Genomic DNA, 57,671 nt, shown 5'->3' with positions numbered 1-57,671 from the left:
GTCAGAAAACGTGTTTTTCTTTTTTAATAATTTACCGTCTTCATACCAGTCTCTTCCTAAATCTTCGCCTCCGCGAACGTGAGCAATTGCATACACAAAACCTCTGTCTAACAGAGACAAACGGGTAGACGAAAAATAAGCATCCATAGTAACACCATAAGAACCGTAGGCGTACATTAGCAAAGGATTGCTACTATCTTTCTTCAATCCTTTGCGATAAATCATCGAAATCGACACTTTCACTCCATCTTCAGCTGTTGCCCAAACTCGCTCCTCTACATAATTTTCTTTATCAAATTTTCCTCCTAAAACTTGTTGCTCTTTTAGTACTGTTTTGACTTTTGTCTTCATATTAAAGTCAATTATTGAAGCAGGAGTTGCCAACGACTGATAACTGTATCGTAAAACATCTGTATCGAAGTCAAGGTTGGTCGTACTGTAGGCGCTGTATGTTTCGCTATCAAAAGGCAAATAGTAATCGGTTGAACCGTCCCAAGATTGAATACGAATGCGATTTAATCCGTTCGAACGTTCTTCTAAAACTAAAAAGTTTTTAAAAATTTCAATTTCTTCCAACAAAACATCTTCTCGGTGCATGATCACCTCTTTCCAATGCTTTTTTTCTGTAGCATTTTCGGGAGTTTTCATCAATTTAAAATTGGTTGCTTTGTCTTTATTGGTTAAAATATAAAAATGATCCTCAAAATGAGAAATACTATATTCTAGGCCTCTAATTCTTTTTTGAAAAATTTTAAATTCAGCATCAGGAGTATCCGCATTCACGATTCTAAATTCATTCGTTAATGTGCTGCCCGAAGCAATGACTATGTACTTCCTAGATTTTTCTTTTCCGATAGAAACATCAAACGTATCATCTGTTTCATCAAATACTAAGATATCATCAACTACATCAGTATTTAATTTGTGTTTAAAAACCTTATCAGAACGCAGCGTTACTGTGTCCTGCTTGGTGTAAAAAATTGTCGAATTATCATTGGCCCAAAGAGAGCTTCCTGTTACATTCTCTATTTTGTCAGGTAAAATTTGGTCTGTTTCGAGATCTTTTATCTGAACTGTGTAGATGCGACGACCAACAGTGTCCATTGCAAAACTTATAAATTTGTTGTTTTCGCTAACACTAAGTCCGCCTAATTTAAAATAAGCATGACCTTCTGCCATTTTATTACAATCGAATAATATTTCTTCAGCAGCAGTTAAACTTCCTTTCTTACGAGCGTAAATCGGATAGCCCTTTCCTGTTTCAAAACGTGTAATATAAAAATATCCATTATAGAAATAAGGCACCGATGAATCATCTTCTTTTATTCTTGCTTTCATTTCTTCGAAAAGTGAATGCTGAAAGTCTTTGGTATGCGCAGTCATTGTATTATAATAGTCATTCTCCTGATTTAAGTACGCTATCACCTCAGGATTTTCACGATCATTTAACCAAAAATAATTGTCAACTCTGGTCGTTCCAAATTTTTTTAGGTTTGTAGGATTTAGTTTAGCAATTGGAAATTGTAAATCTTTTGTCATTATTTGTGCTTTCGTTTGTATAAAAGAAGCTGCAAAAATAAGGCAAAGCAATTTTAAAAGAGCGCTGTTTTTCATCTAATTTAACATTGATTATTGAACTAATTTACTAATTTCGTACTAGATAATTTAAAATTATACAAAATGGATTTAATGGGAATGATGGGTAAACTTAAAGAAACCCAACAAAAAATTGAAGATACAAAAAAGCGTCTGGACACTGTTTTGGTTGATGAAGAGAGTGCAGATGGCTTGTTAAAGGTTACATTAACAGCTAATACTAAAATAAAATCGATTTCTATTGCTGACTCTTTGTTAGAAGATAAAGAGCAATTAGAAGATTATTTGATTGTTACTTTGAACAAAGCGATTGAAAAAGCAAGTAGCATTAATCAGACAGAATTAGACGCCGTTACCAAAATGGATATGCCAATGATTCCTGGAATGGATGAATTGTTTAAATAAAAAACTGCTTATTTAAAGCGAACACATCAATAGACGATTATATTTATAGTCGTCTTTTTTTATATATTTGAAGAAAATAAAATAAAAATCTATGTTTAAACTACTTGCTCAAATTAATAAGTTCTTACTGCCTAGTTTTACAAAACAAAGATTAGATTTAGCAAAAGCAACCAAATGGCAAATGGCCGTTATTGGTTACCGCTATTTTGTAACTACCAGAGCATTAAGCTAATAATTTTAAATATATGAATAAAAAATGGAGCTAATTTAGCTCCATTTTTGTATATCTAATAATTTTATTTAACTCAGAATGTTATAATCCTAAAACCTTTGCCGTACGATCTCTAACCGTATGTAGCAATTCTGGTTTGTCATTTAAAGTTTGACCAAATGAAGGAATCATTTCTTTAAATTTAGATTGCCATTCGATAGTTTTTGCTTGCTCATGAAAACACTTATCAATCAAGCTCAGCATAATCGACACTGCAGTCGAAGCACCTGGCGAAGCACCTAACAATACTGCCATTGTTCCGTCGTGAGTAGTGATTACTTCTGTTCCAAATTCTAAAACACCTCCTTTTTTCTCATCGTTTTTAATCACTTGTACACGTTGTCCTGCTCGTTCTAATACCCAATCTTCTGCTTTGGCAGTAGGTAAATATTCGCGCAAAGCATCAATACGATCATCTTGTGACTGACGCACTTGTTGAATTAGATATTTAGTTAAAGGAATATTTTTAATTCCCGCTGAAAGCATAGGTATAATATTGTCAAACTGAATAGAAAGTGGTAAATCTGTGTACGAACCATTTTTTAAAAATCGAGTCGAAAATCCAGCAAAAGGTCCAAATAATAATTGTTTTTCACCATCAATTACACGGGTATCAACGTGCGGAACTGACATTGGTGGTGCACCAACACTAGCTTTTCCGTATACCTTTGCTGCGTGCTGCGCAATAACTTCTGGATTTGTACATTTTAACCATTGGCCACTAACGGGAAAACCTCCGTAGCCTTTTCCTTCAGGAACATCTGCTTTTTCTAGCAATGGCAAAGAGCCACCTCCTGCTCCAATAAATAAAAACTTAGTATCTATTTTACTTTTTTTACCAGTAGCGAGATCTTTTACTTTCACTCTCCAGGTTTTGTCTTCTAACTGCTTTAACTTTTTTACTTCATGATGAAAATGCATTGTTACTCCGTCTAATTTCGACAAATAGTCAAACATACTTCGTGTTAAGGCACCAAAATTAACATCTGTACCAATTGGCATAGATGTCGCTGCAACTGGCTCTACAATATCTCTTCCTTTCATGACCAAAGGCATCCATTTTGCCAGGACCTCAAAATCTTTACTAAAAACCATTTCTTGAAATAAAGGATGCTTTGTTAACGCTTCAAAACGTGTTTTTAAAAATGCTACGTTTTCTTGTCCCCATACAAAACTCACGTGCGGAATGCCTTTTATAAAATTTTCTGGTGCAGGCAATTTACTCTGCTCGACTAAGTACGACCAAAACTGACGAGAGATTTCAAATGATTCGGCTATAGCAACTGCTTTTTTAGTTTCAACACTTCCGTCTTCTTTCTGAGGAGTGTAATTAAGCTCACAAAATGCTGAATGTCCTGTTCCTGCATTATTCCAAGCATCAGAGCTTTCGGCAGCAGCAACATCAAGTCTTTCGTAAATTTCAATTTTTAAATCAGGTTGTAACTCTTTTAACATAACTCCAAGAGTTGCGCTCATAATACCTGCGCCTATTAGTACAACCTCTGTATTTGAACGCATTATAGTGTCGGTCATCGCGATTTTATTTAAGAAAGCGCAAAGATACTTTATAAAATTTCAAAAAAAAAGTAAATTTTTTATCTTAAAAGTTATAGAATCCAATAGACTACTATTTGGTTATGATTTTAAAATCGTCTAGAAGCGAGATAATCTTGTAACATAATTGTTGAAGAAATTTCATCGATCAATGCTTTATTCTGACGCTGTTTCTTACTTAATCCACTATCAATCATTGTTTGGAACGCCATTTTTGAAGTAAACCGCTCGTCCATACGTACCACTTTCATGTCTGGAAAAATATTTGAAAAGTGAGTCACAAAACCTTTTATAATGTTAGCACTTTCTGAAGGTTGACCGTTCATTTGCTTAGGCTCGCCAATTACCACCACTTCTACCTTTTCTTTAGAGAAATAGTCTTTTAAGAAATCAATCAGAGCATGAGTTGGAATTGTAGTGAGTCCAGAAGCAATGATTTGCATTTCGTCTGTCACTGCAATTCCAGTGCGTTTTTGTCCGTAATCTATTGCTAGAACTCTTGGCATAATTTGATAATTTTGAGCAAAGATAACAAAAACAAAGAGGAGAAATTTTCAAAAAAAAACATCCGTTTCGAATCAATCAAAACGGATGCTTTACACTACATCAATTTATTTAAAAAAACTATCTATTAAAAAATCGGCCAAAAAAACCTTTTTCTTCTTCTTCCTTATCTTCCACAACATTTTCAGTAAATGCTTGTTGCTTTTGCTGTGCTCTTTCGTGTTCGAAAATAAGATCTTTAATATATTCTACATAAGTTCGGTTCTTTTCTTCTAGGAAACCAATCAAATATTTTTCGCTATATTTCACTCCACTTGCTGCCTCAATTTGTAATAACTTTTTGTACAAAGGTTCAATGCTCATCGAAATGACTTCCTGTGCAACAGACTTTCTTCTTCCAAATATGTTAGCAATTTCTCCATTTTCATCTTTAGTAACTTCAAAATCGGTAACAACCCAATAGTAACGACCTGATTTGGCTAAATTTTTAACAATGGCATGAAAATTATTCCCTTGTTTCAAATTTTCCCACAACACTTTAAAAATAACTTTAGGCATGTCTGGATGTCTAATGATATTATGAGGCTGCCCCATAAGCTCATAATCTTCATAGCCACAAACGTCTACAAAAACTTCATTCGCATATTCTATAATTCCGAACGAATTAGTTTTACTCATAATAGTCTGGGTCTTATCCCAAGAAACTTCCTTGTCAATAATTGTTGGTGTGAACTGCGATTGATTGTCTAAACTCATTTCGAAATAATTAAAATGTTATATGATTTAAAGCGTACAAAAGTACAAGGATGAAATAGCTTTAATACTGATAAATATCAGTAAAACAGTAAAAACGAAGAAATTGGATCGACTTGATTGAAGATGGTATATCACAAAAACAATTAAAATGTTACTATCGAGTGGCTGTATTTGTTTTAAAAAGAAATCGAATTATCTTTGTTGAAAATCTAAAAAACATGAATTCTTTACAAACAATTATAGAACAAGCTTGGGAAAACAGAGCTTTGTTACAAGAAACTGCTACCACTGATGCAATTAGAGACGTTATTGCACTTTTGGATGCAGGAAAACTACGTGTAGCTGAACCAATTGGTGACAAGTGGCAAGTTAACGAGTGGGTGAAAAAAGCAGTAGTATTGTATTTTCCTATTCAGAAAATGGAAACTTGGGAAGCTGGAATTTTCGAATACCATGATAAAATGGAATTGAAAAAAGACTATGCCGCAAAAGGGGTACGAGTGGTTCCTGGAGCTTCAGCACGTTACGGCTCTTTTATTTCTAGCGGCGTGATTATGATGCCTAGTTATGTAAATATTGGTGCTTATGTAGACGCTGGAACTATGGTAGATACTTGGGCAACTGTAGGTAGTTGTGCGCAAATTGGTAAAGATGTTCACTTAAGTGGCGGTGTTGGTATTGGAGGGGTTTTAGAGCCTTTGCAAGCTGCACCAGTTATTATTGAGGATGGTGCCTTTGTTGGTTCTCGTTGCATTGTTGTGGAAGGAGTACATATTGGAAAAGAAGCGGTTTTAGGTGCAAATGTGTGTTTAACTGCGTCAACAAAAATTATTGACGTAACGGGAGAAACTCCTGTTGAAATGAAAGGTTTTGTTCCTGCTCGTTCGGTAGTAATTCCTGGAAGTTATACTAAAAAATTTGCGGCTGGCGAATACCAAGTTCCTTGTGCTTTAATTATTGGAACTCGTAAGCCATCGACGGACTTAAAAACATCGTTAAATAATGCATTGCGTGAGTACGACGTAGCGGTTTAATTGAATTTTAAATATATCATTCTGATCCTGATCCAGATTCTATTATTAAAATAGAATCTGGATTTTTTTATACTTTTTTTTGTAGGATTCGTCAAATGAATTAAGTTTGCACCAATTAAAAACCCAAATTTAATTCAATTTTCACCGATGAATAATTATAAGAATAACAGTATTATTCTGCTTCAAAGATTACTTTTGGTTATTATAATTTATCAAATCACTCGATTTTTATTTTATATTTTCAATACTTCTTCGTTTACTACTTTTGATTTTCAGACCGTAAAAGGCGGACTTATATTTGATTTAGCAGCTATAGGGTACTTGAATCTTATATTTATTGTTGCCCATTTAGTTCCAGGAAATTTTAAATATTCAGTAAACTATCAAAAAGGCCTTAAAATTTCCTTTTATGCGCTTAACCTTTTGTTTATTGCCACCAACTTTATCGATATTATATATTATCGCTTTACAGGAAGACGCAGTACTTTTAGTATGATTACCGCCAAAGGAATGGAACGTGAAGCCTTCGGATTAATTCCGTCCTTTTTAAAAGAATTTTGGTATGTTGGCGTTTTATTTCTTGTATTTTCTTATCTATTTTGGAAATTACTTCCAAATTTTAGGGCTTTAAAAACTATTGAGCCTTTAACCAAAACTATTATCACAAGACAATTAAGCTTTTTAATACTTGTCGTAGCTTTTGGACTAATCGTAGCTCGCGGCGGATTTAGAAAAAAACCAATTAAAATTGTAGATGCAGTTGTTTATGCCGAAATTGGAACCTCAGGCTTAGTATTAAATACTCCTTTTTGTATCTTAAAAACAATTACAAAGAAAGAAGATATTGAAAAGTGTAATTTTTTTAATGAAAAAGAATTGGTTTCCATCTACGATCCGTTAATACTCTTAAATTCGAAAGAAAACACCGTAAAAAAGAACGTGGTTGTAATTATTTTAGAAAGTTTTGGAGATGAAAATGTGGGTCGAGGTTACACCCCATTTTTAGATTCATTAATTACAAAATCGTATTATTTTAAAAATGGCTACGCTAACGGAAGAGTTTCAATAGATGCCGTTCCTTCGATATTATCTAGCATTCCAAGTTTAATGAATAGCTCTTTTATATCGTCTAGCTACGCTTTAAACAAAGTAAACGGTTTACCAAAAATATTAAAAAACGAAGGCTACTACACCTCCTTTTTCCACGGTGCTTTTAACGGAAGTCAAAATTTTGACCAATATGCCAAAGTAGCTGGCTTTGATGCATACTATGGAAAAGATGAATATACAGGACCTAAAGCATTTGATGGCAAATGGGGAATTTATGATGAAGAATTCATGCAGTATTTCTGCCAGAAATTAACTGAATTTAAAACGCCTTTCTTCAGTTCAATATTCACAATTTCATCTCATAATCCGTATAAAATACCAGAAAAATATAATGGTAAATTTCCAAAGGGAACTACTACCATACAAGAAAGCATTGGATATACGGACTATGCATTACGTCAGTTTTTTAAAACGGCGCAAACACAGAAATGGTACAAGAACACTCTTTTTGTACTCTCCTCGGATCATACTTCGGCCGAAGGTGACCAGCCCGTTGACCAAACAAGTGTTGGGAAATTTAGTATTCCTATCTTGTTTTTTGACCCTTCTAATCCTGAATTTGTAGGCGTAAACGAACGTAATTTTCAGCAAATTGATATCATGCCAAGCATTGTCGATTACTTGAATATAAAGACTAAAATGATTAGTTTTGGAAAATCATTTCGTTCTAACAAAAATTATGCTGTCTATTATCTCAATAACACGTATCATTACATTGAAGGTGATTATTATATGGCTTTTGATGGTAGTAAACCAGTAGGCCTTTACAACATTAAAAAAGATAAATTGCTACAAAAAAATATACTCAGTTCAGAGCATAAAATAAGAACTCAAATGGATCGTTTTATAAAAGCATACATTCAATCGTTTAATAACCGAATTATTGGAAATGAATTAGCCGCAAAAATCTAATTTGCAAAACGTTTAATAACTAATTAACGAAAGTTTTTTTAAAGGAAATATGAAGATACTAGTTATTCAACAAAAGATGATTGGTGATGTTTTAATCAGCAGTATTATATGTAATAATTTGCGCAAAGCGTATCCCAATTCGCAAATCGATTATTTAGTTTATGCCTCCACTACGCCAGTATTACAAGGCAATTTGAATATTGACAATATTATTATATTTGAAGAAAAACATCGTAAAAGTAAAAAAGAACTTTTAAAACTCGGATTACAAATACGAGCAGAAAAGTACGATCTTTTAATTGATGCGTACTCCAAACTTGAAAGTTGGATATTGGTTTATTTAAGCAATGCCAAGCAACGCATCTCCTATGAAAAACTAGGTCGAAATTTTTTATATACCAATAACATTCCATTTGAACTAGCTCCAAAAACAAACTTAGGACTAGCAATAGAGCGAAGACTTTCGCTATTAAATCCTCTCGAATTATCCATTACAATAGATCCTATTCCGAAGCTATTTGTTTCAGAAGATGAAAATAAAGAAGCACTTCTTCTTTTTAAAAAACATCATGTAAAAAACGATCGAAAAACAGTCATGATTAGCTTGCTTGGAAGCGAAAAATTAAAAACTTATCCGTTAGACTACATGGCAAAAGTTATCGATTGTATTGCCGATCATACTGATGTTAACATCCTTTTTAATTACTTTCCGAAACAAATTGAAGAGGCGAAAGCAATTTTAAACAGCTGCAAAGCAAGTACTAAAGAAAAAGTTTATTTTGATTTATTGGGCGCTGATTTAAGAAAATTCATAGCAATCATGAATCAATGTGATCTCATTATCGGTAATGATGGCGGAGCAATAAATATGGCCAAAGCATTGCAAAAACCTTCATTTATTATTTTTTCGCCTTGGATTGAAAAAAAGATTTGGGCCACTTTTGAAGATGGTTTACACCACGTTTCTGTTCATTTAAACGATTATGACCCCGAAATTTTGGCTAATAAAACAGAGAAAGAATTAAAAAAAGAGGCTCTTTCATTGTATAAACATTTTAAGCCAAGCTCTTTTGAAAATAAATTAAAAACATTTTTAAGCAAGAATCTTCCTTCTACTAAATAAACCAACTAGCGACGATTTAGCCTTTCAATAAAATTAGTAGTGGATTTGTAAACATTTAGAAAGACAAAATTATCATTTTATGATATACAAATAGGCAAAGTTTTGCTGCTCCAATTAGAGCATTAAAATATGCAGAACAAAAATTAAGATTTCCAGAATTTTAATTTCTTTTTCAAGCGTTTTTTCTTAGCGAAACGTTCTTGAAAATCTTCGGTTTCAAACCACATTTTTTCAAAAATCTCTATCTCAGATTTTTCTTTATATCCCTTTGAATATTCATTGCTCATTACCGCAATCATCTCTTTTTTAGGAGTCAAACGACTGAAATTTTTCATTCTTTGTTCAAAAGTCATATTGTCATGAAAATTCATTCGGTTTAAATCAACAAGAAAAAAGTCATATCTATTATTCTCTTGCTTTTTAATCAATGTATTACCAGGAGAATGATCTAAAAACTCTATCCCTTTTTCATGAAGTTCGAAAGTAAATTTGGTAAACTGACGCAATATGTTATCTCCATCAGGATAGTTCGGAAGTTGTACCAATTCGCGGTACGTCAGTTCGGTTACTAAGTGCTCGCTCGCATAATAACTGTCCTGCAACCCCAGCCAATTAAAATTTTCTAAATAGGCAATTGGCTTTGGAGTTCCAATACCTCTTTCTAATAAAATGGTAGCAAATTCAAACGAGCGTTTAGCTTTCGATTTTCGAAAATTTTTATAAGCAATCTTATTAATTAAATTTGGAGTCTTGAATGATTTAATGTTGATTGTTAGTTCTTCTAACTCAAATAATTTTATTTTGTTTCGGTCCCCATTTCCAAATAAACGGCCTACAGAAGTATTAAACTCTTCTATAAATAAAAAAACTTTGTTTGTTTCCTTAAATCCTTCAGAAAATTTTATCTTTTTAATCATTTAAATTCTCTTTTAATACTTATCTAATATTGGTTTCCAAAAATCAATTACTTTAGGCTTATTAATACCATGACATCCAAAAGGCATTTCTCTATTAATTATAGAAAAAGCAATTTCAGGTTTTCTGTCAATCGCAAAATACAGTGCTTCTTTGTAATCTGGAATTCGAAAATTAGAATCCAATAAGGGAGCTTTTAAAGACCAAAATACATCTTCTATTCCACAAATTTCATTCTTTCCTGCGTTTAGCAACTCGCTAATTAATCCTGAATTGGCTAAAGCAATATCATAGTGCGATTTTACTTTTCGCAAAGAAAAGCCACCATTCCCTACTTTATAGAAAGTTTGTTCTCGATTATTTTTCTTTTTAGATCTAAAATTTCTGGCAATTTTAGTAAAAACTTTCATTCCAAAAGAGTTTATTGGAGTGGCAATCCAAGGTGCTCCGATATAATCATATCCTTTTTGACACCACTTTTTTAAGTCGTCTTTAAAAACAAACGCATCAAGTTGATAGATCAAAATATAATCATAATTTAAAAAAGACTCATAAAAGGTGCTAGTCATTAATAATTTATTGTAGCCTTCAATACTTTCAAAATGCTTTTTAGGATAACTTACAACTTCAATTTCGGGATATTTACTCGTTATATACGAATTATCTAGTCCTTCGGGTTGAATCAAAATAATGCCATATTCTCCGAGTAATTTTACGCATTGCAAAAATGATTTTTCTTCCAATTCGCCAAAATGGTCTTTGTAAATCGGTATCAGTATTTTTACTGTTTCTTTCATATTTGTTTATTCAATTGATTTAAAAAATTGATCGTTTAAAATTAAGTAATCAATCCCCTTTCTTAATCTGAAACAAAGATAGAATTATTAGATTTGCAAACAATAAAATCATTCTTTTACACTATTTTAAAAGTGTTCTTTTTTAATCTTGACTTATGACTAAAATTAATATTATTTTACCTGCACTTCCTAAGAAACCTGTTGGAGGTTTTAAGGTATTGTTTGAATATGCAAATAAAATGGCAGAAGACAATTATGATGTGCAAATTTATTACCCCAAAAGACTTAAACCCGAAAAAATAAAAAAAGGAATATTTTATAAGTACATATTTATTCTTTCTAAATATTTGAATTATAAAAAGCGTTACGCTATAAAATGGTTTGAATTGAATACAAAAATAAAAGAAAATTTCATTTATACTTTACATGAGAAAAACATTCGTGACTCAGATGTAACTATAGCCACTTCATGGGAAACGGCAGAATGGATCGGGAATTACTCTCAAAATAAAGGGAAAAAACTTTACTTAATACAGGATTTTGAAACTTGGTCGGGCAGTAGAGAAAGAATAGTACAAACTTGGAAATTACCATTACAAAAAATTGTAATTGCAGAATGGCTAAAAGAAATGGTTCATGAAATTGGGGAAGAATGTACAATTATTCGAAACGGCTTGGACTTTACTACTTTTGCTATAGATGATAACATAGAAAGACGAAATCCTTTAAGATTAACTATGTTATATCATAAACTAGAGTGGAAAGGGTCTAGTGTTGGAATTGAAGCATTAGAAAAAGTTAAAAAAATAATTACAAATTTGGAAGTTGATCTTTTTAGCACTTCAAAAAGAAACAGCTTTGTACCCGAATGGATGAATTTCCATGAAAAACCAAAGAATTTAAAAAAGCTCTACAATCAATCCAGCATATTCATATCTCCCAGTTTGTCAGAAGGTTGGGGATTACCAAGAGCAGAAGCAATGCAATGCGGTTGTGCCACAATAATTACCGATGTTAATGGTCACAGAGATTATGGTACTAAAAATGAACACTTTTTAATGGTAAAACCGAATGACTCTGATGACTTAGCGAAGGCAATAATAGAATTAATAAATAATAATGAACTTAGATATAAGATAGCTAAATCAGGTAATGAATTAGTTAAAAATTTTACTTGGGAAAATTCATATCAACAAATGAAAATTCTATTCTAAATTTTAAGATTATAAATTTTTATAACAAATATTTTTGTAAGATTAAAAATTGCTTCAGTTGCTTATCTCGTAATTGATAGACAAGAGGTTGTCTCGCTTTTTTTCGTTTTTTTACCTCATTTTTTAAAGCGGTTTGGGCAAATAACTTATATTTTATATCTTTTACACCGTGTTTTATTATGTATCGTAGTTCATTTTATAACTGGGTTTGAGAAAGCAAAAACACTAACAAATATTGAATTCTGGTCTATTATCTAAGCATGTGTGCTTCCTTTACTAATTATTTGTCAACTTTCATTTAAATACATTGAGTCACCTTTAATCATTCTAGGAAAGAGAAAAAAAAATAAAGAAAGTCCATTAAATTGAGTTTGGAACAAAAGAGGTAAATAATTAATATCGTTTTTATTCATACATTTGTAACTTACGTAAACGTACAAAAACAAGGATAAATTTTATAGAATGAACGAAGAAATACATAAGGCATACGAAGTTATAAAAGAAGGTGGAATCATTCTATATCCAACCGATACCGTTTGGGGAATTGGTTGTGATGCCACTAATCCTGAAGCTGTTGCAAAAATATACAAGCTAAAACAACGTGCGGAAACGCAAAGTATGATTGTTTTAATGAATGGCGAAAAGATGATGTACAATGTGTTTAAAAACATTCCTGAAGTGGCATGGCAAATTTTAGATTTATCTGAAAGACCAACTACTTTAATTCTAGACGAACCTCGTAATGTGGCAAAAAACATCATTGCCGCAGACAATTCACTAGGAATCAGAATTGTAAAAGATCCCTTTTGTTTTAAATTATTAGAAAGAATGAAAAAACCATTAGTTTCAACATCTGCTAATATTTCAGGCCAACCTACGCCAATTGCATATAAAGATATTAGTCCAGAAATAATTAAGGGCGTTGATTATGTGGTACAACTTAACCAAGATAAATTGGCTGGAAAACCATCAACAATTATCAAGTTAACAAATGATGCGCAAGTAAAAGTGATTCGGAAATAATAGCTAATTACGAATAACAAGGCGTTAAGTCTGTTGTGATGTATACTGTTTTAAACCAACTTCAGCGCTTCAATCAAATAATCAATATCTACTTTTGTATTGTAATGACTTAATGAAATTCGGAGATTGGGTAATTTTAAATCATTCTCCGAAAGCATTTCTTTTAAAACATGAGAAGGCTTTATACTACCCGACTGGCACGCACTTCCTCTCGAAACTGCGATGCCTTTCATATCCAAACTAAACAAAAGCATCGTTGTTTTATCTACTGATAAAGGCAAAATAACATTCAGAATGTTATAAAAATCATCTTTTCTTCCGTTGATTCTAAAGCCCGAAAAATGCAGCTCAAGTTGTTCTATTAGATATAATTTTAAATCATAAATGTATTTTCTTTCCTGATCTAAATTCTCGCAGGCAATTGTCAGTGCTTTGGCCATTCCGGCAATTTGATGTACTGCTTCGGTTCCGCCACGAAGACCTTTTTCTTGCTCGCCACCAATAATTAAGGGCTGCAGACCTGAGTTTTTTCGGATAAAAGCAAATCCAATTCCTTTAGGTCCATGAAATTTATGAGCACTTGCTACCAGAAAATCAAGCGGTATTCGCTGTAAATCAATCTCTGTTTTACCAATAGATTGAACGGTATCCGAATGAAATAAAACGTCATATTGCTTACAAATTTGAACTACTCTTTCTAAGTCTAATAAACTTCCAGTCTCATTATTTACATGCATTAAACTCACCAAAGTTTTCTTTTCCGCTGATAAAAGGGTTGATAAATGGCTCAAGTCGATACTTCCATCTGTATTGACATTCACATAATCAATTGCAATTCCGAACTCATTTTGGAGCACCAAAAGCGTATGCAAAACGGCATGATGCTCAATTTTTGATGTAATAATTCGTGCTACTTTTAAATTTTTGACGGCGGAACGAAGAATCATATTATTGGCTTCGGTACCGCCAGAAGTAAAAATAATTTCCTGAGCATTGCAGTTTAAATAGCTTGCAATTTTCTTGCGTGAAAGCTCCAAAACGGTCTTCGCATTGCGACCAAAACTGTGCGTTGACGACGGATTTCCGTAATCATTTGCCATAATTCTTGTCATTTCTTCAATCACTTCAGCACGCATAGCTGTCGTAGAAGCGTTGTCTAGGTACACTTTTTTCATAGCTGCAAAGTTATAAAATATCAATTGGTCAAAAGCTAGATTGTATTGGCAATTTTTTCACTATTTTTGACCCCAATTTAATTACAATAAAATACCAATAAGCAAAACTGATAAACTCCATAAGATCAATAGATATGGACTGTAATCGGTGCTTACTTTTAAAAATAAATTTTACTTCTATGAAAAAGATTGTCAGTTTAGTACTTTTTGCTCTAATTGTAACCGGTTGTGACGACGGCGATTTAAAAGTTGATACGATCAATTTTGATAAAGCGGCGGTAGAAAGCTGTACCAATGGCATTATCTATAAACTAAATGAAAACGAATCAATATTGCTTGATATTCCAGAAAGTGCAATTATTGACGAACCTTCTGATAGCGGTAAACCAGCACTTTACGAGATCAATAACAGTTCGTATCGCGTGATATACAGAGCGTACAATGGTGCCGTTTCAAAAAACACAATTTGCGATATAATTCCGCCAGCAGCACCTACAGTTACCGAACAGTGGACTGCCACAGGAGGCATAATGGAAATTTTAACTACTGCTATTAAAACAGTTAATGCAACCGATAACAGCAGCCGAATAACAGGTTACAATCACAATATATCTTTTAAAAACATTACGTTCTTAAAGCCTACTGGACCACAAGTGTATGCAGAGTTTCCATTTGGAGATTATAAAACAACCTTTGAACCTTTGCCTTTTACTTTTAACGAGAAGGCCGAACAATGTAGCGTATCTAAACAAGTTTATAATTGGAAAAACAATGCATCGATCGTTATTGATGGTATTGATCCAGCGTTGCTTACAAACGAAGCTACACCTCCAGGATCGCCACGTACAGGAATCATTGGAAGCAGTAGTAACAAACTAGTTTATACAGTTTACAATGACTTTTTATCAGATGAATACTTTTGTCAAACTCCTGCTTCATCGACACCAACTGTTAGAGAAACATGGAATGGCGTAAAAGGTGTTGCTGGCGTAAGCGGCACCATCGAAGTAAAGACGGAAAGTTTTGGACCGGATACTTTTAAACATACCATAACACTTAAAAACGCTACTTTACAAAAAGGAAATAATACCTTTAGATTAGGTGATAATTTTGTAATTGGAGAACTAATATTAGCAAAATAATTGCTTTAAATCCGAATTAAAAAGCCTCTTATTTAAGTGAAATAAGAGGCTTTTTTCATGGTATATTTACCGGCTTTTTCATCCATTTAAGTTGAATAATTCGATTGTAAATTGATTTGTAGATTTTAAAAAATAGCTTTCTATTTAGCTGTTTTTAGTATTTTGACGGATGTAAACTTCGGTTGCACCTAGACCATATTTTTGATAATTTCCATCCTTAAAATCTATTTCGTCGTAGCGACCTAACAAGAAATCAAGCTCTGCTTTTAAGATTCCTTCTCCGACACCATGAATAAAAACAATCTTCGGAATTCGGTTTCTAATCGCAAATTCAATATGTCTTTTTGCAGTTTCAGATTGTAAAGTTAGAATGTCATAATTCGACATTCCACGTTTATTTGGAACCAGCTTTTCAATATGCAAATCAAATTCTGGAGCGGGAATTTCACCTTTGCTTTTCGGTTCCTTCACAAAACTTCTACGTTTAGGCTCTTCTTTTTCCGCAGAAAGAGAATCTATACTAACACTTTTAATAGAAGAAAGTAAGTTGTTGGAATCATGTGACTTAATCAATTCATTGACAAAAAATGTCATCATAAATCCGTCTGATGTTTCGATCGAAACTTCATTACTTTTTACCGACACTACTACTCCATGTATAGCCTCGTCTAACACTTCTACTTTATCTCCTTTAGTGAACATCCTCTTCTTTTTTATCTTGATTCTTACTCGGTGTTTTTGCACTCAATTGCATCATTCCAAACATAAAAATAGCAATTGCTCCTACCATGATATACACGTTTTTATCATCAGCTACTTGTTGATAAAGAGCAACTAAAATGGCTAGTATCATAATTGGTATTCTAAACTTTTTCATTTTTCAAATTTTGAGTGCTCAAAAATACGAAACTTTAAAATAGCAAAATTTCATATCTTCAGTATCCCATTTATTTTTCGTAAAATTGTATAAAATTAAATCAATTGAATTTCGAAAAATACATGTTTCCTTGTTTGAGTAAAACCCTCTTAGGTGTCGACTGTTTGGGCTGCGGATTTCAGCGTGCTCTACTCCTACTTTTTCAAGGTGAATTTAAAGCTGCATTTTTAATGTATCCCGCCATTTTTTCGTCGCTACTTTTTTTAATCTTTTTAGGTTTATATTTTTTAGACCAAGCAAGAAATTACAAAAAAGCACTTTGGATTTTGGGAATTATAAATGCTTTTTTGATGATTGGTGGCTATGCTTTCAAACACTGGTTTTATATAATTTAAATAAAAATCACTTCATTTTACAAGTTCAAGTCACGCTACATTTTCACAAAAAACACACGCAGCATTAAATTTCTTTAAATGCTTTTATATCCTATTCCCAAAAAACGTCTTACTTTTAACCTTTCAAAAAACAATTCAATTTTTAGAATCGTGATCAAAAATCTCATCATAGAAAATCTAAAAGCTTTAAAAAAGAATTCGTCTATCAACTACGGAATCAAAACAAAAACAGAAGCTTTTACCGAGAAGTTATTTTATACTTTATTTGACAAAAACGCACCGCTCGAAAAAAGCATCGCGGAACTCGAAGTCCAATTCAAAGACATTGCAAACTTAGCTTGTCAAAAGCCAGATAATTTATGCGATTCAATGTGGGATAAGTTTTTAGAAATTCTTCCAACTGTCTTGGAGCAATTACAACAGGACGCCGCTTACATTTTAGAAAATGACCCCGCTTCAAATAGTATTGACGAAGTTTACTTAGGCTATCCAGGTTTTTACGCAATTGCCATTTATCGATTAAGCCATGAGTTGTACCATTTAGACTTGCTACTTTTTTCTCGATTAATGAGCGAATATGCGCACCGTATTACCGGTACAGACATTCACGCAGGTGCAACAATAGCTTCTCCTTTTTTTATTGATCACGCCACAGGAATTGTAATTGGTGAAACGGCCATAATTGAAAAAAATGTAAAAATATACCAAGGAGTCACTTTGGGAGCGCTGAGTGTGAGTAAAGAAATGAAAGACGCCAAAAGACATCCTACCGTCGAAAAAAACGTATGTATTTATGCCAACGCAACAATTCTAGGGGGTGACACTATTATCGGAGAAGGAAGTATTGTAGGCGGAAATGCTTGGGTCACCAAATCTATTCCAGCCAAATCGATGGTTTTAAACACGACAACAACTGAAGTACGAATTAAAGAAATCAAGTAATTATGCAAGCTCAAAAACTAGTTGACCTTATTGGCAATACTCCTTTACTGGAAAGCGTCAATTTGATTAAAAATAAAAACATTAAACTTTTATTAAAATTAGAAGGAAACAACCCTGGTGGAAGCGTAAAAGACCGCGCCGCTTACAATATGGTTCAAGCGGCTTTGGACAGAGGCGACATTAGACCTGGAGATAAGTTAATTGAAGCTACCAGTGGAAATACGGGAATTGCATTAGCAATGATTGCGCAGGTGCTTAATATTGACATCGAATTGGTTTTACCTGAAGATTCAACCAAAGAACGCGTGCAAACGATGCGTGCTTATGGTGCAAAAGTAATTTTAACCCCTGCTCAAGGCGGAATTATTGCAGCAAGAGATTACGCTGATAAAAAAGTAGCAAAAGGTGGTTATATCATGCTAAATCAATTTGCAAATGCTGACAACTGGAAAGCGCATTATAAAAGTACTGGTCCTGAAATTTGGAACGATACCAACGGAACCGTAACTCATTTTGTCTCGGCTATGGGAACAACAGGAACTATAATTGGTACGTCGACTTATTTAAAAGAAAAAAATGCTAACATTATAATAGTTGGCGCCCAACCAAGCGATGGTTCTCAAATTCCTGGAATCAGAAAATGGCCTAAAGAATACTTACCGAAAATTTTTGATGCCTCTAAAGTTGATACCGTTGTTGATGTCAGCGAAGAAGAGGCCCGAGCAATGACCAAAAGATTAGCGCTTGAAGAAGGTGTCTTTGCCGGAATGAGTAGTGGAGGTTCTGTTGCTGTAGCATTAAAAATTGCCGAAAAATTAGAATCAGGCGTTATTGTTGCCATTATTTGTGACAGAGGCGATCGCTATTTGTCTTCAGATTTATTTGATTAGCGCACGGAAGGTGTCAAAGCTTTAAAGTTGCAGAATTACAGAGTTTTGAAATTGATCTATTTTAAAAAATCAAAGAGCTAAAAATAAAAATCTCGTTCTATTTCGCTACAAATGGAAATACAACGAGGTTTTGCAATGCTAGTATGTATCAATAGTTTGAAGAAATAAACTTTGAATTTTAGAAGTTTTGCAACCTTCCAACTCTACAAAATCCTTCATTAAAAAACAATCGTAAAAACGGCTCCTCTATTTTTTCCTTCGCTAGTAGCGAATAGTTTGCCGCCGTGTCTTTCGATAATTTTTTTGCATAAATACAAACCTAAACCTGTTGAAGTTTCATTAGCAGTACCTAACTTACTCATTTTGGTGAATTTTTTAAAGATCTCTTCTTTATGATTTCTATCAAAACCCAATCCAGAATCTGAAATTGTAAAGTATAGTTTTTCATCTTCTTTAAATACCTTTACTTTCACAATTCCACCTTGGTATGAAAACTTAATGGCGTTTACGATCAAGTTTACTAAAACTTGAGTCATAAAACTTTCATCAATATTTAACAACTCCTTCTCTACTTTAATATCTGTTTCTAACTTTATGTTTTTCTGTAATAGCCTTTGACTCACTTGCTCAACAGCAATAGCAACTATATCATTAATATATAATAATTTGGACTCTTGCGTAATTCGCGTTACTTCGTCTTGCTCTTTTAGTAACTTGATGAAATTTTCGATGTATCGAAATTGCAAATCAGTTGATTGGCAAATTAACTCAGCCAAATTTTTCACCGAATCGGAATTACTTTCTTGAATAATCAATTTAGCAAGTCCCTGTGGATTTCCTGCAAAATTTTTTAAATCGTGAGAAAGCATAAAAATCAAATCTTGTTTTTCTTTGATAAAACTTTCTGTTTCGTAAATCGATTCTTGAATATTTAGCATTAACGTCCCTGCTTCATCCGTGTATTGAATGGGTAAATTAGATAAAACTCTATTTTCTCTATAATTGTCTAAAGCTCGAGAAGCAACCGATATTGGTTTAATTAATTTATTAAGAAGCAACAAGGTTATTCCTGTGGCCAGTAAAGTCATCACTAAAGAAAACAATAAAATTGAGCTGGGTGCAATCGCAGTATTTACATATAAAACAAAAAACAATATGCCAATTAAGGGAATATGAATTCCAACGAAGGCTACAAATAAAAACTTAAAGGCATAACTTTTTTTAAGAAAACTTATTTGCGATAATTTCTGGTAAAACCTCATTGTAGGGCTAATATTAATGAATTAAAGCAGATTTTGGGACAATTTGCTTCAAACAAAGTTAACTTTTAAACAGTCTTAGTATGTTAAAAAAAATATTTTTGCAAAATATTTTTTCTTTTAATTTTAAAAGAGTTTACAAAGGCTTATTTTTGCGGCATGGCAAGAAAAATTACAGACAAAGTTGTCTTTCATCAAATACAAGTCCTTGATGCTGGTGCAAAAGGCGTTTCGGTAGCAAAAGCTCCCGACGGAAAAGTTATTTTTATACCAAATGTTGTTCCTGGTGATGTTGTGGACATTCAAACCTTAAAGAAACGCAAGTCGTATTACGAAGGAAAAGCAGTGAAATTTCACGAATTTTCAGAGCATCGTATCGAACCAATTTGCGATCATTTTGGTGTTTGTGGTGGTTGTAAGTGGCAAAATATGAACTACGAACAACAGCTTTTTTACAAACAAAATGAGGTCAAAAATCATTTGCAACGAATTGGAAAAATTGAACTTCCAGAATTTGAACCAATTTTAGGTTCACAGAAAAAATTTTTCTACAGAAATAAAATGGAGTTTTCTTTTTCAAATAGCCGTTGGCTGACTGAAGAAGAGATAGAAAGCACTGAAGATTTAGGCGACAGAAATGCACTTGGTTTTCATATACCAAAAATGTGGGATAAAATTCTAGACATCCAAAAATGTCATTTGCAAGAAGATCCGTCAAACGCTATTCGCAACGAAGTTCGTGATTTTGCTATAGCTAATAATTTAGAATTTTTTAATCCTCGAGCGCAAGAAGGTTTATTGCGTACTTTGATGATTCGTACTTCTTCTACAGGTGAGCTAATGGTTTTATTTCAGTTTTTTGATAACAATCATGAGCAGAGAGAATTAATACTAGACCACATTTATGAGAAATTCCCACAAATTACATCGTTGCAATTTGTAGTGAATAACAAACAAAACGATACAATATACGATCAAAACATTATTCTATATAAAGGTAGAAACTATATTTTGGAAGAAATGGAAGGTTTAAAATTTAGTATTAATGCTAAATCTTTTTACCAAACCAATTCAGATCAAGCATACGAATTGTACAAAATAACGCGTGATTTTGCTGGACTTACTGGTAACGAAATTGTTTATGATTTGTATACAGGAACAGGAACTATTGCACAATTTGTATCCAAAGAGGCAAAAAAAGTAATTGGTGTAGAAAGTGTTCCAGATGCAATTTTAGATGCAAAAGCAAACGCAGAAAGAAACAGCATCACGAACTGTGAGTTTTTCGTTGGCGATATGAAAGTTGTTTTTAACGACAGTTTTATTGCTCAACATGGTCAACCAGACGTTATTATTACCGATCCACCAAGAGACGGAATGCACAAGGATGTGGTAGAGCAAATCATGAAAATTGCACCCAAAAAAGTAGTCTATGTAAGTTGTAACTCGGCTACACAAGCACGTGATTTGGCACTAATGGATGAAAAATACAAAGTGACTCGTGTGCGTCCTGTAGATATGTTTCCGCAAACGCACCACGTAGAAAACGTTGTCCTTTTAGAACTTCGTTAATTGATAGATTTAGAATGTAAATCTTGTAAAAAAAAGGCAATGAAAAAAACAGTTATTTTTCTTTTAATGGTAGCGTTTTCATTTTCCGGATGTGAAAAAGATGACATATGCGATGCAGATACACCAACGACACCTCGATTGGTAATTTCTTTTTTTGATAGTAATACGCCTGAATTAGCTAAAAAAGTGACCGATCTTAAAGTGATTGGTGACGGAATGGAAGACGGAATTATTTTTAATGAAAATGCAATCGGTGAAGCAAAATTTCGCACCAGCGGAACAAGCATTTCGATCCCATTAAAAACAACAGAAGACAGCTGCAGCTACACTTTTATTTTGAATGATGGTAGTACAAATGCTACGTTGACAAACCAAGATAAAATTGAAGTTTTTTACACCAGAAACAATGTTTATGTTTCTCGTGCGTGCGGCTTTAAAACTATATTTCAACTAGATACACAAAAGCCTTTTTTACGAACTGATGGAGCAAATGCGGATGGCTTTTGGATGAAATCAGTTCGACTTGAAAACCCTAATATTGAATTCGAAAATGAAACACATATCAAAGTATATTTTTAGTATTTGGTTTATTTTTGGATTTTCAGTAGTTCAAGCACAAACTCAAGACACTTTAGCTGTTCCCATCAAAGAAGTAGAAATTACAAATTCTATTTCCAAAAAAGAGACTATAAAAGTTAATACAGATACAATAGCAACAAAAACAGATCGTTATGGCTTGCGCGTTGGTGTCGATTTATACAAATTGACTCGTGGATTATACGACAAGAATTATAAAGGTGTCGAGCTTGTTGGTGATTATCGTTTAACTAAAAGGTATTATTTGGCGGCCGAACTTGGTACTGAAAACAAAACAACAGAAGAAGACAGATTAACTGCGAACGCTACAGGGCAATATATAAAAGCTGGTTTTGATTACAATACGTATGAAAACTGGTTGGACATGGAAAATATTATCTCTGTTGGAATGCGTTATGGTTTTAGTACTTTCAATCAAGAATTAATTGATTATAAAATCTACAATCCAAATCCATACTGGGGAGAAGTTCCTCCATTAGCTTCTGGTCAAAAATATAGCGGCTTAAATGCCAGTTGGATTGAAGTAAATGCTGGCTTAAAAGCAAAAGTATTTAACAATATATTTGTTGGTTTCAGCGTACAGATCAAGGGTTTAGTTACAAATAATGCACCTGTTAATTTTGACAATTTATACATTCCTGGTTTCAACAGAACCTATGACGGAAAATTTGGTATCGGATTTAATTACACCGTTTCGTATTTTATCCCGATTTATAAAAAGAAAATTAAAATAGAACTTGAAGAATAAAAAGAAAGCTGATTCAAAATTGAATCAGCTTTCTTTTTATGATTAGTATTTAAAATACCTGTGCCATTTTATATTTGATCGTTATCCTATTTCTTTAACACCTTTTACAAAAATCCATTTCATAAAAAGTTTCTCTCCATCTTTAGTTTTAGCCGCTTGAAATTTTGGAGACAACAAAGTGCCTATTACAAAAGCAGTCATCGGAACCCAAATCCCAGTTAAATCGGTATACGAGCCTACCAAAAATCGAACTAACATAAATAAGCAGGCAAAGCAGCCCAACTGATATAAAAATGCTCTTATTTGTAATTTTGTCATTTCTTTTCTTTTTTAGTTCAAAGCTACAAAGAAATTAGGGAACCTAATAAGAGCTCAACCTCTTTGTGTCTTCAACTTTTATAAATTTTCTTCAGGAACCTGAAACTTCGTTCTTTTGCTTCCTTCGTACATTTCGTATTTTACCAAACGCGATTCGATACTCGCGTTAAATAGTTTTATTTTTCTCGACGGACGCAATCCTACATGCTTTAACGCATCTAAGTTTCCTGTGATAAACCAAGCGTTTGTTGCTGGGTAGCTTTTTTTCAACGTATCACCAATGCTTTTGTAAAATTCTTCCATATGAATATCCAAACGCTCATCATAAGGTGGATTAAAAACCATATGTAACGTGCCTTGAGTTTGCTTTTCTGTATCAAAAAAGTTTTCTTCCTCGATAGTAATATAATCTTCTAAATTAGCATTTCGAATATTGTCTTTGGCTTTGCTAACCGCACTTGGGGCCTTATCATATCCTTTTATCGTATAATGAAACTCTTTTACTTTTTTCAACAAACTGCTTACAATTTGATCAAATAATTCATTATCCCAATCTTTCCATTTTTCAAAAGCAAATTCTTTACGATTAATATTTGCAGGAATATTACAAGCAATCATCGCTGCTTCTGCCAAAAAAGTCCCTGAACCGCACATGGGATCCAAAAAGTGACCTTGACCTTCCCAACCAGACAATAACAAAACGCCTGCCGCTAAAACTTCGTTTATAGGTGCAATGTTTGTTGCTGTACGGTAACCACGTTGGTGCAATGAATTTCCTGACGTATCTAATGCAACCGAAACTTGGTCTTTATCGATATGAATATTGATTCTTAAATCCGGATATACTTTATCAATACTTGGACGCTGACCTGTACGCTCTCTAAATTGATCGACGATGGCATCTTTACATTTTTGCGAAACAAATTCAGAGTGATTAAAAAACTCCGAATGCACTGTTGCATCAATAACAAAAGTTTGATTGGCATTTAACAATTTAGACCAATTAACTCCCGAGACTCCTTTATATAAAGCTTGTTCATTTTTGGCTCGAAAAGAATAAATTGGTTTTAAAATTTTTAAGGCCGTACGCAAAGACAAGTTTGCTTTGTACATAAATCCCTTATCGCCTTTAAAACTAACCATTCGCACTCCTTTTTCTACATCCTGAGCACCAAGAGCACGCAATTCATTTTCTAATATTTCTTCAAAACCAAAAAAACATTTGGCTATCATTCTAAAATTTTCTTCCATTTTCTTTATTAATTCTAACTATTATACTCAAAACCTATTGAATGTAATATTTCTCTTAAATTATTTTTAAGAATATCATTATTATTTCAATTTCGACAGCGTTTAAAAAATTAATGCTTTTAAATGCTTTGTATGGTACCGAAATAGTTGTTTTCTGCAAAAATACACTAAATTTGCGGGACTTGAATTAATTGAAAAAGAATAAATGTCTGAAGCGCATCATCCGTCCGAAAACAATCCAAATAACGAAACCGAAACTTGGTTTTCTTCTTGGTTTGACACCCCATATTACCACATTTTATATAAAGATAGAAATTACCGAGAAGCTCAAATTTTCATGGACAATTTGACCCATTATCTCAACTTACCCGAAAAAGCAAAAGTATTGGACTTAGCTTGCGGAAAAGGCCGCCATTCTATTTACTTAAGTCAGTTAGGATTTAACGTCTTAGGTGCTGATTTATCTGAAAACAGTATTGCTGAAGCGAGTAAAAATGACAACGAAAACTTGCATTTTAAGGTACACGATATGCGCCAGCCATTTGATGAGAAATTTGACGCAATTTTCAATTTATTTACCAGTTTTGGCTATTTTGAAAATGACGAAGACAATCTTACTACTTTAATCGCAATCAAGGATAGCTTAAGTGAATACGGTTTTGCTGTTATTGATTTTATGAACGTACACCAAGTTTTAAACACTTTGGTTCCCGAAGAAATTAAAACAGTTGAAGGTATTGATTTTCACATCAAGAGATATTTGTTAGACGGTCATATTTTTAAAGAAATTGATTTTGAAGAGGACGGAAATAAATATCATTTTACTGAAAAAGTAAAAGCCCTGACACTTAAAGATTTTGAAGAATTGATGGAAGAGGCAGGTATTTTTCTACTGGATACTTTTGGAGATTATAAGCTTAAAAAGTTCCATAAAACAGAAAGTGAACGTTTAATAATGATTTTTAAGTAGCTTTTTTACAGTTTCAAAAACTGAATAAAAAACTTAAATTTTTCTTGACGATTGAAAATTAGTAGTGTTTAAAAACAACACCTGTATTACGATGAATTACCTTTTACCTTTACTTTCTGTGCTTTTAGGGTATATTTTTGCTCTGATTATCAAGCCTAAAAACAAAAGCAATTTAAAATTATTACTTGCTTTTAGCGGTTCGTTTTTACTTTCATTAACAGTAATGCACTTGCTTCCAGAAGTATATGAAGGTCACGATCACAATACTGGTTTGTTTATTATGCTTGGAATTTTATTTCAAATCATACTCGAATTTTTTTCTAAAGGAGCTGAACACGGACACGTGCACGGAAAACCAATTATGAATCAAATTCCGTGGCTGTTATTTATCAGTTTGTGTATTCATGCTTTTTTAGAAGGCTTTCCGGTTGGTCATCACCATGATTTGGCGATAGGAATTGCAATTCATCACTTGCCAATTGCGATAATTTTAACTACTTTTTTCATCAATGCAGAACTGAACAAAAAAGCCATTTTTGCCTTCATGATTACCTTTGCCTTAATGACACCTCTTGGTACAGTGGCCTCTGATTATTTTACTTTTTTAAATGATTATTACACTCAAATTACTGCGGTTGTAATCGGAATTTTATTTCATATCTCCTCCACCATTATTTTTGAAAGTAGTGAAGGACATAAATTTAATATTGCCAAAGTTTCTATGATTATCTTAGGAATTGTGTTGGCCTATGTTTTGTAAATGAAACCAAAAAAATAATTCTACTGTAATTAATTCTTAAAAAATGTACTGTAAAAACGTAAGTCAAAAAATTACTTAGATTAAAAGTTTAGTTATTGAATTTACAACAGCACTACTTTTTAAGTTATTGTAAGTTTTTTATCGCTTTAAATTGATTTATAATCGCTTTAAATTTGCAAACGTTTTTATTATACTTTTATTTTAAAAATACTTATTTTTAAATGAGTTACTACCTTTTAAACTTCGATCATCCTTTGTAACTTTGCATCTTCAAAAGACAAAAAATGACTTTCACTAAAACGACCGAACAAGCTTCCAAATACGAACATTTAGAGCAAATGTCTGTTCACGAATTGTTGATAAATATCAATAACGAAGACAAAACTGTTCCTGATACAGTCGAAAAAGCAATTCCACAAATAGAAAAAATTATTGAACAAGTTATTCTTAAATTAAAAAAAGGCGGTCGCTTGTTTTATATTGGCGCAGGTACTTCTGGACGTTTAGGAGTTGTGGATGCCTCGGAATGTCCGCCGACATTTGGTGTATCATTTGACTTGGTTGTTGGTATCATTGCGGGTGGTGATACTGCCATTCGCCGAGCGGTAGAAAATGCCGAAGACGATCCTGATCAAGCGTGGTTAGATTTGCAAGCAAAAAATATTACGACCAAAGATGTAGTTATTGGAATAGCAGCTTCGGGAACCACACCATACGTTATTGGTGGTTTAGAAATGTGCAACGCTAACGGAATTGTTACTGGAAGTATTTCTTGCAATGCTGGTAGTCCACTTTCTCAAACCGCTCAGTTTCCTGTTGATGTGGTGGTTGGTCCAGAATTTATCACTGGAAGCTCTCGCATGAAAGCAGGAACTGCACAGAAACTGGTACTGAATATGATTACGACAGCAGCGATGATACAGCTTGGAAAGGTCAAAGGTAACAAAATGGTCGATATGCAATTGAGCAATGCTAAATTGGTCGATCGCGGTGTTAAAATGATCATGGGCCTAATTCCTGTTTCGTACGACGAAGCAAATGTACTTTTAGACAAATATGGCAGCGTAAGAAAAGCTGTTGAAAACTATAATTTGCAAGAGTAATTGTGCAAGAGACACAAAACTTCTAGAAAGATTACTATATTTTGGTTTTATAACTTTAAAATAAAAAATGGCAACAAATAAAAACTTGATCAGCAAAGGAGTGAAATTTTTAACAGGTGCATTGCCTCTGCTTTTTTTAGGCCCAGTTCTCATTTACAATGCTTTCATGAATAAACACACGAATTGGCATTACCTTATTTTAGGAATCGGAATTGTAGCTTGTTTCGCGGCCGTGTTCCTAATGTTTAAAGGTCTACAAACGATTATGAAAGCGCTTTTTAACGATTAATTTTTACAATAAAAACCATGGAAAATCTACTTCACGTTCAGAAAACTTTTGAAAAAGTAACTTATACTGATAAAATCATCAATAATAGGGAGTTTGAAGATTGTGTGTTTAAAAACTGTGATTTTTCAAATAGTAACTTCGCAAACAACACCTTTATGGATTGCGAATTTATTGATTGCAATTTATCGATGATGAATGTAATGGGAACCAGTTTAAAAAATGTTTCCTTTAAATACTGCAAGGTATTAGGCATTCACTTTAACGAGTGTGACGATTTTTTATTTCAAGTTCAATTTGAAGAATCTACTTTGGATTATGCCATTTTTACCAATAAAAAAATGCCGAAAACAAAATTCCTACATTGCTCTATGCAAGAAGTTACTTTTGTAGGCACGACATTAACCAATAGTATTTTTGAAAACTGCAATTTAGAAGGAGCGATTTTTAACGATACACAATTGGCTGGCGCTGACTTTAAAACTGCATACAACTATAAAATCGATCCCGAATTTAATCCGATGAAGAAAGCTAAATTTTCAACACAAGGTTTAGATGGTCTTTTAGACAAATACGATATTAAAATTGTGTAATTATGGAAGCAAATGCATCGTATTTAGAAAGCGTTAGCAAACAGTTTTTATACTACAAAACGCTAGGAGAAAAAGCCATACACCAACTAGAACCCGAACAACTTTTTACTGCCGCAAACGAAGATTCAAACAGTATTGCAACCATCATTAAACATCTTGCTGGAAATATGCTCTCGCGTTGGACTGATTTTTTGACTACAGATGGCGAAAAAGAGTGGCGCAACAGAGATGTTGAGTTTGAAAATGATTTAAAAACGAAAGAAGCAGTGCTAGAGCTTTGGGAAAAAGGTTGGAATTGCCTTTTTAACACCCTAAATTCACTTCAGCCACAAAATCTTTCAACAATTGTTTACATTCGAAATGAAGGACATTCTGTAATTGAGGCAATTAACAGACAATTAGCACATTACCCCTATCACATTGGTCAAATTGTATTTTATGCCAAACAAATTAAAAAAGAGAATTGGTACAGTTTGTCTATTTCAAAAAACAATTCGCAGAATTACAATAACGAAAAGTTTGCAAGAGACAAAGAAATGAAGAACTTTACCGATGACGAATTGAAACGATTACAATAAAGTACACTAACAACTTTTGCTTATAGGCATAAAACCCTAGCCCTGATAGCAGCGAAAATCCTTTTTTACGGCTTTTTACCGAAAAAAAGATTGCAGTGCATAGCAGGAAAAAGCTCCAAAAAAACATTAAAATGAAAAGATTAATTGCCTTTATTCCGCTTTTTGCATTGCTTTCATGTTATCAAACAGAGCACAATTGTAAAGAATTTAAAACAGGAAAATTTAAGTTTGAACATAAAGTGGATGGTGTGACTAAAACGACACTTTTTGAGCGTAAAGATCATATTGAAATCGAGACTTTTGAAGGCAAAACCGATACAGCATCAATACGCTGGGTAAGCGATTGCGAATATATTTTGAAGAAATTGAATCCAAAAAACAAAGCAGAAGAAAAGTCGATTGGAATGAAAATATTAACGACTCAGAAAGATTCGTATACATTTGAATTTGGATTAATTGGATCGGATCAAAAACAACACGGAAAAGTAACCCGCATTGTAGAATAATCTATTTATTTTTGCGCAGTATTTTAATTAATCTCTAAAAACGAATGGAAGTATTTTTAAATCCGGATGCATGGGTTGCATTGTTAACGTTGACTTTTCTAGAAATTATCTTAGGAATTGACAACATCATTTTTATCTCGATTGTCACTGGTAAATTACCAGAAGAGGAACGCAAAAAAGCCACTAGAATTGGTCTCTTTTTAGCGATGTTCATGCGTATTGCCTTGCTTATGGGAATTTCCTATTTGATTGCAATGAAAAAGCCATTGTTTAGTGTTGATTGGGGCTGGTTTTCGGCCGATTTTACCGGTCAAGCCGTGATCTTATTTGGCGGAGGATTATTTTTGATTTACAAGAGTACGAAGGAAATTAGTGAAAAAGTCGATCATAAAGGAGAAGAAGAAATAACGTTAAAAACGGCGGCTAAAAAGACGTTCTCGAATGTTATTGTTCAAATCTTACTAATTGACTTGATTTTTTCTGTCGATTCTATTTTAACAGCTGTAGGAATGACCAATGGTGTGACCGGAGCGTTAACGATTATGATTACTGCTGTAGTTATTTCGGTTGCAGTAATGATGATTTTTGCGGTTCCTGTTGGGAATTTTGTCAATGCAAATCCTTCTATTCAAATTTTGGGACTTTCGTTCTTAATTTTAATTGGATTCATGTTAATTACAGAAAGTATGCACTTGTCGAACGCGAATTTGTTAGAAGAGCATATTGGCGCAATTCCGAAAGGATATCTCTATTTTGCTATAGCCTTCTCGGTTGCGGTCGAGTTTGTGAATATGAAAATGAGGAAAAGAACATAGTTCAAGATATTTTTTTAAAAAGCTCCAGAATGGGGCTTTTTTTATTTTATTTTTTAGCTTTACTTGATTTAAAAGAACGCATTACAATGAAAAATACAATTTCGCAAAGGGTAGCCGATTTTTTAAAAAGCTTCCCTCCTTTTACATTTTTGCAACAAAGAGATTTGGAGCAATTATCCGAACAAATTTCGATTGTTTATAAAGAGAAAGATGCTGTTATTTTTGCTGAAAATGACAAAACGCACGATTGTTTTTATGTAGTGCACAAAGGAGCTGTTGCCTTAAAAAAGAGTCACACCAGTGATATTTTGGACATGTGTGATGAAGGAGATATTTTTGGATTACGTCCTCTTTTAGCACAAGAAAATTATGTGATGGAAGCACGCGCTTACGAGGAAAGTATTTTATACTCCATTCCCATTGCTATCTTTAAACCCTTTGCCCAAGAAAATAAAGCGATTGGAAATTTTTTGATTGAAAGTTATGCTTCCAACACCAAAAATCCATATTCTGATATTCATAAGGATAATTTGTATGGTGAACTTTTGGAGCATGAAAAACATTCTGATAAAGAAATATTTGATCTACAACCAGTTAAGTATTCAAAAAAAATTGTAACCTGCAGTCGCTTAACTACGGCTAAACAAATTGCTCAACTATTAACGGAGAAGAAAGTTGGAGCAATTTTAATTGTTGATGAAAACTTACCCGTGGGTATTATTACCGATAAAGATTTAAGAAATAAAATCGTTACGGGAGAATTTCCTATAATCACTCCTGCCGAAACAATAATGACTTCGCCTGTACTCACTTATCCGAAAAAATTAACGGTAACTGAGGCGCAAATGGCAATGATGAAAGGTAATATTAGTTATTTGTGCATCACCAAAGATGGAACACCCAACACCAAATTAGTCGGTGTTTTGTCTAAACACGATTTAATGCTAACACTTGGTAATAATCCTGCGGTATTAATTAAGGCGTTGAAAAGAGTGAGAAAAATTAAAGAAATTAAACCCATTCGCGCTCGAATTACACAATTGTTGCAAGGTTATTTAGATCAAAATATTCCGATGCAATTGATCGCTAAAATTATAACCGAATTAAACAATGCTTGTATTACGCGAGTAATCGAAATTTCGATGAAAAAAATGAGCGGTCCACCGCCACTTAGATTTGCTTGGTTGGCGTTAGGAAGTCAAGGAAGAAGCGAACAAATGTTGCACACCGATCAAGACAATGCAATCGTTTATGAAAATGTTTCTGAGGATCTTTCAGTAGAAACTAAATCTTACTTTTTACGATTTGCTGTGTTGGTCAATAAAGGATTGCTCCATATTGGTTACGATTATTGTCCCGCCGAAATGATGGCTTCGAATCCAAAATGGTGCCTGAGTTTAGACGATTGGAAAGATCAGGTGCAGTATTGGGTTACCAATCCAGGTAAAGATGAAGTCTTACTGTCCTTTATCTTTTTTGATTACAGTTTAACGTATGGCGATTCTAAAATTGTAAACGAATTGTCTGAATCTATATTTGAAATCGTTAAAGAAAGTCCAGATTTTTACCGACATTTGGTTAGTGGTGCGCTTCAAAACCCTTCTCCGACTGGCTTTTTTAGACAATTTTTAGTAGAACAAAATGGAGCGAATAAGGATCAATTTGATGTAAAACGAAGAGCTTTAATGCCGTTAACTGATGCTGCTCGAGTTTTAATTCTATCTCATTCAGTAAAATCGATAAGCAATACTGCCGAACGTTTTGAGAAATTAGCTGATCTAGAACCTCAAAATTCTGAATTATTTTTGTCTTGTGCCTATTCATTTAAAGCGCTATTAAAATTTAGAACCAAGCAAGGATTGTTACACAATGATTCTGGACAATTTATTGCGTTAGAAACACTTTCAAAAACTGAAAAAATAAAACTAAAAAGTACGTTTAAAACTATTAAGGAACTGCAGGAATTAATTTCAATTCGATTTAATAATGCGAATATATTAGGATAAAGTTATGAGCTTATTAGATAAACTAAAATTTTGGAAAACTCGAGAAGCAGAAATTGCTATTGAATTACAGCTTCCAATAAACGAGTGTCGCTTTGTTGTTTTAGATACCGAAACTACTGGTTTTGATTATGAAAAGGATCGCATTTTATGCGTTGGCGCTCTTGTATTACAAAACGAAACCATTAATTTGCAAACTGGTTTTGAGCACTATATGGATCAGGATATTTACAACAGTAATGCAGCACAAATTCACGGAATCTTAAGAAGTGATGTTTTAGACCATCGATCCGAATTACAAGTATTACAGTTGCTTTTGGATTATGTGGGAGATTCTATACTTGTTGCACATCATGCTAATTTTGACGTTACCATGATTAACAAGGCATTGGAGCGAAATGGTTTGCCTAAATTAAAGAACAGGATTTTAGACACCGCTATTTTATATAAAAAGACATTACTAAAATCGCATTTGTTTGAGCGCAAAGAGCATTATACTTTGGATGATCTTGCTGATAAATTTGACATTTCAAAAAAAGACCGTCACACTGCTATGGGCGATGCTTATATTACGGCCATTGCTTTTTTAAAAATTATAAAGCGTTTACAAGACAATAAGGAAACGGTGTTGGCTGATTTGTTTGCCTAACATCTTGAAATTATATACCTACCACTGAATTTTACAATTTAGTAATACAAAACTGCTTATTTGGTAGCAATTATAAAAAACTAGCTTAACATCTGTTTTGTTTTCGAGCAATAGCTTTGCTTCAAATAAAAAACAAAACAAAATGAAATGTAATTTTTTAAAATCGACCGCTTTAGCAGCAGTTACGAGTCTAGTGGTATTAAGTTGTCAAAATGATGACACGAACGGCGCTACTGCTGTGAATCCACAGATTGACTTTACTTCTCAATCCAAAATTCCACCTTTTGTATATGCAATGGGTGGTTTTGAAAATCTTAAGATCAGTACGCTACTCACTAGTGCCGATGTATTGCCTGAATCTCCTTCTTTTATTTATGGAGCGCAACCTGATGGCGCTGGATTAATGAAGGATCCAAATAGCGAAGGCTATATTTTAATTACTAATCATGAAATACTGCAATCGGTGTCTCGAGTGTACTTGGATAAAACCTTTAAACCTGTAAAAGGAGATTACCTTGTAGATGGTATTGGTGGTTTAACTCGCTTGTGCTCCGCCACACTTGCTACACCACAAATTCATGGATTTGGTCCTCTTTTTTTAACTGCTGGCGAAAGCGGTCAGGAAAGTATGGTACACGGAATCGATCCGCTAGGTTCCTCAACTGACAAAAGTAGAAAAGACAGAGTTTTACCTGCTCTAGGAAAAGCAAGTATGGAAAATGCGGTGCCCTTACCTAAAGAAGCATATCCTGGAAAAACAATCATTATGATAGGAGAAGACCAATCGTATTCGACTGCACATGCGAGTGCTGGACAACTAATTATGTACATGAGCAATACAATTGGTGATTTATCTAATGGTAAATTATATGCCTTAAAAAGAGCAGATGGCAATCAGGTAGAAACCAATATAACGTTAAACAATTCCTATCCTGTTTCGTTTGTTGAAATTCCGAATGCTAAGAACTTAACTGGTGCAGAAATTAACACCACTGTAAATGCCTTGGGTGCGATTCGCTTCTCTAGAGTGGAAGATGTGGATTATCGAAAAGGAAGCGCCAGTAACAATAGAGAAGTATATTTTACTGCAACTGGTCAATCATCTGCTAATAATCCAGTAGAAGGATTTACGATGTGGGGAAGAGTTTATAAATTGAAAATGGATGCGACTAATCCGTTGAAAGGAACTTTGGAATTGGTAGTTGAAGGTGACAGTACTCCAGGAACCGGAATCATTAATCCAGATAATATTTGTGTGACTGAAAACTACGTGTACATTCAAGAAGACGGTGACAGTTATTATGCCGATGCGAAACACGATTCGTACATCTGGCAGTACAATATTGCATCCAAACAAAATAAACCTTGGTTAAATATGAATCATAAAAGAACAGATGCAGCTTGGAATGCTTCTTATAATCAGTCGGGTGAAATGCGTTTTGGAAGTTGGGAATTTGGCTCAATGGAAGATATCTCAAACATAATTGGAGTTCCAAATACGTTTACAGTAAACATTCATTCCCACACTTGGCAACTTGATGCCTTCAAAAACGCTGATGGATCAGGAATAAACAAAAACAAAGAAGGTGGACAAACCGTTATTATTAGAAATGTAGAACGTTAACACTATCTCTTAAAAACAATTTTCAACCCTTATTATTTTGATAGGGGTTGTTCTCTTTTAAAATAATATGATACAACTCAAACACTATATTTCACTACTAATTTTTTGTACTATTTTCTCTTGCAAAGAAAACCAACCGTCAAAAACGACTGTTAAGCAAGATTTAATCATTGATTTGAACAAATTAAACAATGAAATGCTACAATTTCAAAAAATTGTAACTGCAAACCAATCAAAGGCTGAAATTATTGCTCAATTTAAAAAATCGCGTTTGGCATATAAAAAAGTAGAATGGGCAGTTGAGTATTTTATGCCAGAAACTGCACGATTTATGAATGGCCCCGCCTTGGATGAACTGGAATTAGAAGAAAATCGAGCTTTTGAACCGCATGGATTTCAGGTCATGGAAGAACTTATTTATCCAGAATATAGAATTCAAAATAAAGAAGATTTAATACGGGAAACCACTATTTTTTTATCCAATATTAAACAATTAAAAAACACTTTTGAAGTAATTACCATGAGTGATGAATATGTTTTACATGCACTTCAGCAAAATGTATTTCGAGTAATTTCTTTAGGAATCACTGGTTTTGACAGTCCTCTTTTACAATCTTCCATTCCAGAAGCAGGCGAAAGTTTAAGTGACATTCCTAACACACTTGAAAAAATTAATAAAGGCAGTAAAATAATATTTGATTTAAAAAAGCTAACTCAAAAAGCAAATCAGTACTGCAAAGAAAACAATGATTTTAACGCTTTCGACCGAGCCATTTTTATCACACACTATCTGAATCCGATTTCCAGAAAATTAAAAGCTTTTCAGGATGAACAACAACTTAAAAACGTAAAAAAAAGCAGTCCGTTGAAAGCTAGTGTCGCCACCTTATTCGATAAAGATGCGTTTGATGTTAATGCATTTGTACTTTCAGAAGAATATAATTTTACGAAAGAAAAAGCAACTTTAGGCGAAAAATTATTTTATGATACTAATTTGTCTAAGAATAACGATCGAAGTTGTGCGACTTGCCATCATCCTGAAAAAGCATTCACTGACGGATTGCAAACCAATGTTGCGCTCAATGGCAGCACTTTAATGCGAAACACGCCTACTCTAACCTATTCTTCTTTACAAAATGCACAATTTTGGGACATGCGCCAATTGGATTTAGAAAAACAAAGTCTAGCTGTAATTGAAAATAAAGATGAAATGCACGGTTCTTTAAAAGACATTCACGCACAGATCTTACTAAATGACGTCTATACTACGCTTTTCAAAAAAGCATATCCAAAAACAGCCGAGACAGAAGCTTGGCAAATTCAGAATGCTATTGCAAGCTTTGTAAGATCCTTAAACGCTTTCGATTCAAAATTCGATTTATATATGAGAGGAGATGAAAACATTCTTAGCAATCAGGAAATTAAAGGAATGAATCTTTTTATGGGCAAAGCAAAATGCGCAACCTGCCATTTTACTCCTTTGTTTAACGGAACAGTTCCTCCTAATTATGCTAAAACAGAACATGAAGTAATTGGTACTCCGAACGATGCTTCTAGTGCAAAAATAAGTCCAGATGTTGGTCGTTACCTTTATAATAAATTGCCGCAACTTGTTGGGGCTTTTAAAACACCGACGGTACGAAATAGTAATGTTACTGCACCATATATGCATAATGGCGTTTTTAAAACTTTAGAAGAAGTAGTCGATTTTTACAACAAAGGCGGCGGCAAAGGACTGGGATTAAAAGTTGACAACCAATCGCTCCCTTTTGACGAATTAAATTTAACTAAAATAGAAGAACATGCGATTGTTGCCTTTATGAAAACTCTTACCGACAAAAAGTACCAACAATAAATTCAAATTAAGATTATAGTACATGCAAAAAGCGCTGAAAAATTCTCAGCGCTTTTTTATTTTTTAATCTAAAACTAAACCGATTTGACCGTCATCTTCGAGTTGGGTTTCTACATCAGAATCAGGAATAGCAATTGATTCTTCTATCTCTTCTTCGGGCTCATCATACGGCAACGGTTCTAACAAATTGACTTGTTTTAATTTATCTGCCGTTAATTGATTTCCTAACGCTTTAAAACCTTTTACCGCTATAAATTCTTCAATCTCAACATTCAAATTATCTTTTTGAACTCCTTTTACTTTTGCAAAAACAATTTCAGCCACTGGGCGATAATCCGTAGAAACGATTTCAAGTTGCGAATTTGGATGTTCGGTTATAAAGCTTTCTTCTTTACCTTCATTCTCTACTAAAAAACGTTTTACATAATACCTTGCTTTTTCACCTTCATAGTAAATTGCCGAAATTGGTTTTTTGGGAATCCATTTTTCCAAGATAATCATATCTTCTTCAAAATGAGTCGATAATTCTGGAATAATAACTTTGACTTTACCGGCTTGACTGATGATTAGAATTTTATCATTGGGTTTAAATTCTCCCAATAATTCCCCTCGACCATCCACGTTTAAACGTTTTACGGTATCATCAAACCAAACTTTTCTTGGTAATAAAGTCGAAATTCCTTTCTCTTTTAGTTCGATTTTTTTGATTGGATATTTCGTCGCCAAATTCCCTTTAGATGCACGCCCTTTTATCGCTAAATTGGCAAAATCAACGTCAAATTTCAATTTTTTAATGCTTCCCACCTGACGTAAAATAATCGTTATTACTTCTGCTTCTCCATTCGGATTATGAGAAAAGTACACAACTTGTGAACCAGTGCTTCCGTTGGTTAAATCGTATAATTTATCTCTTGTAACTCCAGAAACATTGAATCGTTTCAAGTAAGATGGACCTGATTTTCCATCCCGATACAGCATATTGTAAATGGTGCGCTTGTCGCTTTTATCAAAAATAGCAATGTGAATAATATCTTTACCCACAAACGTTTTAGCATCTACTTTGGTAATCATCATTTTACCATCACGTAAAAACACAATTACATCGTCAATATCCGAGCAATCCGTCAGGTATTCGTCTTTCTTCAAACTCGTTCCTACAAATCCTTCTTCGCGATTTACATATAATTTTGTATTTCGCAGCACTACTTTAGTCGCTTCGATATCATCAAAAATGCGTAACTCGGTTTGACGCTCGCGACCTTTGCCATATTTTTCTTTTAATTTAGAAAAATAAGCAATTGCAAAATCTATCAAATTGGCTAAATGATGTTCTACTTCTTTCATTTCGTCCTCTAATCTAGCGATTACATCATCGGCTTTATCAGAATCAAAACGAGTAATACGAATCATCGGGATTTGCGTTAATCGATTCAAATCTTCATCGTTAATTTCTCTAACAAATGAAGCTTTAAAAACTTCAAATCGATCATATAAATAGTTATACAATGATTCTCTATCTCCGTACAATTTGAAATCAATATACATTTCTTCACGGATGAAGATTTTTTCTAAAGTAGAAAAATGCCATTTATTTTTTAGTTCTTCTAGCTGTATTTCTAATTCCTGACGAAGTAAATCAGAGGTTCTTTCGGTCGAAATTTTCAGCATTTCAGAAACCCCAATAAACAACGGTTTATTGTCTTCGATAATACAACCCAAAGGCGCAATTGAAGTTTCACAAGCAGTAAATGCGAATAATGCATCGATGGTTTTATCAGGAGAAACGCCTGGAAAAAGATGAATTAGAATCTCTACATCGGCCGCAGTATTGTCTTCAATTTTCTTGATTTTGATTTTGCCTTTGTCGTTGGCTTTCAAAATACTATCAATTAATGTCGTTGTATTGGTCGAAAACGGAATTTGCGTAATCACCAGTGTATTTTTGTCCAGTTGCGAAATTTTCGCGCGTACACGCACACGTCCTCCACGAAGTCCATCGTTATAATTAGAAATATCGGCTATACCTTGGGTAACGAAATCGGGATAAATTGTAAACGCTTTACCTTTTAAAATTTTAATCGACGCATCTATCAATTCATTGAAATTATGTGGCAATACTTTCATGGAAAGTCCAACTGCAATTCCTTCTGCTCCTTGTGCTAAAAGCAACGGAAACTTTACCGGAAGATTGTTTGGTTCAGCACGACGACCGTCATATGAAACGCCCCAATCAGTAATTTTTGGCGAATACAAAACTTCCAAAGCAAACTTAGACAACCGCGCTTCAATGTAACGAGAAGCCGCCGCACCGTCACCAGTTAAGATGTTTCCCCAGTTTCCTTGACAGTCAATTAATAAATCTTTTTGACCAATTTGCACCATAGCGTCACCAATACTCTGATCTCCGTGCGGATGATACTGCATGGTGTGGCCCACAACATTGGCTACTTTATTGTATCGACCATCATCCAACTCTTTTAAAGAGTGCATGATGCGACGTTGAACAGGTTTAAATCCGTCCTCAATGGCAGGAACAGCACGTTCTAGAATAACGTACGACGCATAATCCAAAAACCAATCTTTGTACATACCGGTTACTTTGGTAATGGTATCCCCGTCTTCATTATTATTTTCGTAAAAATGTCCGCCCTCAAAGTGCTTCGCTTCTACTTCAATAATTTCTTCCTCATGAATTTCTTCTTGATTTTCATCAATAGAATTTTCTTCAGAATTATTTTCTTCGTTATTTGGAATGCTGTTATCGTCTTCTTCGTCTTTCATTTATTGTGCTTCGGGAATTATTTTATTTAACCTGAAATTTAACTATTCTATATTTAAGGGAATTCTTTTTAATCGTCTCTGTTTTTATTCCTTTTGTAAAAAGTTTGTCCCACTCTTTGTATGTGTTCTTTTAGACTATCTGAATTTAAATTACTGTAAACTGAATTATCAAATTTATATGGAATATAACTATCATATAAGTCTTGCCACAATTTATCGCAATCTGATTTTGTAGGTTCTCCCAAAATAGTTAAATCAATATCAGATCCCTCTCTGCAAGTTCCTTTAGCACGTGAACCGTAAATTACCACTTCGTCGATAGAAGTGCAATTTTCTAATATTTCTAGAATTTCACGATAACTTTTAGGCTTGAAACCAAAAATTACAAATAAGTTTTCATTTTATTTTCAAACTCGATAAAAGCGGCAACATATTCGTTTAAAATAACTTCTAAAATCACTACGATTTCAGATTTTCCATACCTTAAACTTCTTCAACTGCATCCAATTCAACTTTCAAATTTTTGATAATAAATTCCTGTCGATCTGGCGTATTTTTTCCCATATAAAAGGATAATAATTGCTCTATAGACGTGTTTTTATCCATCATAATAGGTTCTAATCGAATGGTATCTCCAATGAAATTTTTAAACTCATCGGGCGAAATTTCACCTAAACCTTTAAATCGAGTAATCTCTGGTTTTGGTTTTAATTTTTCGATTGCAGCTCTACGCTCTTCGTCAGAATAGCAATAAATCGTTTCCTTTTTATTTCGAACTCTAAACAGTGGCGTTTGTAAAATATACAAATGGCCTTCTTTGATTAACTCTGGAAAAAACTGAAGAAAAAAGGTAATCAATAACAATCGAATGTGCATTCCATCGACATCGGCATCGGTCGCAATTACGATATTATTGTAACGCAATTTTTCTAAACCATCTTCGATATCCAAAGCGGCTTGCAATAAATTGAATTCTTCGTTTTCATACACAATTTTTTTGCTCATTCCGTACGAGTTCAAAGGCTTTCCTCTCAAACTAAAAACGGCTTGTGTATTTACATCTCTCGACTTTGTAATCGATCCCGAAGCCGAATCTCCCTCGGTAATAAACAGCGTACTTTCTAAATTTCGACTGTTTTTAGTGTCGGGAAGGTGCGCACGACAATCTCTTAATTTTTTATTGTGAAGATTCGCTTTTTTAGCACGATCGGTCGCTAATTTTCGAATTCCTGATAATTCTTTACGCTCGCGCTCTGCTTGCAAAATTTTACGCAACAAGGCTTCAGCAGTCGGCGGATTTTTATGTAAATAGTTGTCTAATTTGGTTTTAATAAAGTCGTTGATAAAAGTACGAACCGAAACGGCAGGCGTTCCATCATCAGAACCCATATCCATCGAACCCAATTTGGTTTTAGTTTGCGATTCAAAAACAGGTTCCATAACCTTGATGCTGATCGCACTCACAATCGATTTACGAACGTCTGATGCTTCGAAACTTTTGTTGTAAAACTCTCGAATCGTCTTTACAATTGCTTCTCTATAAGCCGCCAAGTGTGTTCCTCCTTGTGTAGTATTTTGACCGTTTACAAAAGAGTGGTATTCTTCGCTATATTGTGTTTTACTGTGTGTTAACGCGATTTCGATATCGTGATCTTTCAAATGAATAATCGGATATTCTAAATCGTCGGCACTAATGGTTTCTTCTAATAAATCTCTAAGACCATTTTCCGAAAGATACTTTTCTCCGTTAAAAATAATCGTCAAACCATTGTTCAAGTAACAATAGTTTTTGACCATTTTGATCACATATTCTAATCGAAATTTAAAATTTTTAAAAATTGATTCGTCTGGCGTAAAAGTTACTTTAGTTCCTTTTCGCTTTGTTGTAGTAATTATTTCTTCTTCTAAAACTAAATTACCTGCAGAGAACTCGGCTGCTTTTTGTTTATCATCACGAACCGATTCTACACGAAAATAATCAGACAACGCATTTACTGCTTTTGTTCCTACTCCATTTAATCCTACTGATTTTTGGAAGGCTTTAGAATCATACTTTCCACCGGTATTCATTTTTGAAACCACATCGACCACTTTTCCCAGCGGAATCCCACGACCGTAATCGCGAACTGTAACTACTTTTTCCTTAATTGTAACTTCGATTGTTTTTCCTGCACCCATAACGAATTCATCGATACAGTTGTCCAAAACCTCTTTAAGCAAAATGTAAATACCGTCATCGGGAGAAGATCCGTCTCCTAACTTTCCGATATACATACCGGGACGCATACGAATATGTTCTTTCCAGTCGAGTGAACGAATATTATCTTCCGTGTACTGATTTTGCTCTAACATAAATGAATTTGGATTTTTTGCTAATGTACTATATATCGATAAAAGATAAAAGTCAATTTTTTAAAGTTACCCATAATTTGCACTAAAAAAGCATAAAAAGCGTTCCTTAAAAAATTGACTCAATAAAAATATAAAAAAACTGTTTTTATACAAAAAAATTAATGTTCAATTCCTAAAACCTGCTGCGCCAAAGCAATCATTTTTGGTGTTCCAGTATGTTTGTTTTTCTCATCCGATAATTTTACTACTCCTTCCCAATGGCTATTTTCGGGTTTTGTATCAGTCAGTTTAATTACCATATTCATTGGTCGTAAACCTACGTCGTTACTAAAATTGGTTCCGATCCCAAATGACATTTTTATTTTTCCTCTACAGAAATCGGCTATTACTTTTACCTTTTCAAAATTTAAAGAATCAGAAAACACAATAATTTTTGATTTAGGGTCAATTCCCATTTGTTCGTAATGTGCAATTGTCTTTTTTGCAAATTCAATTGGGTCGCCGCTATCGTGACGCACACCATCAAAAAGTTTAGAATATTTTTTATTGAATTGTTCTAAAAAAACATCTGTAGTGTAGGTATCTGTAAGTGCAATTCCGAGGTCACCTTGATACACTTTAGTCCAGTTTTCAAGACTAATCGCGTTAGCTACTTTAAAACCATACTGCGCCGCATGAAACATAAACCATTCGTGTGCATGTGTTCCCGATGGTTTTCTGTTTTGCAACATGGCCAAATGCACATTACTTGTTCCTAAAAAACTAGTAGAACCAAAAGTATCCAAAGTTTCATTAACCAAACGATGCACTTTGTAAGAATGGCGGCGACGCGTTCCAAATTCTAAAATAACCACACCTAAAGCATTGTAATTTTCAATTTTTTCTTTGGTTATTCGTTTTACTTCCTCATCATCCACTCGAACTAAATCTTGCTGGGCCAAATAAAAAAGTTCAGAAATTAATGCCATCAAAGGAACTTCCCATAAAATAGTTCGGTACCAATACCCCTCGATAATCACTTTTAGCTCGCCCTCATGTTGTTCGATTTTCACTTCGGTTGGGTCGTACTGATACCCTTGTAGAAAATCTAAATAAGTCGGATCTAAATATGGACAATTGTCTGCTAGAAATTTCTTTTCTTGCACGGTTAATTTTAAATGTACCATGGCATCTACAGCTTCACGAAGTAAAACGGCAAAATTAGCAGGAAAAACGTGCTTGCCGCGATTGATAAAAGCATAGCGAACTTTTACATTTGGGAAAAGCTTAATGACAGCGTGCTGCATTGTAAACTTGTAAAAATCATTATCTAAAATAGAATGTAATTGTACTGAAGTCATATATTTTTAAAAATTATCGGCAATCAATTTTTCGAGTGCTGTTCGCAATTCAATATTACTAATTTCTTCTTTTTCAAGGTCAAAATTATCATTAAAATTCGGTAAAGAATAGGTCGCTTTTATATCAGCTGCAAACCTAGGAAAAGCATTATTGGCAATATCTAAAACCGATGCTCCACCACGCGCTCCAGGCGAAGTAGCCATTAACAACATTTCTTTATCTGCAAAAATATTCTTGGTAATTCGAGAGCACCAATCCAAAATATTTTTGAAAGCAACCGAGTAATTTCCGTTATTCTCCGCTAAAGAAACTACAACACAGTCGGCTGTTGCTAATTTATCCAAAAAAGCCTGTGCCAACTTATGCTGACCAATGTTTTCTTCTAAATCCACGCCAAATAAAGGCATTTCATAATCGTTTAAATCTAATATTTCGACTTGTGCGTTTTTGAATAAATTTGCCGTATAAGTCGCTAGTTTTTTATTGATGGAGTTTTTACTATTGCTTCCTCCAAAGGCTATTATTTTCATGCTTTAGTCGTTTTGGTTTTTGGATCAATCTCAATAATTTGTTTTTTAATTTCGACTGAGTATTTGTTTGGACGAATGTCACCACCATATGTATGGGCGTAAATTTTTGTAAACTCTGCCCCAAAGTACAGAATTATAGCCGAATAATAAACCCAAACCAATATAATTATAACTGATCCTGCAGCGCCATAAACAGAGGCAACCGTAGAGCTTCCTAGATAATACCCGATAGCAAATTTGCCTATCATAAACAAAACAGCCGTAAATGAAGCACCAATTAGCGCATCTTTCATCCGTATAATTCCGTCTGGTAAGGTTCTAAAAATGATCGTGAATAAAAACGTTATGGTAGCAAAAACGAAGAAGATATTTAACGAATAGAAAAAGTAAAATGAGCTGTCTGGGAAATACAGTTTTATACGGTCGCTTACTAAATCTAATACAGTATTTAACAGCAAACTCACCAACATTAAAAATCCAACCGAAACAATCATCGAAAAAGACATCAAGCGATTTTGAATGAATTTTTTGATTCCTTTATTGGGTTTAGCACTAATGCCCCAAATAAAATTGATAGAACTCTGAATTTCAGCAAAAACCCCTGAAGCTCCAATGATTAACATAATAACCCCAAAAATAGATACAAAAACATTACTATCAGACAACGTAACATTTTTGATGGCGTCTTGAATTTGAAGCGCAGCATCATTTCCAACCATCCCTCTAATTTGACCGTATAACTGTCCAGCAACTGCTTCTTGTCCGAAAAAAAAGCCGCAAATTGTAATTATGATAATCAGTAAGGGCGGCAATGCAAAAATAGTATAGTACGACAAAGCAGCACTCAATTTGATTGCGTTATCATCTACAAAAGCCAATGCAGCATCTTTTAAAAGATGGAATGATTTCTGAAAAGAATTTTTTATTTTCAAGGTTTTCAATTTACAGTTACGTTCAAATATAATTAATTAAAATGTTTGAAAAAATGAATGTCTTGTAATTGTGGAAATTATGTAAAAGCGGAAAGGTTTGGTTTAATTTCAAAAAAAATAGGACTCCGAAAAGTCCTATTTTATATTTATATATGTAAAAATTTAAAGTTTATACGTTGAAACGGAAATGCATTACATCACCATCTTTTACAATATATTCTTTACCTTCTACCTTAAATTTACCTGCTTCTTTGGCTTTGGCCTCAGAGCCGTAATGCACGTAATCTTCAAAAGAAATTACTTCGGCGCGAATGAATCCTTTTTCAAAATCAGTATGAATAACCCCTGCAGCTTGTGGCGCAGTAGAACCGATGTTGATGGTCCAAGCACGTACTTCTTTTACTCCAGCCGTAAAATACGTTTGTTGTTTTAGTAATTTATAAGCTGCACGAATTAAAACAGATGCTCCTGGCTCTGTCAATCCCATGTCTTCAAGAAAAACTTGACGCTCTTCGTAACTTTCTAATTCGGTAATATCTGCCTCTGCTCCTACCGAAAGAATAATAACTTCAGCATCTTCATCTTTCACTAATTCGCGAACTTGATCTACGTATTTATTTCCGTCGACAGCAGAATTTTCATCTACGTTACACACGTACAATACTGGTTTTGCAGTAATTAATTGAAACGCTTCCATTAATTCTTCTTCGTCAGTGTTTTGAGGAATAATTGTTCGTGCTGATTTAGCTTGCAACAATGATTCTCTAATTCTATCTAAAAGGGCTTTTTCAGTTTGCGCTTCTTTATTTCCTGTTTTTGCTGCACGATTTACTTTTTCTAAACGTTTTTCAACCGTTTCTAAATCTTTTAATTGCAGCTCAATATCAATGGTTTCTTTGTCACGAATCGGATTTACATTTCCGTCTACGTGTATAATATTATCATTATCAAAACAACGCAAAACGTGAATAATTGCATTACATTCTCTAATGTTACCTAAAAACTGATTTCCTAAACCTTCGCCTTTACTTGCTCCTTTTACTAAACCTGCAATATCAACAATATCAACAGTTGCCATTTGTACACGCTCTGGTTTTACAAGTTCCTCTAACTTATTAATACGAGGATCTGGTACATTTACCACACCAATATTAGGTTCGATTGTACAAAAAGGAAAGTTAGCACTTTGCGCTTTTGCGTTTGATAAACAATTAAATAAAGTTGATTTTCCAACATTTGGTAATCCTACAATTCCTGCTTTCATCTGTAGATAAATTTGTTTGTATAGTATGGAGCCGATTCATAATTTGTATAAAAACTCTTTACACATTACTATCGCTGCAAAATTTCATATTTTATTCTAAAAGTGTGCAAATATACCATTTAAAACCACGATGCCGAATAATTTTTCAGCATTAATCTTTATTTGCTGCTTTTCTAAAAGCAATATCAAATATATTTAAGAATTAGAAACAAAAAATCCCAAGCGATGTGCTCAGGATTTTTATATTATTATTTATAATACAGTTTATTCGTTATGCAAAAATGCTTTACGATTCAATAATGTTTCGTCGCTTTCTACGTGATTATCATCTGGAATACAACAATCTACTGGACAAACAGCCGCACACTGTGGCTCATCATGAAATCCTTTGCATTCTGTACATTTTCCAGGAACAATAAAATATACTTCGTCAGAAATTGGGGTTTGTGCATCTTCTGCATCCACTTCTGTTCCGTCTGGTAAAATTACTTTTCCAGTTAACTTTGTTCCATCTTTATATCTCCAATCGTCAGCACCTTCATAAATTGCTGTATTTGGGCACTCTGGTTCGCAAGCCCCACAATTGATACATTCGTCGGTTATAATTATTGCCATCTTTTCTACTCTTAAAGTTTTGTTGTGTCCAATTACATAATCATTTAAACGCTGCAAGATAATTATCTCTTTATAACTTGATGCCTTTTGACTTTCGCCTTAATTATGCTTATTTTTGTGCAAAATTACAATCAAAACTATTCATATACAAGAATTATGACATTAGAAACAAAAAATAGTGTTTTTGTTGAATTAGGAAATTTCTTAAGTCAATTCTCAGAGCACAATACCATAAAAAAATCGGATGTTTTAATGAACGATTTCTTTTTTGAAGATTTTGTAAATCTAATTCAGTTGTCCCAATCACACAATGGTTGGTACACGCCCGAGCAAGTTTATTTTGCAATTCAATCTTGGGCAAATGCTTTGACAAAAGCTAATTTAGACCAATGGTTGTCTAATTATACAACAATTAATGACCAGCGCACACCTAAAACTGTTGCTTTAATCTTGGCAGGAAATATTCCGCTGGTTGGGTTTCACGATTTTTTATCGGTTTTAATTACCGGAAATTCTGTTTTGGTTAAAACGTCTTCTAACGATCAACATTTATTGCCTTTTTTAGCCAAATACTTAATTGCTATCGACGAGAGCTTAGCCGATCGCATTACTTTCGTGGAAGGAAAATTAGAACATTTTGATACCGTGATCGCCACTGGCAGCAATAATACGGCCCGTTATTTTGAGTATTATTTTAAAGACAAACCTTCTATTATTCGTAAAAACAGAAATTCGGTTGCTGTTTTGGATGGAACTGAAAGTAAAGAACAATTACTTGCTCTAGGTGAGGATATTTTTCGCTATTTCGGGTTGGGTTGTCGCAATGTTTCGAAGCTATTTGTTCCTAAAGGCTATAAATTCGACTCTTTTTTTGAAGCTATTTTTGCCTATCAAGATGTTATTCATTATGAAAAATATGCGAATAATTATGATTACAATAAAGCTGTTTTTTTAATGAGTGATTTTAAATTATTAGACAATGGTTTTCTTACCATAAAAGAAGATACAAGCTACGCCTCTCCCATTTCTAGCGTTTTTTATGAATTTTACGAAAACATAGATGAAATCAGAGAACGATTAGCGTCGGATACTGAACAAATTCAGTGCATTGTGAGCAATAATTTAATTGAAAACAGTATTAATTTTGGTCAAACTCAACTTCCTCACTTATGGAATTATGCAGATAATGTCGATACTATATCGTTTTTGTTAATAACATAAGTTAAAATTTGACAATTAATGCGAAATTTTTAACGCTTTTTAGACATCTATTAACGAAATTTGCATCTTAAATTTTCGCATTAACTACAACCATGAAAAAACACAACTACAGCGCAGGACCTTGTATTTTACCACAAGAAGTTTTTGACCAATCAGCACAAGCAATTTTAAATTTTAACGATTCAGGTTTATCTATTCTTGAAATTTCGCACCGAAGTAAAGATTTCGTTGCCGTAATGGAAGAAGCTAGAGCACTTGCGATTGAATTATTAGGCCTTGAAGGAAAAGGGTATCAAGCACTTTTTCTTTCGGGAGGAGCGAGTTTAGAGTTTTTAATGGTTCCTTATAACTTGATGAAAGAAAACGGAAAGGCCGCTTACTTAGATTCAGGAACTTGGGCTACCAACGCAATCAAAGAAGCTCAATTCTTTGGTGAAACTGTTATCGTTGCTTCATCAAAAGAGGCTAATTATACGTATATCCCTAAAGATTACGAAATTCCTGCTGATGCTGATTATTTTCATTGCACCAGTAATAACACCATTTTTGGAACACAAATGAAATCGTTTCCAAAAACAAATGTACCGATAGTATGTGATATGAGTTCGGATATTTTTTCTCGAGTGATTGATTTTTCTCAATTTGATATTATTTATGCTGGCGCTCAAAAAAATATGGGACCTGCAGGAACAACATTGGTGGTTATTAAAGAATCAATTATTGGTAAAAGCGGTCGCACGATACCAAGTATGTTGGATTACGCCAAACAAGTAAAAGCAGAAAGTATGTACAATACTCCTCCTGTTTTTCCTATATATGCGTCATTATTGACCTTAAAATGGATTAAAGAAAAAGGTGGAATCGCAGCTCTTGAGAAATTAAACAATGCAAAAGCAGCCTTACTTTACAACGAAATAGATAGCAATCCTTTGTTTAAAGGAGCGGCAAAAGAAGAAGATCGTTCGACTATGAATGTTACGTTCTTACTGACTAACCCAGAGCATACTGAAACATTTGATCAAATGTGGAAAGAAGCCAATATTTCTGGAATAGCAGGTCACCGTTCGGTTGGTGGTTACAGAGCTTCTATTTACAACGCTATGCCAATAGAAAGTGTACAAGTACTAGTTGACGTAATGAAAGCTTTAGCAAGCAAGATTTAAATTCTAATTTCAAGGTAAATCGAAACTAGATCTGACTACAGGAGTCCTAGCCCAGATAGAAGGGAAAATCCTTTTTTATTGTTTTTTACAATAAAAAAGATTGGAATGATAGCTGGAAAAAGCTCCTAATTAAATACGTAAATAATAAGATAATTGTTTGTACTAATTGGTTGAAAACAACTAAAAAACAGACGAAAAAAAATAAAAAAAAATGAAAGTATTAGCAAACGACGGTATTTCACAAAGTGGAATTCTTGCCTTAGAAAAAGGTGGATTTGAAGTAATTACAGCAAAAGTAGCGCAAGAACAAGTAGCCAATTATGTAAACGAAAATGACATTGCTGTTGTTTTGGTTCGTAGCGCTACCAAAGTGCGCAAAGATATTATTGACGCTTGTCCTGGATTAAAAATTATTGGTCGCGGTGGTGTTGGTATGGACAATATTGATGTTGACTATGCAAAAAGCAAAGGAATTCACGTAATCAATACACCTGCATCTTCATCTGAATCGGTTGCTGAATTGGTTTTCGGACACTTGTTTAACGGAGTTCGTTTTTTGCATGATTCAAACAGAAACATGCCTTTGGAAGGTGATACCAATTTTGATGGTTTGAAAAAAGCATACGCAAATGGTGTAGAATTAAGAGGTAAAACATTAGGTATTATTGGTATTGGTCGTATTGGTCAAGCTACTGCAAAGGTTGCGCTTGGTTTAGGTATGAAAGTAATTGCTGCGGATAGTTTTATTCAGGAAATAGACATTACGGTTTCGTTTTTTGACGGTCAATCGGTTACTACAAAAATAACCACACAATCTTTAGAGTCTGTTTTTAAAGAAGCTGATTTTATTAGTTTACACGTTCCTGCTCAAAACGGTTATATTATCGGTGAGAAAGAATTTGAAATTATGAAAGACGGTGTTGGAATTGTTAACTGCGCTCGTGGTGGTGTAATTGACGAAGTTGCTTTGGTTAAAGCATTGGATTCTGGAAAAGTTGCTTTTGCAGGTTTGGATGTTTTTGAAAGTGAGCCCAAACCAGAAATGGCAATTTTGATGCACTCCAAAATTTCGTTAACGCCCCATATTGGAGCTGCAACGGGAGAAGCACAAGATAGAATTGGTACAGAATTAGCTTCGCAAATTATTTCGTTGTTGAACTAAACTACTGATTTAATACAACTTACAAAGGGATTTGATATTAAAATACTAAATCCCTTTGTTTTTTTAAGTAACTTTGAGTTTAAATTTAATTTAAAAAACTATGTTAGAACAATTAGCACAAATAGTGCAATATTTTGGCAATGATGCTGTTGTGCAAAACGATGCGATTCCCAATGAACAAAATCAAGCGGTATTGCAAGAAACAGGAAATTCTATTTTTTATAGTTTACAAAAAATGGCTTCTGAAGGTGATTTATCGCAACTAGCGGCATTGTTGCAAGGAAATAATATCAGCAGTGCTAACCCAGCAGTACAAGAGATTACGAATAATGTTTCGGGTTCGTTGACTGAAAAGTTTGGGTTAAGTTCGTCTGCAGCTATTGGAGCAGCTTCCAGTATGATTCCGCAAATACTGGGTTCATTGATGGGTAAAGCAAACGATAAAAACGACAGCAGTTTTAATATTTCTGATATTATCGCTGCATTGACAAGTGGAAATAGCGCTCAATCGTCGGGTATTATGGAAGCAATAAATAAATACGGAATGCAATTTGGTTTGGATCAAAATGCAGATGGAAAAGTAGATCTGGAAGATGCTATGGCACTGACCAAAAATGGGGGTTTGGGTAGTGTTTTAGGAAAGCTTTTTGGAAAGTAAAAAGTTGCGTTTCTAAAAAATAGAATGTATAAAATTGAATATCATTCTCTTAAATAATTAGCAATGAAAAATTCTTTCTATTTCATCTCATTCTTTTGTATAATCCTAGGTTGTTCTGCAACTAAAACAATTACCAATACCGCAATTGCAGCGACTGACGTTACTACTGCCGTAAGCGACACTGTTCGTATTGCCAATGATGAGTTAGAATATGAAGTATTAATTATTAATCCTGGTTTTAGCAGTTGGCTCGTTTCAAGAGCTTATCCTAGAAATTATTATTCGCAAAGTTATCTTGAAAATAAAAATCAAAATTATATTATAGAATGGAATAGTCGGGCGCTGCAACCACTGCGTTATGATTCGAATTTATACGAAATGACCATAAATTACGATCTGACTACCGACTACGGTTACGAGGTAAATTATTTAATTTACAACTATATGATTTATTTTCAAAATACCTATAAACAAAGGTTAGCAGGTTACGTTCCTTCGAGATAATGTTACTACATTTGTAATCATTACATAGAAAAATGAAGCGATTAAAAGAACGTTGGGGCGTAACCTCCAATTTGCAGCTTACTGTTATATTTATAGTTTTTGCTATTACAGGCTCAGCGTCTGCTTGGCTTTCAAAACCTTTTTGTCTGTGGTTGGGAATATCCAAAGATCACGTTGGCTTTTTATTTACACCACTTCGTCTAATTCTTATTTTTCCTATCTATCAAATTTTATTAGTTTTTATCGGAACAATTTTTGGCCAGTTTACTTTTTTTTGGGCTTTCGAAAAAAAGATGCTCAAAAAACTTGGACTGGGGTTTTTATTTAAAGACAACTAAAAATCAATTCTCTTCTTTACGAATATAATACGTGTACAACCACGTTAATGTAAAAGACGGAATCATGTCTGTAAAAGGCAGAACCTCTTCTAAAAAGGTAAAAATTCCAGCCACCTTCCCTACTCTTCCTTTGTACATATAAGTCATTAAATAACCGGCTAATGGCGCCCAAATAACGTCTGAAAATTCGCCTATGCCAGGAATTGCAAAAGAAAGCATTCCGATGCCATCAAACAGTATACCCAAAAGCAGTTTAGTTGTTTTTCGTCTTTGAACCGCTTTATCTAGTGTTGTTATATTCATTTTTATTTTTTTATCAATCAAGGATTATTATAAAAGTCATGTTTCAATTATAAGCTGTACTAGTGCATTAGATGAGCCATTTTTAAATATAAATTTAAAAAATCAAAATTGAATTATAATTAAAAGTATTTAAGTAAAAATTATGCCAAAGCCGTTTTATTATCGAAGGAAACTTTTGTTTCTTTGTGCAAACAGTTTCTGAACCATGATACAAGCAAAAAATATTCATAAGTTTTACGATCAACTTGAAGTACTAAAAGGGGTAGATCTACACATTAAAAAAGGGGAAATTGTATCTATTGTTGGCGCCTCAGGTGCCGGAAAAACGACACTTTTACAGATTTTAGGAACATTAGATAAACCTTCTACCATTGACGGCACTTCTTTACTTATTAATAACGAGAATATTTTAAAATTAAACGATAAAGCATTATCTAAATTTAGAAATTTGAACTTAGGATTTATTTTTCAGTTTCACCAATTATTACCCGAGTTTACTGCTTTAGAAAACATTTGTATTCCGGCATATATCGCAGGCAAGAAACAAGCGGAAACTGAAATCGAGGCTAAAAAACTGTTGGAATACTTAGGACTGTCGCATCGAATAAACCACAAGCCAAACGAACTTTCGGGAGGAGAGCAACAACGAGTTGCCGTGGCCAGAGCGTTAATCAACAAACCCGACGTTATTTTTGCCGATGAACCTTCTGGAAATTTAGATACTACTTCTGCAGAAAATTTGCACCAGTTATTTTTTAAGCTTAGAGATGAATTTGGACAAACCTTTGTTATTGTCACCCACAACGAAGAATTAGCCAATATGGCCGATCGTAAATTAGTAATGTCAGACGGTAGAATTGTGACTTAGCTGTTTTATTGGTCGAATTTACTGTGATCTATTCTTCTTGATGGCATTTATTGATTGTAGCAATCATGTATCATTGAGTACGTAGTATCTTCTTTTACGTCCTTATTATGGGAGGTAAATTATACTATTTCTAGTCACAAGAATATCAAATTTCTGAGAGTAATTTCTTTCGTAAAACGATGTTTTTTTTAAATTATCAGATTTTTTGTGATAAATGTAGCCCTACTAGAGTTAAGTAGAGATAAACAGTATTAAACAGTTGAATTTTCGTGCTTTACATCTCAAATTCGCACTATTTAACTACTTTTTCTGTAAGTTAATGCTTTATAATTTTTTAAAATTATGTTTTTAATCGATAATAAGTGGTCTTAATCGAGTATTCTCATAATCTTATAATTTAGGATTTCTTTGTGGTATTTTTGCCGTCAAATAAATCGTTAATGGAAACAAGTTTTTCGAACAAAATTTTTACTTTTATCAGAGATTATTTTATACAAAAACATCTATTTGTTTGTTTTTCGCTTACAACCGTATTCCTATTCACAAGTACATCTACAGCTGTTGAAAGAGAAATAGTAAATGCTTATTTTACTTTTAAAACACCAAGCAATCCAAAATATTTTTCTTTTATAATCGTCTGGATAAGATCTGCCCTATTTTTAATTTTTATTAAAAATAATGAAGTGCATATTCCTCCATGCAGACGACTCATTTTAAGCTGACTTTCAAGCATTTTTCACATTCATTTTTATCAGAAAATTAAAAATTTCTGGTTGTACTTACAAAATCCCCTTTGTCTATGCATAATTTTACCTCTAAAAAGTTTTGTTATTTTAAATTTTTACTGTTTATCTTCTTATCATTCTCTGCAAATGCTCAAGTTTGCGGAACGCCAGGAGTAGACGGACCCATAACTATTTCTAGTGCTGTAAATACCTATTATCCTGTTTTAAATAGTACACTTACTTTGAATGCGGGAGCGCAATCCATACAATTAGCCGGAGTTCCAGCAACTGATATTTATGGTAATAACTTTGGTACACTTTCAATTGCTACGGGTGATTTGATTTTAATCATTCAGATGCAAGACGCAGAAATTAACTATACTAATAGTGCTCAATATGGTTCAGGTTCCTCTACTTCATATACAGATGGTCTTGGAGGTACTGGTTTTACCAATATTGGTAATACAGGTATTTTTGAATATGTGATAGCGACAAATAACGTACCGCTGAGTGGAGGGAATCTAACTTTTAAAGGTACTGGAACTGGTGGTGGTGTTAAAAATAGTTTTTACAACGCATCTCCAACTGCAACAAGAGGAAAAAGGACATTTCAAATTGTTAGAGTTCCCCAATATTCTAATTTAACATTAAACGCAAATATTATCACACCGCCATTTAATGGTAGTTCAGGTGGAGTTATTGCATTCAATGTTTCGGGTACTTTTAATTTTGCTGGTTTTACTATTGATGGAAAAGCCAGAGGGTTTAGGGGAGGTTATAGTCCTAAAGAAATCTCTGAACGTAATAATTCGACAAACTATGTAGGTTTATATACTAATAAAACTATTTCTAGTAAAGGAGAAGGCATAGCAGGTACGCCCAAGTTTATGTGGGATGGTTTTAATGCGGTAACTAATATCGATGAAGGTTTGCCTGGAGGATCTTCAGGACGTGGAGCTCCTGCAAATGCTGGTGGTGGTGGAAACGACCATAATGCTGGTGGTGGTGGTGGTGGAAACGGTGGTTATGGAGGATTAGGAGGTAAGGGTTGGCAGGGTGCAGGTGGTGATGTTAGCGATTTAACTGGTGGTGGTAGGCCAGGATTTAGATCTTACATCACTACTATACCTCTTTTAGAAAGGTTAATAATGGGCGGTGGTGGTGGTGCTGGTGATGCTAATAATACTCCAGATGGAGTAAGAGGTGGTGTAGGTGGAGCTATCGTACTAATAAATGCAGGAAATATTACAGGTACAGGATTTATTAATGCAAATGGGGGGCCTGGTGCACCAGGTACCAGCGGAAGTTCACCTGATGGAGCTGGAGGAGCCGGAGCCGGTGGGACCGTTCTTTTAAACATATCAAATACTAGCACAGCAAACATTACCATTGAAGCCAAAGGAGGAAATGGTGGTAATACAAAAGGAGATGGTGGATCTACAACTCCTCATGGTCCTGGCGGCGGCGGCGGCGGAGGTATTATTATGTATAATGCCCCAGGGGCAACTATCGATGCTATTGCAACTGGCGGTGTCGCTGGAAAGTCAAACGATGGAGGTTCAGGAACTATTAATCACGGCGCTATGCCTGGAGTAGCGGGCTATGTATCTGCTTTTACCACTAGTGATTTGCCTAAAAATCTTCAGATTAATTCAGATTGTTTTCCAGTTTTGGAGACTAAAGTAAAATCATTAACTTCATCAGTTTGTAATTCGGTTAATAATGAAGTGTCTTATGAAATTCAAATAAAAAATATAGGAAGTGGAAATGCTGCAAAAGTTTTCTTAGACTTCGCTTTTCCAGCAGGTATAGATTTTTTATCCGCTACAGCAGTTTATTCTATAGAAGCTACTGGTCCAGCTGGTCTTTTGTCGCATACTAATACTGCAAACAAACCTTTAATTGGTGATTTCAATATTGCCAAAGATGGAATAGTAACAATAACCTTGAAAGGTAAAATTACTAGTTTTGCAACTACAGGTGTAAACAATGCTAATGCTCAAGCAATATACTTAGATCCTACAAGAACAACAGCTAATGCAAACAGACAAATTACTGCATTCACTGATAGTTTTGGTTCCTATGAAAAGAATTACCAAGGCGGAAGTCAAGCGAATGTCCCAGGTATAAATTTTAACGGATCTAGTTCTAATATTGACAATGTTGAAATTTTAGCATTACCTGTAGCGCCTACAGTAACTACTACACAACCGAATTGTACTACTTCGACAGGAACAATAAAAGTGACTTCGCCTGTTAATGGTTCGGGTATAACGTATGCATTAACTGGTTTAGCTCCAGTTGTTGCTGCAGTGTCTAATTCTACTGGACAATTTTCTGGTTTAGTAGCTGGTACATATCAGGTAACTACTAGTAATGCTAATTCATGTACTTCATTACCTACTTCTACAATTACTATAAATTCTGTTTCTGGTGCTCCCACTACTACAAGTGTGTCTATTTGTGTAGGAGGTTCAGGAAATTTAATTGCGAGTGGATGTACTGATAATAGCAAAATTCAATGGTTTACCACAGCTATTGGAGGATCTTCAATATTTACGGGTGCTACTTTTAATCCTATTGGTGTATCGGGTTCTGGATTAACGAATGCAAATACTGCTGGAACAACCACTTTTTATGCTAGTTGTAATGGTTCCACATGTAGAGCAGCAACAAATTTTGTTATAAATCCAATACCAACAATAAATACAGTTACGCCAGGGACAATTTGCGGTGCTGGAAGTGTTACTTTGAGTGCTACTGCTTCTTCGGGCACAATAAGTTGGTACGATATTGCAACTGGTGGTACACCAATAGCTACAGGAACTACTTATACTACCCCAAGTTTGTCTGTAACCAAAATATATTATGTACAAGTATCGGATAATAATTGTACTTCAGCTAGAACTTCCGTTACTGCTACAGTTACTGCTATTCCAACAATAGCATCAACTACAGGAGCGGAAAGATGTGGGCCAGGAACTTTGACTTTAAAAGCTACAGTCTCAGCAGGAACAATTAATTGGTATGCAAATGCACTAGGAGGAACTTCGCTTTATGAAGGAACTGATTATATAACTCCAAATTTATCTGCAACCACTACTTATTATGTTGATGCAACAAATAATAGTTGTACCTCAAACTCTCGTTTAGCTGTAGCCGCTACGGTTAATGCAGTACCAGTAACTCCAGTAGTGGGCACAACAGCAGCGACTTGTTCTGCTGCGGGAAGCATGACTCTTACGAATTACAATGCAGCCAATACTTATGTTTTTTCACCTACAGGACCAAGTGTTAGTACAACAGGAGTACTAACAGATGGAACTATAGAAAAGGCTTACACGGTTAAAGCGACTAACGCTTCCGGATGTATCTCCGCAGCTTCTACTAGTTTTACTTTTATTAACCTTACACAGTTAGCTACACCAGTAGCACCAACAGTTGGAACAATCAAACAGCCAACGTGTTCAGTAGCAACAGGAAGTGTTGTTTTAAGCAGCTTGCCTTCAAGTGGAACTTGGACTTTAACAAGAACTCCGGGAAAAGTAACTACAACTGGAACAGGTACAAGTACAACAATTTCAGGATTATCTGCAGGAACTTATACATATACGGTTACAAATGCAGCAGAATGTACATCCGTACCTTCAATGAAAGTTGTCATTAACGCACAACCACCACTACCAGAAGCTCCTACCGCAATCGCTGCAACCAATATAACTTGTGATGGTTTTACGGCTAATTGGAATGCAGTTCCGGGAGCTACTGCTTATGGAATATCAGTTTCGACAAGCGATTCCTATAATTCTCATGTTGCCAATTATGATACTAAAATTCTTGATGGTAGAAATGATGGAAATACTTCATCTTTTTATTCTGTAAGCGGGTTAGTTCCTGGTCAGACATATTATTACAGGGTTTGGTTGTACCATCCGTGTTACCCAACAGGTAGTGTTTCTGGCAATACTATTGCCTTAGTACTGAACCCAAACATGACAGTTGGAACGGCTTCTTCAACAGGAAATTTATGTATCAATACTGAATTGTCACCAATTACTCATGAGACAACAAATGTCACAGGAATTGTTTCGGCTTCAAATTTGCCTTCTGGAGTTACTGCCAGTTTTTCTTCTAATACTGTTACCATTAGTGGCACACCAACAGTTTCGGGAACATTCAATTATACTATTGGATTGTCTGGTGGATGTGGAACCAGAAATGCTGTAGGAACTATTATCGTAAATTCGTCCCCTACAGCCTTAATTACTGGAAACTTAGTTGGTTGTTTAACAACTACTTTAACCGCTACTAGTAATTTAACAAGTCCAACTTATATTTGGTATAGAAACACTATCGAAATTGCTGGAGAAACTGCTTCAACACTTGTTGTTACATCCGATGGAAATTATAAAGTAAAGGTTATAAATAGTTCAACAGGTTGTGAACAAACTTCAGTTGCTGTAGCAGTAACGATTACCGATACAGAAGCCCCGGTAAAACCTACTCTAGCGGATGTAACTGGTGAATGTTCGGCTACGGCAACTCCACCAACTACAACGGACAACTGTTCAGGAATAATCACGGGAACCACTACTGATGCTTTGACAAGAAGTACTCAAGGAACTTCGGTGATTACTTGGACTTTTGATGATAAAAATGGTAACACGACCACAGCTACTCAAAACATAATTATTAAAGAAGCAACAGCTCCTGTAATCACTTGTCCAACTGCGATTGCTCAAAATACAGATACAGGAAAATGTACGGCAAAAGTTACCATTGCAGATCCAAC

General features: G+C 34.1%; 54 protein-coding genes and 1 pseudogene (1 of these 55 running past the window's edge). 34 read left to right on the top strand and 21 right to left on the bottom strand.

Going from position 1 to position 57,671, the window contains the following annotated elements:
- Positions 1-1,539 carry the 5' portion of a S9 family peptidase gene (locus AP058_RS01965; RefSeq protein ID WP_197413370.1) on the bottom strand. The gene continues 522 nt to the left of window position 1, outside the view, so the window shows 1,539 of its 2,061 coding nt (coding positions 1-1,539); its start codon is at positions 1,537-1,539; the stop codon falls past the left edge of the window.
- A gap of 141 nt (positions 1,540-1,680) precedes the next feature.
- On the opposite strand from AP058_RS01965, the gene AP058_RS01960 reads away from it, so the two are divergent.
- Both AP058_RS01960 and AP058_RS01955 read left to right on the top strand, forming a co-directional pair.
- Positions 1,681-2,001 (top strand): YbaB/EbfC family nucleoid-associated protein, encoded by a 321-nt coding sequence (locus tag AP058_RS01960; protein WP_066306279.1) that lies wholly within the window; start codon positions 1,681-1,683, stop codon positions 1,999-2,001.
- Between the two features lie 91 nt (positions 2,002-2,092).
- The gene (locus AP058_RS01955) at positions 2,093-2,233 is read left to right on the top strand and encodes an SsrA-binding protein (RefSeq protein WP_066306272.1); all 141 of its coding nucleotides are present in this window, start codon (positions 2,093-2,095) and stop codon (positions 2,231-2,233) included.
- Between the two features lie 81 nt (positions 2,234-2,314).
- Here the strand turns inward: AP058_RS01955 and AP058_RS01950 are convergent, their stop codons facing one another.
- From AP058_RS01950 to AP058_RS01940, 3 genes are all read right to left on the bottom strand, one after another.
- Positions 2,315-3,805 carry a malate:quinone oxidoreductase gene (locus AP058_RS01950; RefSeq protein ID WP_066306267.1) on the bottom strand — a complete coding sequence of 497 codons (1,491 nt, stop codon included), beginning with the start codon at positions 3,803-3,805 and terminating at the stop codon, positions 2,315-2,317.
- Between the two features lie 110 nt (positions 3,806-3,915).
- A complete protein-coding gene (gene ruvX / locus AP058_RS01945) occupies positions 3,916-4,332 on the bottom strand; it encodes a Holliday junction resolvase RuvX (RefSeq protein ID WP_066306264.1) in 417 nt (138 codons plus the stop codon).
- Between the two features lie 118 nt (positions 4,333-4,450).
- Entirely contained in the window at positions 4,451-5,086 is a 636-nt protein-coding gene (locus tag AP058_RS01940; RefSeq protein ID WP_066306261.1) for a PAS domain-containing protein, read from the bottom strand.
- 218 nt (positions 5,087-5,304) lie between these two features.
- Between AP058_RS01940 and AP058_RS01935 the strand changes: the two genes are divergently transcribed.
- The 3 genes from AP058_RS01935 (at position 5,305) to AP058_RS01925 (ending at position 9,265) form a co-directional block, all read left to right on the top strand.
- Positions 5,305-6,120, top strand: coding sequence for a 2,3,4,5-tetrahydropyridine-2,6-dicarboxylate N-succinyltransferase (locus AP058_RS01935; RefSeq protein ID WP_066306259.1), 816 nt, complete (start codon positions 5,305-5,307; stop codon positions 6,118-6,120).
- 147 nt (positions 6,121-6,267) lie between these two features.
- A complete protein-coding gene (locus tag AP058_RS01930) occupies positions 6,268-8,142 on the top strand; it encodes an LTA synthase family protein (RefSeq protein WP_066306257.1) in 1,875 nt (624 codons plus the stop codon).
- A gap of 49 nt (positions 8,143-8,191) precedes the next feature.
- On the top strand, positions 8,192-9,265 hold the full coding sequence (locus tag AP058_RS01925; RefSeq protein ID WP_066306246.1) for a glycosyltransferase family 9 protein: 1,074 nt from the start codon (positions 8,192-8,194) through the stop codon (positions 9,263-9,265).
- A 143-nt stretch (positions 9,266-9,408) separates the two neighbouring features.
- Here AP058_RS01925 and AP058_RS01920 read toward each other — a convergent pair whose 3' ends face one another.
- Both AP058_RS01920 and AP058_RS01915 read right to left on the bottom strand, forming a co-directional pair.
- A complete protein-coding gene (locus AP058_RS01920; protein ID WP_066306243.1) occupies positions 9,409-10,182 on the bottom strand; it encodes a Kdo domain containing protein in 774 nt (257 codons plus the stop codon).
- 12 nt (positions 10,183-10,194) lie between these two features.
- Positions 10,195-10,977 (bottom strand): DUF5672 family protein, encoded by a 783-nt coding sequence (locus AP058_RS01915; RefSeq protein WP_066306240.1) that lies wholly within the window; start codon positions 10,975-10,977, stop codon positions 10,195-10,197.
- A gap of 155 nt (positions 10,978-11,132) precedes the next feature.
- On the opposite strand from AP058_RS01915, the gene AP058_RS01910 reads away from it, so the two are divergent.
- Complete coding sequence (locus tag AP058_RS01910; RefSeq protein ID WP_066306237.1) at positions 11,133-12,191, top strand: glycosyltransferase family 4 protein; 1,059 nt, start codon at positions 11,133-11,135, stop codon at positions 12,189-12,191.
- Between the two features lie 462 nt (positions 12,192-12,653).
- Positions 12,654-13,214: an L-threonylcarbamoyladenylate synthase gene (locus AP058_RS01905; protein WP_066306235.1), complete on the top strand. Its 561-nt coding sequence runs from the start codon at positions 12,654-12,656 to the stop codon at positions 13,212-13,214.
- A 50-nt stretch (positions 13,215-13,264) separates the two neighbouring features.
- Here the strand turns inward: AP058_RS01905 and AP058_RS01900 are convergent, their stop codons facing one another.
- Positions 13,265-14,389: a cysteine desulfurase family protein gene (locus tag AP058_RS01900; RefSeq protein ID WP_066306233.1), complete on the bottom strand. Its 1,125-nt coding sequence runs from the start codon at positions 14,387-14,389 to the stop codon at positions 13,265-13,267.
- Positions 14,390-14,568: 179 nt separating this feature from the next.
- Between AP058_RS01900 and AP058_RS01895 the strand changes: the two genes are divergently transcribed.
- Positions 14,569-15,531: a hypothetical protein gene (locus AP058_RS01895; protein ID WP_066306230.1), complete on the top strand. Its 963-nt coding sequence runs from the start codon at positions 14,569-14,571 to the stop codon at positions 15,529-15,531.
- 144 nt (positions 15,532-15,675) lie between these two features.
- On the opposite strand, the gene AP058_RS01890 is transcribed toward AP058_RS01895, so the two are convergent.
- Both AP058_RS01890 and AP058_RS01885 read right to left on the bottom strand, forming a co-directional pair.
- On the bottom strand, positions 15,676-16,233 hold the full coding sequence (locus AP058_RS01890) for a Smr/MutS family protein (protein WP_066306227.1): 558 nt from the start codon (positions 16,231-16,233) through the stop codon (positions 15,676-15,678).
- Positions 16,223-16,384 (bottom strand): hypothetical protein, encoded by a 162-nt coding sequence (locus AP058_RS01885; protein WP_369815125.1) that lies wholly within the window; start codon positions 16,382-16,384, stop codon positions 16,223-16,225. The genes AP058_RS01890 and AP058_RS01885 overlap by 11 nt, the downstream gene beginning before the upstream one ends.
- A 128-nt stretch (positions 16,385-16,512) precedes the next feature.
- Between AP058_RS01885 and AP058_RS01880 the strand changes: the two genes are divergently transcribed.
- The 3 genes from AP058_RS01880 to cysM all read left to right on the top strand — a co-directional run bounded on the left by AP058_RS01880 (position 16,513) and on the right by cysM (position 18,635).
- A complete protein-coding gene (locus AP058_RS01880) occupies positions 16,513-16,803 on the top strand; it encodes a DUF2752 domain-containing protein (protein WP_082706543.1) in 291 nt (96 codons plus the stop codon).
- Between the two features lie 150 nt (positions 16,804-16,953).
- Positions 16,954-17,745 carry a serine O-acetyltransferase gene (locus tag AP058_RS01875; RefSeq protein WP_066306329.1) on the top strand — a complete coding sequence of 264 codons (792 nt, stop codon included), beginning with the start codon at positions 16,954-16,956 and terminating at the stop codon, positions 17,743-17,745.
- Positions 17,746-17,747: 2 nt separating this feature from the next.
- The gene (gene cysM / locus AP058_RS01870; RefSeq protein ID WP_066306220.1) at positions 17,748-18,635 is read left to right on the top strand and encodes a cysteine synthase CysM; all 888 of its coding nucleotides are present in this window, start codon (positions 17,748-17,750) and stop codon (positions 18,633-18,635) included.
- A gap of 218 nt (positions 18,636-18,853) precedes the next feature.
- Here cysM and AP058_RS01865 read toward each other — a convergent pair whose 3' ends face one another.
- Complete coding sequence (locus AP058_RS01865) at positions 18,854-19,897, bottom strand: sensor histidine kinase KdpD (RefSeq protein WP_066306217.1); 1,044 nt, start codon at positions 19,895-19,897, stop codon at positions 18,854-18,856.
- A gap of 156 nt (positions 19,898-20,053) precedes the next feature.
- Between AP058_RS01865 and rlmD the strand changes: the two genes are divergently transcribed.
- Genes rlmD through AP058_RS01850 form a run of 3 tightly spaced genes read left to right on the top strand, consistent with a single transcriptional unit; the run spans position 20,054 to position 22,811 of the window.
- A complete protein-coding gene (rlmD, locus tag AP058_RS01860; protein ID WP_066306215.1) occupies positions 20,054-21,466 on the top strand; it encodes a 23S rRNA (uracil(1939)-C(5))-methyltransferase RlmD in 1,413 nt (470 codons plus the stop codon).
- A gap of 39 nt (positions 21,467-21,505) precedes the next feature.
- A complete protein-coding gene (locus tag AP058_RS01855) occupies positions 21,506-22,045 on the top strand; it encodes a DUF6452 family protein (RefSeq protein WP_066306327.1) in 540 nt (179 codons plus the stop codon).
- Positions 22,017-22,811 carry a DUF6048 family protein gene (locus tag AP058_RS01850; protein WP_066306213.1) on the top strand — a complete coding sequence of 265 codons (795 nt, stop codon included), beginning with the start codon at positions 22,017-22,019 and terminating at the stop codon, positions 22,809-22,811. The genes AP058_RS01855 and AP058_RS01850 overlap by 29 nt, the downstream gene beginning before the upstream one ends.
- A gap of 81 nt (positions 22,812-22,892) precedes the next feature.
- On the opposite strand, the gene AP058_RS01845 is transcribed toward AP058_RS01850, so the two are convergent.
- Positions 22,893-23,129, bottom strand: coding sequence for a hypothetical protein (locus tag AP058_RS01845; protein WP_066306210.1), 237 nt, complete (start codon positions 23,127-23,129; stop codon positions 22,893-22,895).
- A gap of 78 nt (positions 23,130-23,207) precedes the next feature.
- A complete protein-coding gene (locus AP058_RS01840) occupies positions 23,208-24,380 on the bottom strand; it encodes a class I SAM-dependent RNA methyltransferase (RefSeq protein ID WP_066306207.1) in 1,173 nt (390 codons plus the stop codon).
- A gap of 205 nt (positions 24,381-24,585) precedes the next feature.
- On the opposite strand from AP058_RS01840, the gene AP058_RS01835 reads away from it, so the two are divergent.
- The 12 genes from AP058_RS01835 to AP058_RS01780 all read left to right on the top strand — a co-directional run bounded on the left by AP058_RS01835 (position 24,586) and on the right by AP058_RS01780 (position 36,122).
- Positions 24,586-25,350 carry a bifunctional 2-polyprenyl-6-hydroxyphenol methylase/3-demethylubiquinol 3-O-methyltransferase UbiG gene (locus tag AP058_RS01835; protein WP_066306199.1) on the top strand — a complete coding sequence of 255 codons (765 nt, stop codon included), beginning with the start codon at positions 24,586-24,588 and terminating at the stop codon, positions 25,348-25,350.
- 91 nt (positions 25,351-25,441) lie between these two features.
- Complete coding sequence (locus AP058_RS01830) at positions 25,442-26,110, top strand: ZIP family metal transporter (protein ID WP_066306194.1); 669 nt, start codon at positions 25,442-25,444, stop codon at positions 26,108-26,110.
- Positions 26,111-26,394: 284 nt separating this feature from the next.
- On the top strand, positions 26,395-27,213 hold the full coding sequence (gene murQ, locus AP058_RS01825; RefSeq protein WP_066306193.1) for an N-acetylmuramic acid 6-phosphate etherase: 819 nt from the start codon (positions 26,395-26,397) through the stop codon (positions 27,211-27,213).
- A 67-nt stretch (positions 27,214-27,280) separates the two neighbouring features.
- Positions 27,281-27,502, top strand: coding sequence for a DUF6095 family protein (locus tag AP058_RS01820; RefSeq protein ID WP_066306190.1), 222 nt, complete (start codon positions 27,281-27,283; stop codon positions 27,500-27,502).
- 17 nt (positions 27,503-27,519) lie between these two features.
- Entirely contained in the window at positions 27,520-28,092 is a 573-nt protein-coding gene (locus AP058_RS01815; protein ID WP_066306188.1) for a pentapeptide repeat-containing protein, read from the top strand.
- A gap of 2 nt (positions 28,093-28,094) precedes the next feature.
- Positions 28,095-28,670, top strand: a complete 576-nt coding sequence (locus AP058_RS01810; RefSeq protein WP_066306186.1) for a DUF1572 family protein — start codon at positions 28,095-28,097, stop codon at positions 28,668-28,670.
- A gap of 131 nt (positions 28,671-28,801) precedes the next feature.
- Positions 28,802-29,176 carry a DNA topoisomerase IV gene (locus tag AP058_RS01805; protein ID WP_066306185.1) on the top strand — a complete coding sequence of 125 codons (375 nt, stop codon included), beginning with the start codon at positions 28,802-28,804 and terminating at the stop codon, positions 29,174-29,176.
- 44 nt (positions 29,177-29,220) lie between these two features.
- Positions 29,221-29,991, top strand: a complete 771-nt coding sequence (locus AP058_RS01800) for a TerC family protein (RefSeq protein WP_066306178.1) — start codon at positions 29,221-29,223, stop codon at positions 29,989-29,991.
- Between the two features lie 86 nt (positions 29,992-30,077).
- On the top strand, positions 30,078-31,997 hold the full coding sequence (locus AP058_RS01795; RefSeq protein WP_066306326.1) for a DUF294 nucleotidyltransferase-like domain-containing protein: 1,920 nt from the start codon (positions 30,078-30,080) through the stop codon (positions 31,995-31,997).
- Between the two features lie 4 nt (positions 31,998-32,001).
- Positions 32,002-32,643 carry a PolC-type DNA polymerase III gene (locus AP058_RS01790; protein WP_066306176.1) on the top strand — a complete coding sequence of 214 codons (642 nt, stop codon included), beginning with the start codon at positions 32,002-32,004 and terminating at the stop codon, positions 32,641-32,643.
- Positions 32,644-32,785: 142 nt separating this feature from the next.
- Positions 32,786-34,267, top strand: coding sequence for an alkaline phosphatase PhoX (locus tag AP058_RS01785; protein WP_066306173.1), 1,482 nt, complete (start codon positions 32,786-32,788; stop codon positions 34,265-34,267).
- 67 nt (positions 34,268-34,334) lie between these two features.
- Complete coding sequence (locus tag AP058_RS01780; RefSeq protein WP_066306171.1) at positions 34,335-36,122, top strand: cytochrome-c peroxidase; 1,788 nt, start codon at positions 34,335-34,337, stop codon at positions 36,120-36,122.
- A 63-nt stretch (positions 36,123-36,185) separates the two neighbouring features.
- Here AP058_RS01780 and AP058_RS01775 read toward each other — a convergent pair whose 3' ends face one another.
- The 8 genes from AP058_RS01775 to AP058_RS01740 form a co-directional block, all read right to left on the bottom strand.
- Positions 36,186-38,903: a DNA gyrase/topoisomerase IV subunit A gene (locus tag AP058_RS01775; RefSeq protein ID WP_066306170.1), complete on the bottom strand. Its 2,718-nt coding sequence runs from the start codon at positions 38,901-38,903 to the stop codon at positions 36,186-36,188.
- A gap of 68 nt (positions 38,904-38,971) precedes the next feature.
- The gene (locus AP058_RS17305) at positions 38,972-39,253 is read right to left on the bottom strand and encodes a nucleotidyltransferase domain-containing protein (protein ID WP_369815126.1); all 282 of its coding nucleotides are present in this window, start codon (positions 39,251-39,253) and stop codon (positions 38,972-38,974) included.
- 133 nt (positions 39,254-39,386) lie between these two features.
- Positions 39,387-41,255, bottom strand: a complete 1,869-nt coding sequence (locus tag AP058_RS01765) for a DNA topoisomerase IV subunit B (RefSeq protein WP_066306162.1) — start codon at positions 41,253-41,255, stop codon at positions 39,387-39,389.
- 158 nt (positions 41,256-41,413) lie between these two features.
- Positions 41,414-42,595 (bottom strand): nicotinate phosphoribosyltransferase, encoded by a 1,182-nt coding sequence (gene pncB, locus AP058_RS01760; RefSeq protein WP_066306159.1) that lies wholly within the window; start codon positions 42,593-42,595, stop codon positions 41,414-41,416.
- A gap of 6 nt (positions 42,596-42,601) precedes the next feature.
- Entirely contained in the window at positions 42,602-43,126 is a 525-nt protein-coding gene (locus tag AP058_RS01755; RefSeq protein ID WP_066306154.1) for an NADPH-dependent FMN reductase, read from the bottom strand.
- Complete coding sequence (locus AP058_RS01750; RefSeq protein ID WP_066306323.1) at positions 43,123-44,058, bottom strand: YihY/virulence factor BrkB family protein; 936 nt, start codon at positions 44,056-44,058, stop codon at positions 43,123-43,125. Before AP058_RS01750 ends, AP058_RS01755 begins: the two co-directional genes overlap by 4 nt.
- Before the next feature lie 169 nt (positions 44,059-44,227).
- On the bottom strand, positions 44,228-45,322 hold the full coding sequence (gene ychF / locus AP058_RS01745; RefSeq protein WP_066306151.1) for a redox-regulated ATPase YchF: 1,095 nt from the start codon (positions 45,320-45,322) through the stop codon (positions 44,228-44,230).
- A gap of 264 nt (positions 45,323-45,586) precedes the next feature.
- Positions 45,587-45,937 carry a 4Fe-4S dicluster domain-containing protein gene (locus AP058_RS01740; protein ID WP_066306319.1) on the bottom strand — a complete coding sequence of 117 codons (351 nt, stop codon included), beginning with the start codon at positions 45,935-45,937 and terminating at the stop codon, positions 45,587-45,589.
- A 156-nt stretch (positions 45,938-46,093) separates the two neighbouring features.
- Here AP058_RS01740 and AP058_RS01735 point away from each other — a divergent pair, with 156 nt between their 5' ends.
- The 6 genes from AP058_RS01735 to AP058_RS01710 all read left to right on the top strand — a co-directional run bounded on the left by AP058_RS01735 (position 46,094) and on the right by AP058_RS01710 (position 50,983).
- The gene (locus AP058_RS01735) at positions 46,094-47,158 is read left to right on the top strand and encodes an acyl-CoA reductase (RefSeq protein WP_066306315.1); all 1,065 of its coding nucleotides are present in this window, start codon (positions 46,094-46,096) and stop codon (positions 47,156-47,158) included.
- 92 nt (positions 47,159-47,250) lie between these two features.
- The gene (serC, locus tag AP058_RS01730) at positions 47,251-48,321 is read left to right on the top strand and encodes a 3-phosphoserine/phosphohydroxythreonine transaminase (RefSeq protein ID WP_066306149.1); all 1,071 of its coding nucleotides are present in this window, start codon (positions 47,251-47,253) and stop codon (positions 48,319-48,321) included.
- A 211-nt stretch (positions 48,322-48,532) separates the two neighbouring features.
- Positions 48,533-49,483, top strand: a complete 951-nt coding sequence (locus AP058_RS01725) for a D-2-hydroxyacid dehydrogenase (protein WP_066306147.1) — start codon at positions 48,533-48,535, stop codon at positions 49,481-49,483.
- A 100-nt stretch (positions 49,484-49,583) separates the two neighbouring features.
- Positions 49,584-50,141, top strand: coding sequence for a hypothetical protein (locus AP058_RS01720; protein WP_066306145.1), 558 nt, complete (start codon positions 49,584-49,586; stop codon positions 50,139-50,141).
- Positions 50,142-50,204: 63 nt separating this feature from the next.
- Positions 50,205-50,645, top strand: a complete 441-nt coding sequence (locus tag AP058_RS01715; RefSeq protein ID WP_066306143.1) for a DUF6146 family protein — start codon at positions 50,205-50,207, stop codon at positions 50,643-50,645.
- Positions 50,646-50,677: 32 nt separating this feature from the next.
- Positions 50,678-50,983, top strand: a complete 306-nt coding sequence (locus tag AP058_RS01710) for a DUF6787 family protein (RefSeq protein ID WP_066306141.1) — start codon at positions 50,678-50,680, stop codon at positions 50,981-50,983.
- Positions 50,984-50,986: 3 nt separating this feature from the next.
- Here AP058_RS01710 and AP058_RS01705 read toward each other — a convergent pair whose 3' ends face one another.
- A complete protein-coding gene (locus tag AP058_RS01705) occupies positions 50,987-51,286 on the bottom strand; it encodes a hypothetical protein (RefSeq protein WP_066306137.1) in 300 nt (99 codons plus the stop codon).
- Positions 51,287-51,491: 205 nt separating this feature from the next.
- Here AP058_RS01705 and AP058_RS01700 point away from each other — a divergent pair, with 205 nt between their 5' ends.
- The gene (locus AP058_RS01700; RefSeq protein ID WP_066306136.1) at positions 51,492-52,154 is read left to right on the top strand and encodes an ABC transporter ATP-binding protein; all 663 of its coding nucleotides are present in this window, start codon (positions 51,492-51,494) and stop codon (positions 52,152-52,154) included.
- A gap of 799 nt (positions 52,155-52,953) precedes the next feature.
- Positions 52,954-57,671: pseudogene (locus AP058_RS01695) on the top strand (hypothetical protein); the annotation flags it as partial.

The sequence above is a fragment of the Flavobacterium sp. TAB 87 genome (assembly GCF_001529295.1).
Lineage (GTDB): Bacteria > Bacteroidota > Bacteroidia > Flavobacteriales > Flavobacteriaceae > Flavobacterium.
This window is presented reverse-complemented; position numbering and strand designations above follow the sequence as displayed.

Coding starts and splice junctions, on each gene's coding strand:
- AP058_RS01920 (WP_066306243.1), bottom strand. CDS start 10,182: ATGATTAAAAAGATAAAATTTTCTGAAGGATTTAAGGAAACAAACAAA.
- AP058_RS01820 (WP_066306190.1), top strand. CDS start 27,281: ATGGCAACAAATAAAAACTTGATCAGCAAAGGAGTGAAATTTTTAACA.
- AP058_RS01710 (WP_066306141.1), top strand. CDS start 50,678: ATGAAGCGATTAAAAGAACGTTGGGGCGTAACCTCCAATTTGCAGCTT.
- AP058_RS01775 (WP_066306170.1), bottom strand. CDS start 38,903: ATGAAAGACGAAGAAGACGATAACAGCATTCCAAATAACGAAGAAAAT.
- AP058_RS01950 (WP_066306267.1), bottom strand. CDS start 3,805: ATGACCGACACTATAATGCGTTCAAATACAGAGGTTGTACTAATAGGC.
- AP058_RS01765 (WP_066306162.1), bottom strand. CDS start 41,255: ATGTTAGAGCAAAATCAGTACACGGAAGATAATATTCGTTCACTCGAC.
- AP058_RS01930 (WP_066306257.1), top strand. CDS start 6,268: ATGAATAATTATAAGAATAACAGTATTATTCTGCTTCAAAGATTACTT.
- AP058_RS01890 (WP_066306227.1), bottom strand. CDS start 16,233: ATGTTCACTAAAGGAGATAAAGTAGAAGTGTTAGACGAGGCTATACAT.
- AP058_RS01795 (WP_066306326.1), top strand. CDS start 30,078: ATGAAAAATACAATTTCGCAAAGGGTAGCCGATTTTTTAAAAAGCTTC.
- AP058_RS01790 (WP_066306176.1), top strand. CDS start 32,002: ATGAGCTTATTAGATAAACTAAAATTTTGGAAAACTCGAGAAGCAGAA.
- AP058_RS01785 (WP_066306173.1), top strand. CDS start 32,786: ATGAAATGTAATTTTTTAAAATCGACCGCTTTAGCAGCAGTTACGAGT.
- AP058_RS01740 (WP_066306319.1), bottom strand. CDS start 45,937: ATGGCAATAATTATAACCGACGAATGTATCAATTGTGGGGCTTGCGAA.
- AP058_RS01925 (WP_066306246.1), top strand. CDS start 8,192: ATGAAGATACTAGTTATTCAACAAAAGATGATTGGTGATGTTTTAATC.
- murQ (WP_066306193.1), top strand. CDS start 26,395: ATGACTTTCACTAAAACGACCGAACAAGCTTCCAAATACGAACATTTA.
- AP058_RS01845 (WP_066306210.1), bottom strand. CDS start 23,129: ATGACAAAATTACAAATAAGAGCATTTTTATATCAGTTGGGCTGCTTT.
- rlmD (WP_066306215.1), top strand. CDS start 20,054: ATGGCAAGAAAAATTACAGACAAAGTTGTCTTTCATCAAATACAAGTC.
- AP058_RS01840 (WP_066306207.1), bottom strand. CDS start 24,380: ATGGAAGAAAATTTTAGAATGATAGCCAAATGTTTTTTTGGTTTTGAA.
- AP058_RS01830 (WP_066306194.1), top strand. CDS start 25,442: ATGAATTACCTTTTACCTTTACTTTCTGTGCTTTTAGGGTATATTTTT.
- pncB (WP_066306159.1), bottom strand. CDS start 42,595: ATGACTTCAGTACAATTACATTCTATTTTAGATAATGATTTTTACAAG.
- AP058_RS01725 (WP_066306147.1), top strand. CDS start 48,533: ATGAAAGTATTAGCAAACGACGGTATTTCACAAAGTGGAATTCTTGCC.
- AP058_RS01915 (WP_066306240.1), bottom strand. CDS start 10,977: ATGAAAGAAACAGTAAAAATACTGATACCGATTTACAAAGACCATTTT.
- AP058_RS01700 (WP_066306136.1), top strand. CDS start 51,492: ATGATACAAGCAAAAAATATTCATAAGTTTTACGATCAACTTGAAGTA.
- AP058_RS01865 (WP_066306217.1), bottom strand. CDS start 19,897: ATGAGGTTTTACCAGAAATTATCGCAAATAAGTTTTCTTAAAAAAAGT.
- AP058_RS01720 (WP_066306145.1), top strand. CDS start 49,584: ATGTTAGAACAATTAGCACAAATAGTGCAATATTTTGGCAATGATGCT.
- AP058_RS01800 (WP_066306178.1), top strand. CDS start 29,221: ATGGAAGTATTTTTAAATCCGGATGCATGGGTTGCATTGTTAACGTTG.
- AP058_RS01755 (WP_066306154.1), bottom strand. CDS start 43,126: ATGAAAATAATAGCCTTTGGAGGAAGCAATAGTAAAAACTCCATCAAT.
- AP058_RS01835 (WP_066306199.1), top strand. CDS start 24,586: ATGTCTGAAGCGCATCATCCGTCCGAAAACAATCCAAATAACGAAACC.
- AP058_RS01815 (WP_066306188.1), top strand. CDS start 27,520: ATGGAAAATCTACTTCACGTTCAGAAAACTTTTGAAAAAGTAACTTAT.
- AP058_RS01940 (WP_066306261.1), bottom strand. CDS start 5,086: ATGAGTTTAGACAATCAATCGCAGTTCACACCAACAATTATTGACAAG.
- AP058_RS01905 (WP_066306235.1), top strand. CDS start 12,654: ATGAACGAAGAAATACATAAGGCATACGAAGTTATAAAAGAAGGTGGA.
- AP058_RS01885 (WP_369815125.1), bottom strand. CDS start 16,384: ATGATACTAGCCATTTTAGTTGCTCTTTATCAACAAGTAGCTGATGAT.
- AP058_RS01780 (WP_066306171.1), top strand. CDS start 34,335: ATGATACAACTCAAACACTATATTTCACTACTAATTTTTTGTACTATT.
- AP058_RS01900 (WP_066306233.1), bottom strand. CDS start 14,389: ATGAAAAAAGTGTACCTAGACAACGCTTCTACGACAGCTATGCGTGCT.
- AP058_RS01850 (WP_066306213.1), top strand. CDS start 22,017: ATGAAACACATATCAAAGTATATTTTTAGTATTTGGTTTATTTTTGGA.
- ychF (WP_066306151.1), bottom strand. CDS start 45,322: ATGAAAGCAGGAATTGTAGGATTACCAAATGTTGGAAAATCAACTTTA.
- ruvX (WP_066306264.1), bottom strand. CDS start 4,332: ATGCCAAGAGTTCTAGCAATAGATTACGGACAAAAACGCACTGGAATT.
- AP058_RS01735 (WP_066306315.1), top strand. CDS start 46,094: ATGACATTAGAAACAAAAAATAGTGTTTTTGTTGAATTAGGAAATTTC.
- AP058_RS01910 (WP_066306237.1), top strand. CDS start 11,133: ATGACTAAAATTAATATTATTTTACCTGCACTTCCTAAGAAACCTGTT.
- AP058_RS01810 (WP_066306186.1), top strand. CDS start 28,095: ATGGAAGCAAATGCATCGTATTTAGAAAGCGTTAGCAAACAGTTTTTA.
- AP058_RS01805 (WP_066306185.1), top strand. CDS start 28,802: ATGAAAAGATTAATTGCCTTTATTCCGCTTTTTGCATTGCTTTCATGT.
- AP058_RS01715 (WP_066306143.1), top strand. CDS start 50,205: ATGAAAAATTCTTTCTATTTCATCTCATTCTTTTGTATAATCCTAGGT.
- AP058_RS01955 (WP_066306272.1), top strand. CDS start 2,093: ATGTTTAAACTACTTGCTCAAATTAATAAGTTCTTACTGCCTAGTTTT.
- cysM (WP_066306220.1), top strand. CDS start 17,748: ATGCAAGCTCAAAAACTAGTTGACCTTATTGGCAATACTCCTTTACTG.
- AP058_RS01855 (WP_066306327.1), top strand. CDS start 21,506: ATGAAAAAAACAGTTATTTTTCTTTTAATGGTAGCGTTTTCATTTTCC.
- AP058_RS01895 (WP_066306230.1), top strand. CDS start 14,569: ATGAAAAAGATTGTCAGTTTAGTACTTTTTGCTCTAATTGTAACCGGT.
- AP058_RS01935 (WP_066306259.1), top strand. CDS start 5,305: ATGAATTCTTTACAAACAATTATAGAACAAGCTTGGGAAAACAGAGCT.
- AP058_RS01960 (WP_066306279.1), top strand. CDS start 1,681: ATGGATTTAATGGGAATGATGGGTAAACTTAAAGAAACCCAACAAAAA.
- serC (WP_066306149.1), top strand. CDS start 47,251: ATGAAAAAACACAACTACAGCGCAGGACCTTGTATTTTACCACAAGAA.
- AP058_RS01705 (WP_066306137.1), bottom strand. CDS start 51,286: ATGAATATAACAACACTAGATAAAGCGGTTCAAAGACGAAAAACAACT.